53 protein-coding genes and 1 tRNA gene (2 of these 54 only partly in view) are annotated in these 55,318 nt (G+C 69.1%); 28 read left to right on the top strand and 26 right to left on the bottom strand.

Features of this window, described 5'->3' with window-relative positions:
• Window positions 1–553: the end of a DUF6538 domain-containing protein gene (locus tag HHL10_RS11520; protein WP_169160489.1), read on the top strand. Its footprint begins 851 nt before the window's first position; 553 of the gene's 1,404 nt are visible here — the last part of the coding sequence; its start codon lies off the left edge, out of view; its stop codon occupies window positions 551–553.
• A 313-nt stretch (window positions 554–866) separates the two neighbouring features.
• Here HHL10_RS11520 and HHL10_RS11515 read toward each other — a convergent pair whose 3' ends face one another.
• Window positions 867–1,577, bottom strand: a complete 711-nt coding sequence (locus HHL10_RS11515) for a hypothetical protein (RefSeq protein WP_169160488.1) — start codon at window positions 1,575–1,577, stop codon at window positions 867–869.
• A 307-nt stretch (window positions 1,578–1,884) separates the two neighbouring features.
• Here HHL10_RS11515 and HHL10_RS11510 point away from each other — a divergent pair, with 307 nt between their 5' ends.
• Both HHL10_RS11510 and HHL10_RS11505 read left to right on the top strand, forming a co-directional pair.
• Window positions 1,885–2,214, top strand: coding sequence for a hypothetical protein (locus HHL10_RS11510; protein ID WP_169160487.1), 330 nt, complete (start codon window positions 1,885–1,887; stop codon window positions 2,212–2,214).
• Window positions 2,211–2,903, top strand: a complete 693-nt coding sequence (locus HHL10_RS11505) for a hypothetical protein (RefSeq protein ID WP_169160486.1) — start codon at window positions 2,211–2,213, stop codon at window positions 2,901–2,903. Before HHL10_RS11510 ends, HHL10_RS11505 begins: the two co-directional genes overlap by 4 nt.
• A 78-nt stretch (window positions 2,904–2,981) precedes the next feature.
• Here HHL10_RS11505 and HHL10_RS11500 read toward each other — a convergent pair whose 3' ends face one another.
• The gene (locus HHL10_RS11500; protein ID WP_169160485.1) at window positions 2,982–3,605 is read right to left on the bottom strand and encodes a recombinase family protein; all 624 of its coding nucleotides are present in this window, start codon (window positions 3,603–3,605) and stop codon (window positions 2,982–2,984) included.
• Between the two features lie 659 nt (window positions 3,606–4,264).
• Between HHL10_RS11500 and HHL10_RS11495 the strand changes: the two genes are divergently transcribed.
• The 3 genes from HHL10_RS11495 to HHL10_RS11485 all read left to right on the top strand — a co-directional run bounded on the left by HHL10_RS11495 (window position 4,265) and on the right by HHL10_RS11485 (window position 9,414).
• Complete coding sequence (locus tag HHL10_RS11495; RefSeq protein WP_169160484.1) at window positions 4,265–4,459, top strand: hypothetical protein; 195 nt, start codon at window positions 4,265–4,267, stop codon at window positions 4,457–4,459.
• Window positions 4,440–5,036, top strand: a complete 597-nt coding sequence (locus HHL10_RS11490; RefSeq protein WP_169160483.1) for a hypothetical protein — start codon at window positions 4,440–4,442, stop codon at window positions 5,034–5,036. The genes HHL10_RS11495 and HHL10_RS11490 overlap by 20 nt, the downstream gene beginning before the upstream one ends.
• Before the next feature lie 283 nt (window positions 5,037–5,319).
• Window positions 5,320–9,414 carry a hypothetical protein gene (locus HHL10_RS11485; RefSeq protein WP_169160482.1) on the top strand — a complete coding sequence of 1,365 codons (4,095 nt, stop codon included), beginning with the start codon at window positions 5,320–5,322 and terminating at the stop codon, window positions 9,412–9,414.
• A gap of 99 nt (window positions 9,415–9,513) precedes the next feature.
• Here the strand turns inward: HHL10_RS11485 and HHL10_RS11480 are convergent, their stop codons facing one another.
• The 3 genes from HHL10_RS11480 to HHL10_RS11470 form a co-directional block, all read right to left on the bottom strand.
• The gene (locus HHL10_RS11480; protein ID WP_169160481.1) at window positions 9,514–10,338 is read right to left on the bottom strand and encodes a hypothetical protein; all 825 of its coding nucleotides are present in this window, start codon (window positions 10,336–10,338) and stop codon (window positions 9,514–9,516) included.
• A 390-nt stretch (window positions 10,339–10,728) separates the two neighbouring features.
• A complete protein-coding gene (locus tag HHL10_RS11475; RefSeq protein ID WP_169160480.1) occupies window positions 10,729–11,394 on the bottom strand; it encodes a hypothetical protein in 666 nt (221 codons plus the stop codon).
• Window positions 11,395–11,540: 146 nt separating this feature from the next.
• Window positions 11,541–11,616, bottom strand: a tRNA-Ala gene (locus tag HHL10_RS11470).
• Window positions 11,617–11,771: 155 nt separating this feature from the next.
• Here HHL10_RS11470 and HHL10_RS11465 point away from each other — a divergent pair.
• Window positions 11,772–12,158 (top strand): VOC family protein, encoded by a 387-nt coding sequence (locus tag HHL10_RS11465; protein ID WP_169160479.1) that lies wholly within the window; start codon window positions 11,772–11,774, stop codon window positions 12,156–12,158.
• Window positions 12,159–12,173: 15 nt separating this feature from the next.
• On the opposite strand, the gene HHL10_RS11460 is transcribed toward HHL10_RS11465, so the two are convergent.
• The 4 genes from HHL10_RS11460 to HHL10_RS11445 all read right to left on the bottom strand — a co-directional run bounded on the left by HHL10_RS11460 (window position 12,174) and on the right by HHL10_RS11445 (window position 15,605).
• Window positions 12,174–12,947 (bottom strand): pseudouridine synthase, encoded by a 774-nt coding sequence (locus tag HHL10_RS11460; RefSeq protein ID WP_169160478.1) that lies wholly within the window; start codon window positions 12,945–12,947, stop codon window positions 12,174–12,176.
• Entirely contained in the window at window positions 12,944–13,339 is a 396-nt protein-coding gene (locus HHL10_RS11455; RefSeq protein ID WP_169160477.1) for a YchJ family protein, read from the bottom strand. Before HHL10_RS11455 ends, HHL10_RS11460 begins: the two co-directional genes overlap by 4 nt.
• A gap of 64 nt (window positions 13,340–13,403) precedes the next feature.
• Window positions 13,404–13,652 (bottom strand): hypothetical protein, encoded by a 249-nt coding sequence (locus tag HHL10_RS11450; RefSeq protein ID WP_169160269.1) that lies wholly within the window; start codon window positions 13,650–13,652, stop codon window positions 13,404–13,406.
• A 147-nt stretch (window positions 13,653–13,799) separates the two neighbouring features.
• Window positions 13,800–15,605 carry a glutamine--tRNA ligase/YqeY domain fusion protein gene (locus tag HHL10_RS11445; protein ID WP_169160476.1) on the bottom strand — a complete coding sequence of 602 codons (1,806 nt, stop codon included), beginning with the start codon at window positions 15,603–15,605 and terminating at the stop codon, window positions 13,800–13,802.
• Window positions 15,606–15,768: 163 nt separating this feature from the next.
• Between HHL10_RS11445 and HHL10_RS11440 the strand changes: the two genes are divergently transcribed.
• Complete coding sequence (locus HHL10_RS11440; protein WP_169160475.1) at window positions 15,769–16,206, top strand: hypothetical protein; 438 nt, start codon at window positions 15,769–15,771, stop codon at window positions 16,204–16,206.
• Window positions 16,207–16,257: 51 nt separating this feature from the next.
• Here HHL10_RS11440 and HHL10_RS11435 read toward each other — a convergent pair whose 3' ends face one another.
• Entirely contained in the window at window positions 16,258–17,763 is a 1,506-nt protein-coding gene (locus HHL10_RS11435) for a helicase HerA-like domain-containing protein (protein WP_169160474.1), read from the bottom strand.
• 112 nt (window positions 17,764–17,875) lie between these two features.
• Here HHL10_RS11435 and HHL10_RS11430 point away from each other — a divergent pair, with 112 nt between their 5' ends.
• The 8 genes from HHL10_RS11430 (at window position 17,876) to rng (ending at window position 24,973) form a co-directional block, all read left to right on the top strand.
• A complete protein-coding gene (locus HHL10_RS11430; protein WP_169160473.1) occupies window positions 17,876–18,607 on the top strand; it encodes a YebC/PmpR family DNA-binding transcriptional regulator in 732 nt (243 codons plus the stop codon).
• Window positions 18,604–19,887, top strand: a complete 1,284-nt coding sequence (gene purD / locus HHL10_RS11425) for a phosphoribosylamine--glycine ligase (RefSeq protein ID WP_169160472.1) — start codon at window positions 18,604–18,606, stop codon at window positions 19,885–19,887. Before HHL10_RS11430 ends, purD begins: the two co-directional genes overlap by 4 nt.
• A gap of 4 nt (window positions 19,888–19,891) precedes the next feature.
• Window positions 19,892–20,836, top strand: coding sequence for an oxygen-dependent coproporphyrinogen oxidase (gene hemF / locus HHL10_RS11420; protein WP_169160471.1), 945 nt, complete (start codon window positions 19,892–19,894; stop codon window positions 20,834–20,836).
• Window positions 20,833–21,441 carry a nicotinate-nucleotide adenylyltransferase gene (gene nadD, locus HHL10_RS11415; protein WP_310734575.1) on the top strand — a complete coding sequence of 203 codons (609 nt, stop codon included), beginning with the start codon at window positions 20,833–20,835 and terminating at the stop codon, window positions 21,439–21,441. The genes hemF and nadD overlap by 4 nt, the downstream gene beginning before the upstream one ends.
• Window positions 21,442–22,263, top strand: coding sequence for a ribosome silencing factor (gene rsfS, locus HHL10_RS11410; RefSeq protein WP_169160470.1), 822 nt, complete (start codon window positions 21,442–21,444; stop codon window positions 22,261–22,263).
• Between the two features lie 10 nt (window positions 22,264–22,273).
• Window positions 22,274–22,744: a 23S rRNA (pseudouridine(1915)-N(3))-methyltransferase RlmH gene (rlmH, locus tag HHL10_RS11405; RefSeq protein WP_169160469.1), complete on the top strand. Its 471-nt coding sequence runs from the start codon at window positions 22,274–22,276 to the stop codon at window positions 22,742–22,744.
• 117 nt (window positions 22,745–22,861) lie between these two features.
• The gene (locus HHL10_RS11400) at window positions 22,862–23,470 is read left to right on the top strand and encodes a Maf family protein (protein WP_169160468.1); all 609 of its coding nucleotides are present in this window, start codon (window positions 22,862–22,864) and stop codon (window positions 23,468–23,470) included.
• A 30-nt stretch (window positions 23,471–23,500) separates the two neighbouring features.
• On the top strand, window positions 23,501–24,973 hold the full coding sequence (rng, locus tag HHL10_RS11395) for a ribonuclease G (RefSeq protein WP_169160467.1): 1,473 nt from the start codon (window positions 23,501–23,503) through the stop codon (window positions 24,971–24,973).
• Window positions 24,974–25,031: 58 nt separating this feature from the next.
• Here rng and HHL10_RS11390 read toward each other — a convergent pair whose 3' ends face one another.
• On the bottom strand, window positions 25,032–26,129 hold the full coding sequence (locus tag HHL10_RS11390) for a hypothetical protein (RefSeq protein ID WP_169160466.1): 1,098 nt from the start codon (window positions 26,127–26,129) through the stop codon (window positions 25,032–25,034).
• 212 nt (window positions 26,130–26,341) lie between these two features.
• Here HHL10_RS11390 and HHL10_RS11385 point away from each other — a divergent pair, with 212 nt between their 5' ends.
• The gene (locus HHL10_RS11385; RefSeq protein WP_169160465.1) at window positions 26,342–26,698 is read left to right on the top strand and encodes a putative quinol monooxygenase; all 357 of its coding nucleotides are present in this window, start codon (window positions 26,342–26,344) and stop codon (window positions 26,696–26,698) included.
• A gap of 51 nt (window positions 26,699–26,749) precedes the next feature.
• Here the strand turns inward: HHL10_RS11385 and xth are convergent, their stop codons facing one another.
• From xth to HHL10_RS11370, 3 genes are read right to left on the bottom strand one after another with little or no spacing between them, the layout of a single operon-like run.
• Window positions 26,750–27,532, bottom strand: a complete 783-nt coding sequence (xth, locus tag HHL10_RS11380) for an exodeoxyribonuclease III (protein WP_169160464.1) — start codon at window positions 27,530–27,532, stop codon at window positions 26,750–26,752.
• Window positions 27,529–27,987, bottom strand: a complete 459-nt coding sequence (locus tag HHL10_RS11375) for a hypothetical protein (RefSeq protein WP_169160463.1) — start codon at window positions 27,985–27,987, stop codon at window positions 27,529–27,531. Before HHL10_RS11375 ends, xth begins: the two co-directional genes overlap by 4 nt.
• Entirely contained in the window at window positions 27,987–28,793 is an 807-nt protein-coding gene (locus HHL10_RS11370) for a hypothetical protein (RefSeq protein ID WP_235971337.1), read from the bottom strand. The genes HHL10_RS11375 and HHL10_RS11370 overlap by 1 nt, the downstream gene beginning before the upstream one ends.
• A 202-nt stretch (window positions 28,794–28,995) precedes the next feature.
• On the opposite strand from HHL10_RS11370, the gene HHL10_RS11365 reads away from it, so the two are divergent.
• Together HHL10_RS11365 and HHL10_RS11360 are read left to right on the top strand one after the other, a co-directional pair.
• On the top strand, window positions 28,996–30,165 hold the full coding sequence (locus HHL10_RS11365) for a zinc-dependent alcohol dehydrogenase (RefSeq protein WP_169160462.1): 1,170 nt from the start codon (window positions 28,996–28,998) through the stop codon (window positions 30,163–30,165).
• Window positions 30,166–30,203: 38 nt separating this feature from the next.
• On the top strand, window positions 30,204–30,824 hold the full coding sequence (locus HHL10_RS11360; protein ID WP_235971336.1) for a hypothetical protein: 621 nt from the start codon (window positions 30,204–30,206) through the stop codon (window positions 30,822–30,824).
• A 64-nt stretch (window positions 30,825–30,888) separates the two neighbouring features.
• Here HHL10_RS11360 and HHL10_RS11355 read toward each other — a convergent pair whose 3' ends face one another.
• The 5 genes from HHL10_RS11355 to HHL10_RS11335 form a co-directional block, all read right to left on the bottom strand.
• Window positions 30,889–31,467, bottom strand: a complete 579-nt coding sequence (locus HHL10_RS11355) for a DUF4337 domain-containing protein (RefSeq protein ID WP_169160461.1) — start codon at window positions 31,465–31,467, stop codon at window positions 30,889–30,891.
• A 26-nt stretch (window positions 31,468–31,493) separates the two neighbouring features.
• The gene (locus HHL10_RS11350) at window positions 31,494–31,991 is read right to left on the bottom strand and encodes a dihydrofolate reductase (protein WP_169160460.1); all 498 of its coding nucleotides are present in this window, start codon (window positions 31,989–31,991) and stop codon (window positions 31,494–31,496) included.
• A 287-nt stretch (window positions 31,992–32,278) separates the two neighbouring features.
• Window positions 32,279–33,256, bottom strand: coding sequence for a thymidylate synthase (locus HHL10_RS11345; protein WP_169160459.1), 978 nt, complete (start codon window positions 33,254–33,256; stop codon window positions 32,279–32,281).
• A 100-nt stretch (window positions 33,257–33,356) separates the two neighbouring features.
• Window positions 33,357–34,019 carry a YiaD family glycine zipper/OmpA-like lipoprotein gene (locus HHL10_RS11340; protein ID WP_169160458.1) on the bottom strand — a complete coding sequence of 221 codons (663 nt, stop codon included), beginning with the start codon at window positions 34,017–34,019 and terminating at the stop codon, window positions 33,357–33,359.
• Window positions 34,020–34,136: 117 nt separating this feature from the next.
• Window positions 34,137–35,948 carry an ABC transporter transmembrane domain-containing protein gene (locus HHL10_RS11335; RefSeq protein WP_169160457.1) on the bottom strand — a complete coding sequence of 604 codons (1,812 nt, stop codon included), beginning with the start codon at window positions 35,946–35,948 and terminating at the stop codon, window positions 34,137–34,139.
• 92 nt (window positions 35,949–36,040) lie between these two features.
• Here HHL10_RS11335 and HHL10_RS11330 point away from each other — a divergent pair, with 92 nt between their 5' ends.
• From HHL10_RS11330 to HHL10_RS11310, 5 genes are all read left to right on the top strand, one after another.
• Window positions 36,041–36,565, top strand: coding sequence for a MarR family winged helix-turn-helix transcriptional regulator (locus tag HHL10_RS11330; protein WP_169160456.1), 525 nt, complete (start codon window positions 36,041–36,043; stop codon window positions 36,563–36,565).
• On the top strand, window positions 36,562–37,995 hold the full coding sequence (locus HHL10_RS11325; protein ID WP_169160455.1) for an efflux transporter outer membrane subunit: 1,434 nt from the start codon (window positions 36,562–36,564) through the stop codon (window positions 37,993–37,995). The genes HHL10_RS11330 and HHL10_RS11325 overlap by 4 nt, the downstream gene beginning before the upstream one ends.
• A gap of 38 nt (window positions 37,996–38,033) precedes the next feature.
• Window positions 38,034–39,359, top strand: a complete 1,326-nt coding sequence (locus HHL10_RS11320; RefSeq protein ID WP_169160454.1) for an HlyD family secretion protein — start codon at window positions 38,034–38,036, stop codon at window positions 39,357–39,359.
• Window positions 39,360–39,955: 596 nt separating this feature from the next.
• The gene (locus HHL10_RS11315) at window positions 39,956–41,425 is read left to right on the top strand and encodes a DHA2 family efflux MFS transporter permease subunit (protein ID WP_235971364.1); all 1,470 of its coding nucleotides are present in this window, start codon (window positions 39,956–39,958) and stop codon (window positions 41,423–41,425) included.
• Between the two features lie 316 nt (window positions 41,426–41,741).
• Window positions 41,742–42,473, top strand: coding sequence for a GGDEF domain-containing protein (locus tag HHL10_RS11310; RefSeq protein ID WP_169160453.1), 732 nt, complete (start codon window positions 41,742–41,744; stop codon window positions 42,471–42,473).
• Here the strand turns inward: HHL10_RS11310 and HHL10_RS11305 are convergent.
• The 4 genes from HHL10_RS11305 to HHL10_RS11290 form a co-directional block, all read right to left on the bottom strand.
• Complete coding sequence (locus HHL10_RS11305; protein WP_169160452.1) at window positions 42,428–43,600, bottom strand: lipocalin-like domain-containing protein; 1,173 nt, start codon at window positions 43,598–43,600, stop codon at window positions 42,428–42,430. The genes HHL10_RS11310 and HHL10_RS11305 overlap by 46 nt on opposite strands.
• 321 nt (window positions 43,601–43,921) lie before the next feature.
• Window positions 43,922–45,475 carry a sulfatase family protein gene (locus HHL10_RS11300; protein WP_169160451.1) on the bottom strand — a complete coding sequence of 518 codons (1,554 nt, stop codon included), beginning with the start codon at window positions 45,473–45,475 and terminating at the stop codon, window positions 43,922–43,924.
• 308 nt (window positions 45,476–45,783) lie between these two features.
• Window positions 45,784–48,282 (bottom strand): FtsX-like permease family protein, encoded by a 2,499-nt coding sequence (locus HHL10_RS11295; RefSeq protein ID WP_205833004.1) that lies wholly within the window; start codon window positions 48,280–48,282, stop codon window positions 45,784–45,786.
• Between the two features lie 5 nt (window positions 48,283–48,287).
• A complete protein-coding gene (locus HHL10_RS11290) occupies window positions 48,288–48,950 on the bottom strand; it encodes an ABC transporter ATP-binding protein (RefSeq protein WP_169160449.1) in 663 nt (220 codons plus the stop codon).
• A gap of 219 nt (window positions 48,951–49,169) precedes the next feature.
• On the opposite strand from HHL10_RS11290, the gene HHL10_RS11285 reads away from it, so the two are divergent.
• Window positions 49,170–49,850: a hypothetical protein gene (locus HHL10_RS11285; RefSeq protein ID WP_169160448.1), complete on the top strand. Its 681-nt coding sequence runs from the start codon at window positions 49,170–49,172 to the stop codon at window positions 49,848–49,850.
• Between the two features lie 61 nt (window positions 49,851–49,911).
• Window positions 49,912–50,742, top strand: coding sequence for an esterase/lipase family protein (locus tag HHL10_RS11280; protein ID WP_169160447.1), 831 nt, complete (start codon window positions 49,912–49,914; stop codon window positions 50,740–50,742).
• A 19-nt stretch (window positions 50,743–50,761) separates the two neighbouring features.
• Here the strand turns inward: HHL10_RS11280 and HHL10_RS11275 are convergent, their stop codons facing one another.
• Entirely contained in the window at window positions 50,762–51,235 is a 474-nt protein-coding gene (locus tag HHL10_RS11275; protein ID WP_169160446.1) for a GNAT family N-acetyltransferase, read from the bottom strand.
• 120 nt (window positions 51,236–51,355) lie between these two features.
• On the opposite strand from HHL10_RS11275, the gene HHL10_RS11270 reads away from it, so the two are divergent.
• On the top strand, window positions 51,356–52,096 hold the full coding sequence (locus HHL10_RS11270; RefSeq protein WP_169160445.1) for a lysozyme inhibitor LprI family protein: 741 nt from the start codon (window positions 51,356–51,358) through the stop codon (window positions 52,094–52,096).
• Between the two features lie 40 nt (window positions 52,097–52,136).
• Here the strand turns inward: HHL10_RS11270 and miaA are convergent, their stop codons facing one another.
• Both miaA and HHL10_RS11260 read right to left on the bottom strand, forming a co-directional pair.
• Window positions 52,137–53,099: a tRNA (adenosine(37)-N6)-dimethylallyltransferase MiaA gene (gene miaA / locus HHL10_RS11265; RefSeq protein WP_235971334.1), complete on the bottom strand. Its 963-nt coding sequence runs from the start codon at window positions 53,097–53,099 to the stop codon at window positions 52,137–52,139.
• An 11-nt stretch (window positions 53,100–53,110) separates the two neighbouring features.
• Entirely contained in the window at window positions 53,111–54,364 is a 1,254-nt protein-coding gene (locus HHL10_RS11260) for a multidrug effflux MFS transporter (protein WP_169160443.1), read from the bottom strand.
• A gap of 263 nt (window positions 54,365–54,627) precedes the next feature.
• On the opposite strand from HHL10_RS11260, the gene HHL10_RS11255 reads away from it, so the two are divergent.
• Window positions 54,628–55,318 carry the 5' end (the start) of a PAS domain-containing sensor histidine kinase gene (locus HHL10_RS11255; protein WP_169160442.1) on the top strand. 1,427 nt of this gene lie beyond the right edge of the window, so the window shows 691 of its 2,118 coding nt (coding positions 1–691); it begins with the start codon at window positions 54,628–54,630; its stop codon lies beyond the right edge, outside the window.

Genomic DNA, 55,318 nt, shown 5'->3' with positions numbered 1-55,318 from the left:
GTACGTGCTGGGCTTCTGCACCGGGATGCGCCTGGATGAAATCGTGTCGTTGCGACCCCTTGCCATGGACGCCATCCCCGGCGGCTATCTCCTCAAGGTGGAAGCGTCCAAGACTGAAGCAGGCCTGCGGTCCCTGCCGGTGCTCCATCCGGCCGCCGTGGAGGTACTGCGCCGGCGCCTGGAGGCGCAGCCGGACCCCAGCGCCAGCCTGTTCCCCGAGTGCCGCCCAGGTGGCCCGGACAACAAGCTTTCATGGCACGTACAGAAAGCCATGGGCCGGGACCGAGACCGCCTGGGCTTCGGGTCCGAGGTGGATTTCCACAGCACCCGGCGGACCTTTATGACCCTGATGGAGAACGCGCCGGTTAACCCGGTTCACGTTCAGCGTTACGTGGGGCATCGGGTGCCGACCCTCATGTTTTCCGTCTACTCGGACGGGGCCAGCTTGGAGAGCCTGCGCAAGGTGGCCGAGCTGGTGCACTACGGGAATGAGGTGGAAGCCGAGTTCCGCAAGGCTGCAGGGCTGGAAGTGGAGGCCGCGCCGGCTGCCTGAAGGGGAGACCGGACAAGCGGCCCGGCGGACAATGAGTGATGACCGCATACCTCCAGCTTGCAGCGCATCTGCTGCCTCTTACCTCTTTCGCTGTGGTGGCCCTTGCCCTGTGGAATGAGGGGGCGCTTCTGAGTATCGCCGGGGCATTCGGCGCTGCGCTTCTCGCGGCTGTTGGCGGGGGTCTTTTCTCTGGCTGGCTCAGACGGCCCCGGTAGACGCCAGAAGGCCCCATGTGTGGCGCAATGGGCGCCAGCAGGCCCACCCTACACGGGCCGCGCTGCGAACCCGCTGGCTGCCTTGGCAAGTTGGCAAGCTAGGTGCGAACTGAGGGCCAGGCCGGGACACGGATAGTGCGGGCTTCGTCCTTTTGAACTGGCGCTGCCTCCTGGGGGATGCAGTCCAACACCATGCACAGCTCTGGCGTGCCGGTGGTCATGACCATCCCGACGAACAGCCACAGCAGGCCGAACAAGGTGAGGTCAATGCCGCCGACCTCTAGACCCTTGATGGCGTCCCTGATCTGGTCATCGGCTTGCGCCCGTGCGGCTGCCTCTGTCTTGTCCGCGCTTGCCCGGGTGCGCTCTTCAACCCCAATGCGGTCATCCAGGCAATCCACCGAGGCTTGAACACCCTTGAGTTTGTTTTCGAGTGCGGCCACTCGTTCCTCCAGCGTGCCGCCTGAGGCATGAATTACCCCCGCCCGGCCATGGACCTCAATGCCTTCCAGCACTACATGCCCCGACAGGCCAGCAGGAGCCGGGGGCCTTAGGGGGATGTCACGCCAATACCGAGCCAGCCGGCGCCACGGCGGCTGAAGCCCGTGCTTCTTAGTTGCCGCCGCGACTTCCCACAACACCAACAGCATGCCGAGGGTCTCATAGCACATCCCGACCCGGCGGACGTTGTCATCCGTGGTGGGCAAGTAGTGCAGCGCCAGCCAACCAGCCAGAAGAAGGCCGACCGACCACCACCAGGCCCACCCACGGCTAAACCAGGCGCCCCACCGGGCAAGCGCCATCTGCATCTTTGAAGCTCCCTCTATGCCCTCTGGAGGTCACCAGCAGGGGACCCCGGATGTTTTTGGCGCGCACCTGAACGGGCATTTGATGATCGAAACGGGCCGGTTTCCCCCCGTGCCCCCTCTCATTCCAGCAGCGCCAGAGCGGTAGTTTAGTCCCGGTTTCGCAATCGTCCCGAAGGCGGGAATTATCAAGCCGCATTGAAGGTTCAAATAATACCAAAGGTGCCGACCATAGGATTATTTTTCCATGGGCAAACATAATCATTGCCGAAACACTGCGGCCCTTTCTCGCAACCTGAGGTCCGCAATCATGTCCCATATCGGAAATGGTCTTGCTACTCCCCGCATCGTCTGTTCATTGGCTGATTCCATCGTCTACCGCGTCACCACGGCTGCAGCCTGGACGCTAAGCCATTTCCGTGACTTGGCGCACCACGAGTTGACTGCTTGGGAGTGCGAGAAGCAGGGACTGCCCGAAGGCTCCAAGGTCCCCCACATCTACATCAACCGGATGCCTAACGCCCCGTGGTGGCGCTTCGATGCCTGGAGCGACGGGGATTGCTTCCATATTCGTGCGCTGGGCCGCTGGTCTGAGATTCATTACATCCCCAAGGGCCACCAGGAGGCCACCACGGTATGACGACAGGCACCACCGCCCAGCGAGTCCGTCACGACATCCGGCATGACTTCCGCATGGCATTCCGTGCCTTCGTCATGGAAGGCAAGCACCGAGTAAATGGCCGCTTCATCGGTTATGAGGAGTTAGGCAATGCCATAGGAGTCGGGCACTCCACGGTATGGCGCTGGATGGCGCAGGACTTCCCTGAAATCTCTTGTGAAATTAGCTGGGGGAAGCGCAAGGACGACATCATCCGCCGCGCCACCTATGACGAAGATGGAGCGACGGCTGCTGGCGTTGCGCCGCAGGGACCCGCATCGCAGCGCATAGGGACGCGCCTTTCGTTCTGGGGGCTTGTCAAAGCTGGCAAGCACCTCAAACCGGATGGCAAGTTCATGGGCTACAGGGAACTTGGTGAGGCACTGGGGGTAAGTTCATCCACGGTGCACCGTTGGATGGCTGCAGACTTCCCGGAAATTGCAGCGAACCTTGAAGCAGACCCCGGGGCGCCTGCTGGAGTTCTGGAAGACGGCAGGCACGTTGACCCCGCAGCGGTGGCGGCATGGCGCAATGCACGGACTCCCCGCCCAACTTACGTTGAGGTGGCGGCACACTTCGGCCTGAACTACCACACGGCCCGAAAGTATTGCGTTGCTGCTGAAGCAGCCGGCCACGACAAGGCCCCTGTAAGCCCCCAGGCGGGCCGCTGAGACCCTCAAAGGCAAACGCCCCAACGAGGCAGCCGGGGCGCTTGTAGAGGCCGGCAAGGGCCTGAGGAGGGCACTGGATCAGACCGTAGCAGCGCCACAGTACCGCTTCACCGTGGCCGTGCTAAGGCCGAAGTGCTCCGAGGTCTTGGCGATGCTCGCGCCGGTCTCCTTGCGCCACTGCACCACCGATGCCGGGTCCACCTGCCGGCCACCGGCCACGGTCCCCACAGGGCGTCCCATGCTGGCCTTTCCTTTATGGGTCTTGCCGGTCTCCTCCAGCGAGGCCCGCGCCTTGTCCCTGCCTGCTGCCGTGCGCTCCACGATGCGTTGCCGTTCCATGTCGGCTACCTGCGCCAGTACGGCCAGGATCAGCTCGCCCACGCCCTGCGCGATGCGCCCCAATCCGTGAACCTCTACAGCCACGCCCCGGCGCAGCAGCTCGCGCACCGTGGATTGCACGTCCAGCGCATCCCGGCCAAGACGGTCAACGGCATAGACGTGGAGCGTGTCGCCCTTGCGAACGTGCTTCAGCAGGGCAGCGAAGCCGGGACGCTGGGCAGCGGGGACGGTGCCACTGATCCCCTCATCCTTGAACTCCTCGTCAAAGGCATCACCACCGGCCGCCTGCAGCAAGGCATGCCGCTGGGCTTCGATGGACTGATCCGAGGTGCTGACACGGTAGTAGGCGACACGGTGGCTCATTTGGCTCGCATGGTGCAGAAGGTACGTGCTTATTATGAGCCAGGCTCACAAGCCATTGCAAGTACCTTGTGAGCCATATCTGAGCCAGCTTTTTGGGGTGGCGCACAAGGTACAAGTTCTGAGCCATGGGCTAGACCCCGGCCCTCGCTAGAGCATCCCCTTCAGGAGCCCCTTCACGTCCTCCGGGATGTGGGGGTTCTGCATCACCTTCAGGTACGCCTCTGAGCGTGCCCGCTGCTTCCCGAATAGGTAGCCCACCAGCAGGGCGCCGCCGATGAGGACCACAAACCCAAACTCCATCGGTTGCCTCTGTAACGAAGTAGGGCATCGTACAGGCTGGTCCGAAGCTGCTGGACTTGGTGCCACATCAAGGCGAAATCGCTGGTTAAGTCTTTGTCACGTAAGGAACTGCGGACGGATACAGGCTGATTTTTGCGTCTAAACCCCGGCCTTCGCAGAAGCCCCAGGGGGGCCCTCCCTGCCTTCCTCCTTCTTTACCTCCTAGTGTTCCTTGTAGTTCCCCCTTCAGGTTGCCCCTGTAGTTCACCGTGAGGTGACCTGAAGGGCTGGCACTGGGACAGGACCACCGAGGGAGACCACCAAGCCAAGGACCCCATGCCGTGGGTCCTGCATCAATGCCCGCACTGGAGAAGTGATCCATGTCCCATCCCGCCGTGTATCGGCAACTCGCCATCCCCGTCCCTGTCTTCGACCGCATCAAGGACGTGCAGCGCCGCCATGAGGCCCAGCATGGGCAGCGGCTGACTCTCGCCGCCGTGGTCTCCCGCATCGTGCTGGAGCACCAGCGCCACGAGGAGCAGGAACTGCAGCGCCGTGCCGACCGCAGCCGCTGAGACCGGCCACGAGGGTCTGACCACCGAAGGGCTGCCGCTGCCGCCCCTGCCGATGACCAGCAGGGAGGCCAGAGCCCGGGGTCTGAAGACCTTCCCGAGCTTGGCGCTGTGCCGCCTGGATGGCACCCGGGAGCGCACTACCGCCCGGGGTCTATGCGTTGCCTGCCTGGTACGCGAAAAGGCCGCCCGTGAAGCGCGAGACCTCGCCATGCTCGCCAAGGGCCGCCAGGAAGGCAAAGCCCTCGCACTGCGCGAGCTGGAGGCCGAGCAGCGGCGCCAGCAGCAGGAAGCCGAGAGGGCGCAGCAGGCCGCCGAAAAGGCAGCAGCGCGTGAGGCTGCCATGGCCGAAACCGAAGCCGGCCGCAAGGCACAGGAGAAGCAGCGCCAGCAGCAGCGCGAAGATGCCGAAGCCGCCGCCATCCGGGGCCGCCGAGAGGCGGCAGCAGAGCGCTTCCATGAGCGCCAGAGGCGCCAGCGGGAGGCACAGGCAGCAGCGCCAGCCGGGGAAGCCCTGCCACCCTGGCCCGAGATGGCCGACTCCGCGGACACCGACCACGAGGCGGCGCCGTGGGACTGAAGTGACGGCGGGTGAGCTGTAGGGGTTCCAGCAGCGCCCCGCCGGCTCCCGGTGCTGGGGGTCTATGCGCTGGCGTGCCTGTTCGTGCCCGCGCCTTTCCGCACCTGTTTCTTTGACCACCACAAGGGCCACCACCCGGCCCCTACAGCGCCCCTACAGGCGCTCCACACGCCCGCCGCAGGGCTACCCCCTCACCAAGCCACAGCGCCCCGCCTGGAGCCCACCAGGGGCTTTGCCGTGCCCGCGCTGCTGGCCGCCATCAACCAACCGGAAACCGTAGAACGTGAAGAACGCAACCATTACCACCGACCTGACACCGGCCCTCCAGCAGGACCCAACCCAGTCCGGCGCCCCGCTGGGATTTGGCAACATCAACCCCGCCGCTAACGCTCCCGTCACCCCCAGCGGCTGGGATCAATCCGAAGCCCGCAGGAAGCGCGAGGAAGCTGCCACTGCCGGGAACTACCTGGGCTCCATGTGGCGCCAGGACAGTGCCGTCCCGGGCCTCATTGAGAGCTATGCGGGGTCAACCTTCGTACCCCAGCCCGATTACTTCGCCGGCACCGCGCCGGACTTCAAGGAGCTGTCTCACGGTCTGTGGGATGAGCATGTGAAGGAGCTGTACCAAGCCACGTCCCCGGCTCATGCGCTGTTCCTGAAGGACCGCCTGATGCAGAAGCAGGAAGACCTCTTGCGCCTGGATGACATGGGTTGGAAGGGCAATGCTGCCCGGCTGGCACTGGGGCTGTTCTCGCCGGATCAGCTCCTGATGAGCATGGCCGGGGGGTGGGTCACCAAAGCCGCCGTGGCCCAGAAGGCCGCCCAGGGCACCAAGCTGGCCCAGGCTGCCGCCACTGCCGAGCGAGTGCAGCAGGCCGGCAAGCTCCCCGCCGTGGCCGCTGGTCTAGGCACCGCCGCTGCCGAGAACGCCGCTTACGAGTCCCTGCGTCAGTCCGTGAGCTTCGAGGACGACCGGGCCGCCGTGCTGGAAAGTGGCCTCATGGGGGCGCTGTTCGCTTCCCCCTTCATCGCAGCCGGTGCCCGTGCTGATGGCCGAGTGGCGAAAGCTGCCGGGAAGGAACACGAGGTGTTGCAGTCGCTCAAGGCCGTGGAGGACGGCGCCGACCTGACACCGGCCCAGGTGCAGACCCTGCGTGAGGTCCATCAAGTCCATGGCGCCATCCGAGACCTGGAGGCCGGGCGCATTGACGAAGACCAATTCCATGCCCGCCTGGACGAGTTCCACGGTCCTGTGGAGCCGCACGGGGTCTGGATGGAGCGGTGGGGGCAGAAGCTACGGGATGACACCCGGTCCCTCATAGACGAGCTGTTCCCGCTGCAGGCTGACCCCATCAAGCCTCCCAAGGTGTCCCCCGAGATGCGCGCCCAGATGGACGCCAGGGTGGCCCGCGAGGACGCCACCTTCCAGCCCAAGGAGGACCTCCAGGCTGCCGGCCCGGTGCCCGCCGCTGCCGAGGTCAACGCCGGCAATCCCCACCTGCAAGGAGCCCTTCAGTCCGCCTTCAAGCGGGCCCTGATGGAGCGCGAGGCGTCCCGCAAGGCTATCGACCTGGAGGACGCCTACGCCGCTGCCGGGGATGTCCAGGTGCAGGGCCTCAAGGCGGAACGGGAGGCCGCCTTCCAGAGGGCCGAGGAGGAGCGCGCTGCTGGCATCAAGGCTGACCAGGAACGCATGATCCGCGCCCGTGAGGAGGCCCGCATGCTGCTGGAGGAGGACCCCCTTGATGCCGCCGTGAGGCGCCAGCAGGAGCCGCAGCAGCCGGCCCATGAGGCCGCGAGCAAGCCCCACCCGGCCGCCGCCTGGGAAGGACAGCGGGTCTCCTGGGCTGGCACGGAAGGCCACACCCTGGAAGGCACCGTCCGCAGCTTCGATGCCGAGCGGGGCCGCCTGCTGGTGGAAACCGATGAGGGGCTGATGGCGGTCCCGCCTTCGCGCCTGGACCAAGCCACCGACCCGGCCCCTGAAGGGTTCCTGCCGGGCTCCATCGGGGCCGCTCAGGTGGCGAAGATTGCCGCCATTGCTGACCAGCGCACGGCCATGAGTGCGGCCCGGATGGATTACTTCGCCATCCTGAACCGCTCCGAGCATGAGGGTGTCCGCTCCCTGGCCTTCGACCTCATCAAGGACGCCATCCAGGTGGACAACAAACAGGCCCAGGGCTGGACGGCTAGCGAGCACAAGAAACAGCTCCAGCGGGTGGTGGGCGGCATCTTCCACAAGGAGCTGAACGACGCCTTCCGGGATGCCGTGGAAGTGGCGCAGGTGCCCTTCCTGCAGCGGGGCCGCTTCCGTACCTCCTTCATGGAGCTGGTGACGCGGGAGACCCGGGGAGACCTGACCGTGAAGGCGGACCACCCGGACCTCCACCCGGCTATCCAAAAGGCAGCCAAGGCCATGCGGGACACATACGCCAGGATGCTGGAGGAGGCCCAGCGGGCAGGCGTAAAGGGGGCGGATCAGGTCCCCGTCAATGACCTGTACGTGAACCGGGTGTGGGACCACAAGGGCATCACAGACGCCATCGCTGCCCATGGGGAGGATGCTGTGGTTTCCCTGCTAGCTCACGCCATCAAGGTGCCCGGCTACACCGGGGACAAGGTGAAGGCCAAGCGGTTCCTGGACACCGTGCGGCGCCTGGAGTTCTCCGGGGCGCTGGAGTCGGTCCACCTCCAAAGCCGCGACATGGGCACCTTGAGGACCGAGCTGGCGGCCCATGGCATGGACTCGGACGACATCGACACCATCATTGACGTGATGTTTGATGCCCGGGCCGCTTCCGGCGGAGATGCGGGGCAGGCCGGCAACCTGCGCTTTCGCTTCGACCTGGACGAGACCGCCACCGCCCGGCTGCCTACCGGGACGCTGCGCCTGTCGGACCTCCTGGAGAACGATGCCCGGGTCTTAATGGACACCTACATCAACTCCATGGGTGGACACATCGGCCTTGCCCGTGTCGGCATCAACTCACAGGCGGCATGGGTGGCGCGGCTGAAGGAGGTGGAGGACGAGGCGCTGGCCCAAGGGGTCTATGACGGGGCCCGGCTCGCCAAGGAGCTGGGCTACCTGAAGGACATCCACAGCCACATCACGGGGCGCCCGCTGGGTCCATCGGAGTTCAACTACACGGCCCGCACCCTGGCCGCGCTGCGGGGCTACACCCGCGCCGTGATGCTGGGGCAGTTGGGCCTTACCGCTGCCTTTGAGATGTCCCGGGCCGTGTCCCTGATGGGGTTCCGTGCGGTGTGGCAGAGCCTGCCGACCTTCCGGGGCTTCATCACGGCGCTGCGCCAGGGGCACCTCCCGGAGGCCGGGCTGGCGGAGGACATCCTCCACATGACCGGATTCGGCACTGAGATGGCGAGCAGCTACGCCAGGGCCCACGAGCTGGAGAGCGGGTTTGCCGGCGGGGCCCTCACACGCTTCGAGAAGGGGGCCAACACGGTGGCGCACGTCAGCGACGTGGTGAGCGGGAACGCCTCGTTCACGTCCATCACACGCCAGCTCACGGCCATGGCTGTTACCCGGCAAGCCTTTGGCTTCGCTGCCGGCAAGCGGACCCTCACGCCCGAGCTGCGCCGCCGTTGGGTGGCCCAGGGCGTGGACGACATGGACATTGATTCCATGCTGTACGACCTGGAGCGGTTCGCAGTGGCGTGGGATGGGGTCTTGCAGGGCATCCGGTACGAGGACTGGGCGCGGGAGGCGCTGGGGTCCTACCAGCGGTTCCAGTTGTTCCTGTCGCGGCAGGTCCGGGACGCCATCCAGGACCAGGACTTTGGGGAGACCATGCCCTTCATGCACACCACGGCGGGCAAGGTGCTGGCCGAACTGCGGACCTTCATGCTGGTTGGGCATGCCAAGAACATGCTCAAGAACCTGCACTTTAGGGACAGCACGGCGGCCCAGCTCTGGATGGTGTCCTTCGTATCGGAGTGCCTTGCGTACTCCACCCAGACGGCCATCAACTACCCGACCGAGCTAGACGAGCGGCTGACCCCTGACCGCATTGCCTCCTCTGCGCTGTCGCGCATGTCCATCAACGGACTCGCGCCCCTGCTGGCCGAGACTGCCTACAACATCGGCAGCGGCGGGGACTCGCTGTTCCAGCCCGGGGCCACGGCCAACACCGACAACCGGGTCTTGTGGCGGACCCCCAGCATGGTGACCGCCTCGCGTCTCTGGAATGCGCCCATGGTGCTGTCCGGGATGCTGGGGACGGACGAAACCACCGCCAAGGAGGTCCGCGAGCTGGCTGACGCGCTGCCCTTCAAGCGGCTGTATGGGCTCCCGGCCTTCGCCAACTGGCTGGCCGAGACCTACCCGAAGACCGACCCCGAGAAGGCTTACGGCTACTGATGAGGCAACTTGCAGGCTCCCGAAAGGGGGCCTGTTTTTTTGACCCAGGACTCGGACCAAGTTCTTCATTACTGTTTTGCTCGGAAAGCAAAATAATCCCTATGTTTTCCGGTTCCAGCGTTCTCTTTGTAAGCGTTCTTTTGTCAGGAGACGGGCTGGCACTCGGCCGCCGAAAATGTCGCCCATCGTGTCGATAAAAAGGAAGCCAAGAAATAGCGAAAGCGATATAACCGCGAGGTACCACTTAGCTATAAAGCCGCTGAATGCGTTGGGAGCCTCAATGGGAGGAGTTGACTCCCACCACTGATAAAATGCGGCAATAGAGAGTGCAAATAAAATGTACCCTCCGGCTGTATAGGGGAGGCGTCGCTTGATCCGTTCTAACAATCCGCCGCGTTGGTCAGCATCAATTATTGGAGCGCCTTTCAGGACGCCGCGTAATATGGCTTCCCCCGCGTTGCCTGTGTGCAGTATGCGAAATGAAAATCCGTCGGCAGGGTCGAGATAATCAAAAGTTACAAGCGCTCGCTTCCCATTTTCGTCCAAAGAAACTTCACACCCGCATGCCGGTTTGGGATTTGCCTCTATTGAACATTCTAATATCTGGCTTTGCTCGCTTTTGAGAACGACACGAAGAAGATCACGGCCGACTAGTGAGGTTCCTTCAAGAGTTGCTCGCCCAGCATTCCACAAAGTTACTGTGGCAACCGACAACTGCGAGACAGACTCGCCCCGGTAGGTCACAGCAATGTTCTCTTGGATGCCGGTGTGTGCCACTACTTTTAAAACTGGAGACGAAGTTACTTCGTAGGCTAGAGTTGGCGTCTTGCGAGCCAAAAAATGGAAGATAACGCTGATAAGCAAGCCGGCCACGATGCCGACCCAGCCCTGATTCAGGAATTCCAGTAAAGCGCTTTCTTCCATTCCCATCCCGCCACAAGCAAAAAGATCCCTATAGGCGAATATAATTGCAACAACAAGGCTTGAATTCTTTGTTGTTACTTAGGAAGGTAGATTGGTTCTGCAGGCGGGCTATTGCACACTAAACATTGAGCCATTGGGCGCCCATTAGGAAGGGGCTGAGGATCAAGCCATGAATGAAATTTCGCATATCGGCCGTTATCACCAAGAGCTTCGCTATTGCCGCACTCGCAGCGATACCCAGGCTTGTCATTTAGCAAGTAAATCTTGTTCATATGTAGTTCTAGTGTCCTAGAAAAGACATCAGGTCTGCACCTAGCCAATTGAATAGTGACTGCCTATCCGGTGTGCCGGCTGATGGCAGTAGGGAAAGGAAACCGTATCGGTCTAGCCTCAGCTTTCCAGCAGCTCCACAAGCTCTGTCGTGACGCGGATGGTCTCGTCCACGTCGCTAAGCGCGAACTCCTCCCACTGCGCATGTGTGGCCTTCGTGCGAACGTGGGCTGCGGTGCGGGCACGCTTGGCCTTGGTGGAGGTCAGAAGACCCTTGCCGGTCAGCTCAGAGATGAGCCGATCCAACGGCACCCCTTTCTGCGTTATGCCTTGCTTGTCACAGAGACGCCTGATGGTGTCTTCAAACACAACTCCTGCAATGGTGCCGGCTTCGTTCTTCCGGTCCCTGCGGTGGTATTCCTTGGCATGGTCGAGAAACTCGTCGAACACCTCCGCCCGCGCTGCATTCGCAACGGTTGCAAGAAGCCCGGCTCTGGCATCTTCCAGGAGGCGAATCACAGTCTGTTGAGCGACTCCAACGGTGCGATTCAGTCCAGCGGTGAGAGGGCCTGCCGCTGAAACCGCAAGCATGTCTATCGCATTGCGGTACGGGTGGCCCACAGGGCACACAAGATGCACCATGCTCTGAGCTGCGATGAGCCAGCCTGCGCACTCATGTGCTTGTTGAGCACTGGTCGCGTTTCCAGCGTTATTGCCGGCCGTAAGCGGGCCTGCCTGTCTAACCAGTTCCTCTAGGCGAGCCGTTACCCGTTGTTCGATAGTCATCACTCTCCAGACCCAGAAAAGCAAAAGGCCCCGGGGAGCGAACTACCCGAGGCCCTTGAGACTGTACCCACGTCCTGTACCCATGAGGATCTGAGCGTGTGCGCTAAGTGCTTGATTTACAAAGACTTTAGCGTGTCCTGAATAAGTGGTGGAGACGAGGAGGATCGAACTCCCGACCTTCGCATTGCGAACGCGACGCTCTCCCAGCTGAGCTACGTCCCCACAGAAGCCATGAGTATATCAGTGTCAAAACGCGTCTTGCAAGAACTTATCGATTTTTTTAGCAGTTCGCCGCCAGCAGACCGATTGGCGCCCCGTGGGCGCTGCGCCTATACCTGTTGACGGCGGTCCTTGAGCGGCCGCATCGAGGGATTGCGATGACGGCACTGACGCACAGCGAAGTGACCTGCATGCTGCCGGTGAAGGACCTGCAGCGGGCACGCCGCTTCTACGAGGAGCAGCTGGGCCTGAGGCCCGAAGGACTCAGGCCCGATGGCAAGTTCGTCTATCGCTGCGGCGGTACGGCATTGGCGCTGTTTCCGAAGCCCGAAGGCACCAAGGCGGAGCACACCGCGCTGAGCTTTCGCGTCCAGGACATCGCGCAGGCCGTGGCCGAGTTGCAGGACCGCGGCGTGCGCTTTGCCGACTACGACCTGCCCGGGCTCAAGACCGTGAATCACGTCTGCGTGCTGGGCTCCGAGAAGGCCGCGTGGTTCGAGGACCCGGAAGGCAACATCCTGTGCCTGCACCAGGACTTGGAGTGACGGGACGCGCCGCCGTCAGTCCAGCGCCCACGCCGGCCGCGGCTTGTCCCATTCCCAGGCCCCTTGCGCCAGCAGCGCGCGCCACGAGGCATCGGGCAAGGCCTGCAGCCAAAACGGCCGGCCGGTGGCGGGATGCGTCAGCTCCAGCGCCAGCGCATGCAGCCACAGCCGCTGCAGGCCCAGCCACGACGCCACGGCACGGTTGTGCGCGCCCTTGCCGTGGGTCGCGTCGCCGATGAGGGGGTGGGCGATGTGCTTCAAATGGCGGCGGATCTGGTGGCGCCGCCCGCTCTCGGGAAAGACCTGCAGCAGCGCGTAGCGGCTGGTCGAATGGCGCGCATCGGTGGCGAAGGGCCATTCCACGCGGGCCAGGCGCTCGTAGCGCGTGCGCGCGGCCAGCAGCGGCTGGCCGGCCGAAGGGCGCTCGGGATCGCGCGCCAGCGGGTGGTCGATCTCGCCCGCCGCTGGTGGCCAGCCTCGCACCAGCGCGAGATAGGTCTTGCGCGGTACGCCGGCTTCGAACTGCGCGCCCAGCCGGCGCGCCGTGTCCACATCCAGGGCGAAGGCCAGCACGCCCGAGGTGCCCTTGTCGAGGCGGTGCACCGGCCAGACCGGGGCACCGATCTGGTCGCGCACCAGTTGCAGCGCGGCGCGCTGCTCATGCGCGTCCAGCGCGGTGCGGTGCACCAGCAGCCCGGCGGGCTTGTCCACGATGACCAGGTACCCGTCGTGGTACAGCAGCGGCAGCGGAGCGGGCGTATCGGCGTCGGACGGCGGCGCGTGGCTCAAAGCAGGTCGCCGTCCACGTAGAGCCAGCGGCCGTCCTCGCGCACGAAGCGGCTGAGCTCATGCAGCCGGTGCGCGCGGCCGCCGAGCTTGCTGCGCGCCACGAACTCGACGCGGGCATGGTCCGGGTCCAGCACCTCGTGGCGCTTCACCTGCAGGCCCAGCCAGCGCAGGCCGGGCTCGTTGGGCTCCAGCGTGGCCGGGCGGGTGCCGGGGTGCCAGGTGTCGAGCAGGTACTCGCGCAGGCCCAGCACGAAGGCGCTGTAGCGCGAGCGCATGAGCACCTGGGCGTCGGGCGCCTGCAGCCGCTGCGGGCCGTCGTGCCAGCGCGCGCAGCAGCCACCGTAGGCGGTGCCGCTGCCGCAGGGGCAGGGCGCGGAAGGGGGCATCGTCATCGGGGAGAAAACGCGCCGACACCGGTGTCCGCCGCAGGCGGCGCCCGGCGCGGCGCGGGACCGTTCAGCGTGCGGCGTCGGCGGCCGGGGCGCCGTTGCCGGTGGGGTCGTCGCGCTGGATCTCGGAGACGCCGGCGCTGCCGTCGCCGGGGTCGGTCACGTCGCCTTCAGGCGCGACCGCGGCGCCCTCGCCGCCTTCAGTCAGGCCGCCGGCGGCCTTGCGCGCCTTGCGCTCCTCCATCTTTTCTTCCTTCTTTTTCTTCTTGGCGAGATCGCGCTGACGTTTTTCGAAGGCGTAGTTGGGTTTGGCCATGCGGCGGTCTCCTGCAAGTAATGGGCGGCGGACCCGGGCCCGCCAGAGCACCGATTGTCGCCGCTGTGCAGCGGCCCCTGCGGCATCACACCGGCGGGCAGGGAAGGGGACGTGCAATTCAGCCGCCATCCCGGCCCGGGTGGCGCCTCAACGGCCGCGGCTGTCCTTGAGCCCGGTGATGCGGTTGAACACCGGCCGGCCGGCGGCATGGTCCACGCGGTCGGTGACGAAGTAGCCGTGGCGTTCAAACTGGAAGCGCTGGTCCGGCGCGGCCGTGGCCAGCGAGGGCTCCACCATGGCCTGCACCACGCGCAGGCTGTCGGGATTGAGGCTGGCCTTGAAGTCGCGCCCGCCGGCGTCGGGCTGGGCTTCGGTGAACAGCCGGTCGTACAGCCGCACCTCGGCCGCCACGCCACCGCCTTGCTCCACCGGCTGCGCGCCGACCCAGCCGATCACGCCCTTGACCTTGACGCTGTCGGCACCCGGCGTACCGCTCTTGGTGTCGGGCAGCAGCCGCGCGCGCACCTGCGTGACGCGGCCCTCGGCGTCCTGTTCGTAGCCCGTGCACTCGATGACGTAGCCGTATTTCAAACGCACCCGGCCGCCGGCGGCGTCGGCCTTGGGCGGGTACAGGCGGTGGTAGCCCTTGGGCGGATCGATGGCGAAGTCTTCGCGCTCGATCCAGGCCTCGCGCGCCAGCGCGAACTCGCGCCGCCCGCGCTCGGGCTGCGACGGGTGCACCGGCGCGCTGCAGGGCTCGATGTGGCCGGCGCCCAGCGCCTCGTCCCAGTTCTCCAGCACGAGCTTCAACGGGTCCAGCACCGCCAGGCCGCGCGGCGCCTTGGGGTCGAGGTCGTCGCGCAGCGACTGCTCCAGCGTGGCGTAGTCGATCCAGCTGTAGTCCTTGGCCACGCCGATGCGCTCGGCAAACAGCTGCAGCGACTCCGGCGTGTAGCCGCGGCGGCGCAGGCCGACGATGGTCGGCATGCGCGGGTCGTCCCAGCCGTTGACGACCTGCTCGTCCACCAGCGCCTTGAGCTTGCGCTTGCTGGTGATCACGTAGGTGAGATTGAGCCGCCCGAATTCGTACTGCTTGGGCAGCGGGCGCGCCAGCAGGCCCAGGTCGGCCAGGCGCTCCAGCACCCAGTCGTAGAACGGGCGCTGGTCCTCGAACTCCAGCGTGCACAGGCTGTGGGTGATGTTCTCCAGCGCGTCCTCAATGGGGTGCGCGTAGGTGTACATCGGGTAGATGCACCAGCGGTCGCCGGTGTTGTGGTGCGTGGCGTGCTTGATGCGGTAGATGGCCGGGTCGCGCAGGTTGATGTTGGGCGAGGCCATGTCGATCCTGGCGCGCAGCACCATGGCGCCGTCGGCATGCTGGCCGTCGCGCATCTCGCGGAAGCGCCGCAGGTTCTCTTCGACGCTGCGGTTGCGGTACGGGCTGTCGGTGCCGGGAGTGCCGAAGTCGCCGCGGTTGGCGCGCATTTCCTCGGGCGTCTGCTCGTCCACGTAGGCATGGCCGGCCTCGATCAGCGCCTCGGCCGCGCGGTACATGAAGTCGAAGTAGTTGCTGGCGTAGTAGAGGTGGCTGGTGCCGTTGGCCTCCCAGCCGAAGCCCAGCCACTGCACGGCGTCGAGGATGGAGTCGACGTACTCCTGCTCTTCCTTCTCCGGGTTGGTGTCGTCGAAGCGCATGTGGCAGACGCCGCCGTAATCGCGCGCCAGGCCGAAGTTCAGGCAGATGCTCTTGGCATGGCCGACATGCAGGTAGCCGTTGGGCTCGGGCGGGAAGCGGGTGCGGATGCGCGCCGGGTCCAGCGCGCCGCTGCCCTGGTGCGCGGCGTCGCCGGGGCTGCCGGCCCAGTGACGCTGGGCGTAAGTGCCGGCCGCCAGGTCGCGTTCGATGATGGCGCGCAGGAAATTGCTCGGCTTGGGTGCTTCGGGTGCGGACATGGGGAGGTGAGGAAGTGGGCCGGCCGCGGGCCGGCGCAATGCACGGTCTGCGGGATTCTATAGAGGGGGTATCGGGGGGTGTGCTTGCAGCCCGACACAACTGGGCCGTCCACCGGGGCGCCGCGCCGTGCGTTGAGAAAGAACCTCTTCGAAGGACGCCACCATGAAGCGCTCCCACCTTCTACTTTCCTCCGCCGTGCTTTCCCTGGCGGGCCTGCTGGCGATGCCGGCCCGTGCGGGCGATGTGCAGTGGTCGGTGGGCATCAACGCCCCGGTTCAGCCGGGCGTGTCGGTCGGCACTGTGATCTCCAGCTCGCCGTTGCGCCCGGCGCCGGTCTACGTTTCACCGCCCGGCGTGGTCTACGTGCCGCCGCCGCCGGTCTATGTCTCGCCGCCGCCGCTGTACGTGCCGCGTCCGCCGGCCTACGTGGCGCCGCCGCCCATTTACTATGCGCCGCCGCCCGTGTACGCACCGCCTCCGCCGGTGTATGTGCCCGCGGCACCGCGCTACCTGACGGCGCCTCCGGTGGTCTACGTGCCGACGCCGGTGTACCGGCAGCCGCACGGCTGGCGTGGCCATCACGGTCACTGGCAACGCTGAACCCCGAAGCTCGGCCCGCTGGCCGCGCCGTCGCCGCTCATGACGTGACGCTCAGCGCCGCCGGCGCGTGCCCCCCAGCAGCGAGCCCAGCACGCCGCGCACGATCTCGCGGCCCACGGCCGAGCCCACGCTGCGCATGGCGCTGCGCGCGGCGGCCTCGGCCAGTCCTTCGCGCCGCCCGCCACGCGGGCCGGTGCTGCCGAAGAGCATGTCCTTCAGGCCGTCCAGCAGTCCGCCTTCACCGGCCGGGGCGGACGCCGGCGACGACCCGGCTGCGGCACCCGGCACGCGGGCACGCAACTGCTCGTAGGCCGACTCGCGGTCCACCGCCTTTTCATACACGCCGGCCACCAGCGAGCCTTCCAGCAGCGCGCGCCGCTGTTCGGGCGTGACCGGCCCGAGGCGGCTGCCCGGCGGCTGCACGAACACGCGCTGCGTGATGCCGGGGCGGCCATGCTCGTCGAGCAGGCTCACCAGGGCCTCGCCCACGGCCAGCTCGGTGATGGCGGCCTCCAGGTCCAGCGCCGGATTCGGCCGCATGGTCTGCGCCGCCGCGCGCACGGCCTTCTGGTCGCGCGGCGTGAAGGTGCGCAGCGCGTGCTGCACGCGGTTGCCCAGTTGCGCCAGCACACTGTCGGGCAGGTCGGCCGGGTTTTGCGTGACGAAATACACGCCAACGCCCTTGCTGCGCACCAGCCGCACCACCAGCTCGATGCGCTCGACCAGCACCGCCGGCGCGTCCTTGAACAGCAGGTGCGCCTCGTCGAAGAAGAAGACCAGCTTGGGCTTGTCCAGGTCGCCCACCTCGGGCAGCGTCTCGAACAGCTCGGACAGCATCCACAGCAGGAAGGTGGCGTACAGGCGCGGCGCCTGCAGCAGCTTGTCGGCGGCCAGGATGTTGACCACGCCGCGGCCGTCGACCGTCTGCATGAGGTCGGCGATGTCGAGCATGGGCTCGCCGAAGAACTTGTCGCCGCCTTGCTGCTCGATCTGCAGCAGCGAGCGCTGGATGGCGCCGATGCTGGCGGCGCTCATGGTGCCGTGGCTGGTGGTGTACTCCCGCGCGTTCTCGCCCACGTGCTGCAGCATGGCGCGCAGGTCCTTGAGGTCGAGCAGCAGCAGCCCGGCGTCGTCGGCGATGCGGAACACGAGGTTGAGCACGCCGGTCTGGGTCTCGTTGAGGTCGAGCATGCGCGCCAGCAGCAGCGGGCCCATGTCGCTCACGGTGGCGCGCACCGGATGGCCCTGGTTGCCGAACACGTCCCACAGCGTCACCGGGCAGGCCACGGGTTGCAGCGGCTCCATGCCGCGGTCCGCCAACGTGGCGGCCAGCTTGGGCGGGAGCTGCCCGGGCTGGCTGATGCCGGTGAGATCGCCCTTCACATCCGCCATGAACACCGGCACGCCGATGCCGCTGAAGCCCTCGGCCAGGCGCTGCAGCGTGACGGTCTTGCCGGTACCGGTGGCCCCGGTGACCAGGCCGTGGCGGTTGGCCAGCGCGGGCAGCAGGCAGGCTTCCTGTTTGCCGTGACGGGCGATCAATATCGGATCAGCCATGGCGTGCGGGCTCCTTCAAAAAGGGCGTGGCGGGGGCGACCGGTAAAATCGAGGCCAGTCTAACCAAGCACAAGAGCCGAACGCCCCATGGGCCGGCGAGGAGCAGCCAAAGATGGCCGGACATTCCAAATGGGCCAACATCCAGCACCGCAAGGGCCGCCAGGACGAGAAGCGCGGCAAGGTCTGGACCCGCGTGATCCGCGAGATCATGGTCGCGGCACGCCAGGGCGGGGGTGACATCTCCGCCAACCCTCGGCTGCGGCTGGCCATCGACAAGGCCAAGGCCGCCAACATGCCGGCCGACACCATCAAGCGCAACGTCGACAAGGCCACCGGCAACCTCGAAGGCGTGAGCTACGAGGAGATCCGGTACGAGGGCTACGGCATCGGCGGCGCCGCGATCATCGTGGACTGCATGACCGACAACCGCGTGCGCACCGTGGCCGAGGTGCGCCACGCCTTCAGCAAGTACGGCGGCAACCTGGGCACCGAGGGCTCGGTGGCCTTCCAGTTCAAGCACTGCGGCCAGCTGCTGTTCGCGCCCGGCACCGACGAGGACAAGCTGATGGAGGCGGCGCTCGAAGCCGGCGCCGAGGATGTGATCACCGGTGACGACGGCTCCATCGAGGTGCTGACCGCCCCGGGCGAGTTCGAGACCGTCAAGGAGGCGCTGGCCGGCGCCGGCTTCCAGCCCGAGGTCGCGGAAGTGACCATGCGCGCGGAGAACACCATCGAGCTCGCCGGCGAGGACGCGCAGCGCATGCAGAAGCTGCTGGACGTGCTCGAAGACCTCGACGACACCCAGGCCGTCTATCACAACGCCGAGATCGAGGAACAGGCATGAAGGTTTTGGTCATCGGCAGCGGCGGGCGCGAGCACGCGCTGGCCTGGAAGCTGGCGCAGTCGCCGCGCGTCAACCAGGTGTTCGTCGCGCCGGGCAACGGCGGCACGGCCACCGACCCGCGCCTGCGCAACGTGCCGCTTACCGACGTCAACGAGCTGGCTGACTTCGCCCAGGCCGAGAAGGTTGCGCTGACCGTGGTCGGCCCCGAGGCGCCGCTGGCCGCCGGCGTGGTGGACGTGTTCCGCCAGCGCCAATTGCGCATCTTCGGCCCCACCCGGGCCGCCGCGCAGCTGGAGAGCTCCAAGGCCTTCGCCAAGGACTTCATGAAGCGCCACGGCATCCCGACCGCGGCGTATGAGAGCTTCACCGACGCCGCGGCGGCCCATGCCTACGTGGACCGCATGGGCGCGCCGATCGTGGTCAAGGCCGACGGCCTGGCCGCAGGCAAGGGCGTGGTGGTGGCCATGACGCTGGAGGAGGCGCACCAGGCCATCGACTTCATGCTCGAAGGCAACGAGCTGGGCGTGCAGCACAACGCCGGCGGCGCGCGCGTGGTGATCGAGGAGTTCCTGCAGGGCGAGGAAGCCAGCTTCATCGTGCTGTGCGACGGCCACCATGTGCTGCCCCTGGCCACCAGCCAGGACCACAAGCGGCTGCTCGATGCCGACGAGGGCCCCAACACCGGCGGCATGGGCGCGTACTCGCCCGCGCCGGTGGTCACGCCCAACGTGCATGCGCGGGCGATGCACGAAATCATCCTGCCCACCATCGCCGGCATGGCGCGCGACGGCAAGCCCTTCACGGGCTTCCTGTACGCCGGGCTGATGATCAGCCCCGAAGGCCACGTCAAGACGCTGGAGTTCAACACGCGCATGGGCGACCCCGAGACGCAGCCGATCCTGATGCGTCTCAAGAGCGACCTGCTGGAGGTGCTGCTGCACGCCACCGACGGCACGCTCAACAAGGTCGAGCTGCAATGGGACCGCCGCTTTGCGCTGGGCGTGGTGATGGCCGCCGCCGGCTACCCGATGAACCCGCGCAAGGGCGACGCCATCCACGGTTTGCCTGCGCCGGCCGAGGACGCGATGGTCTTCCACGCCGGCACCACGCTGGGCGAACAGGGCGTGGTCACCAGCGGCGGCCGCGTGCTGTGCGTGACGGCGCTGGGCGAGTCGGCCAAGCAGGCGCAGCAGCGCGCCTACGACGTGCTCGCGAGCGTGCAGTTCGACGGCGCGCAGTTTCGCAAGGACATCGGCCACCGTGCCATCAAGCCGCGCTGACGCCATGGCCGCCATCAGCATCGCCGACGGGCTGGACACCAGCGTCGTGCGCGCCTGGCTGCTCGACCTGCAGCAGCGCATCGTCTCGGCGCTGGAAGCCGCCGACGGCGTGCCCTTCCGCAGCGACGGCTGGACGCGCGAGCCCGGTGGCCGCCTCGAAGGCGACGGCCTGTCGCGGCTGGTGGAGGAGGGCAACCTGCTGGAGCGCGGCGGCTGCAACTTCTCGCACGTGAAGGGCCGCACGCTGCCGCCCTCGGCCACGCAGCACCGGCCCGAGCTGACCGGCGCGGCCTTCGAGGCCATGGGCGTGTCGCTGGTGCTGCATCCGCGCAACCCGCTGGTGCCCACGGTGCACATGAACGTGCGCATGTTCGCCGCGCAACCGCAGGACGGCGGTGCGCCGGTGCTGTGGTTCGGCGGTGGCATGGACCTCACGCCCTACTACGGCTTTGAAGAAGACGCGCGCCACTTCCACCGCAGCTGCCACGACGCGCTGGCGCCTTTCGGCGACACGCTGCATCCGCGCTTCAAGGCCTGGTGCGACGAGTACTTCTTTTTGAAGCACCGCAACGAGCCGCGCGGCGTGGGCGGCATCTTCTTCGACGACTTCTGCGAGCTGGGGCCGCAAGGCAGCTTCGAGATGGTGAAGTCGGCGGGCGAGGCCTTCCTGCCCGCGTACCTGCCCATCGTCGAGCGCCGCCGCGATCTGCCCTATGGCGAGCGCGAGCGCGACTTCCAAGCCTACCGCCGCGGGCGCTACGTCGAGTTCAACCTCGTGTTCGACCGTGGCACGCTCTTCGGGCTGCAATCGGGCGGACGCACCGAGAGCATCCTGATGTCGATGCCGCCGCTGGTGAAGTGGCGCTACGACTGGCATCCGCAACCCGGCAGCGCGGAGGCGCGGCTCTACAGCGACTTCCTGCGCCCGCGCGACTGGCTCAGCGAGTGAGACGCATCGGCCTGCTGGGCGGGACCTTCGACCCGCCACACCTGGCGCACCTGGCGCTGGCCCGCCAGGCACGCGAGGAGCTGCGGCTGGACGAGCTGCGCTGGCTGCCCGCCGGGCAGCCCTGGCAAAAGCTGGCGCAGGGCCGGGCGCCCAGTGCCGCGGCGCACCGCGTGGCCATGCTCAAGCTGCTGCTGCAGGGCGAGCCCGGTTTCGTCATCGACGAGCGCGAGCTGCACCGCAGCGGGCCCAGCTACAGCATCGACACCCTGCGTGAGCTGGCCTCGGAATTGCCCGGGGCCCAACTGTTTTTCGTGGTCGGGCAGGACCAGTACGCGCGGCTGCACACCTGGCGGGACTGGCGGGACATGCTGAAGCTGGTGACGCTGGCCGTGGCCGGCCGCGCCGGCGACGCCCCGCGGGCCCCGCCCGAAGTGGCCGCCGTGCCGCATCGCATCGAAACGCTGGCGCTGCCGCCCATGGCGGTGGCGTCAACCGACATCCGCGCCCGCGCGGCCCGCGGCGAGGACCTTTCCTCGCTGGTGGGCCCCGCGGTCGCGGCCTATATTGACCTGAACGCCCTGTACCGGGTGGACACCGGGAGCTGAATGGACATCCGCAAGCTGCAACGCGCCATCGTCGATGGCCTCGAAGACGTGAAGGCCGTGAACATCGTGGTCTTCAACACCGAGCACCTCTCACCGCTCTTCGAGCGCGTGATCATCGCCTCGGGCACCAGCAACCGTCAGACCAAGGCGCTGGCTTCCAGCGTGCGTGACACCGTCAAGGCGCGCGGCCTGCAGGTGATGCGCACCGAGGGCGAGGACAACGGCGAATGGATCATCGTGGACTGCGGCGCCGCCGTGGCCCACATCATGCAGCCCGCCATCCGCGACTACTACCACCTCGAGGAGATCTGGGGCGAGAAGCCCGTGAAGCTCAAGCTCGGCGGTGCGGCCAAGTCGCTGCCCAAGGCCTCGGCCTCGGACGACGATGTCGAGGATGTGGAGGAAACCGCCCACGCCTCGCGCACCGCGCGCACCCCCGCCGGCAAGGCGGCGCTGGGCGCGGTGAAGAAGACCGTGGGCACCAAGGCGCCGGCCAAGAAGGCTGCCGCCAAGAAGACCACCGCCGCCGCGAAGAAGGCCCCGGCCGCCAAGAGGGCCGCGCCCGCCACCCAGGCGGCCGCGCCGGCCAAGAAGGCGGCAGCGAAGAAGGCCGTCACGCGCACCGTGGGCACCAAGACCGCGGCACGCAAGACGCCTGTCGCCAAGGCCGTGCCCGACCAGCGCGTGGTGGTGAACGCCCCGGCCAAGAAGGCGGCGGCGAAGAAGGCGCCCGCCAAGAAGGCCGGGGCCAAGACGGCGGTGGCTGCCAAGAAGGCGCCTGCTGCCAAGAGGGCGCCGGCCCGCAAGGCCGCCCGCGCCTGAACCGTAGCCCGTGCGCTTGTTGATCGCCGCCATCGGCCAGCGCCAGCCGGCCTGGGCCGAGGCGGCCTACGAGGACTTCGCCAAGCGCTTCCCGCCCGAACTGCGGCTGGAGCTCAAGGCGCTCAAGGCCGAGCCGCGCACCACGGGCAAGCCGCCCGCGGCGCTGATGGCGGCCGAGGCGCAGCGCATCGAGGCCGCCATTCCCAAGGGCGCGCGGCGCGTGGTGCTGGACGAGCGCGGCACGCGGCTCACCACCGTGGCGCTGGCCGAGCGGCTGCGCTTCTGGATGGGCGACGGCCGCGACGTGGCCTTCCTCATCGGCGGCCCGGACGGGCTCGATCCCGGGCTCAAGGCCACTGCCGACGAGACCATGCGCCTGTCCGAGCTGACGCTGCCGCACGCCTTCGTGCGCATCCTGCTTGCCGAGGGGCTGTACCGCGCCTGGTCGCTGACGGTGAACCATCCGTATCACCGGGAGTGAGCCGGGCGCTCCCTTTCCAAACCGAAGATTCCCGTTCGGTCCGAGCCTGTCGGAGCCCTGCCGTATTGCAAGCCTGCGGGCCCTTCGACAAGCCCAGGGCGAACGGGCGCGAATGACATGACCGGTCACGACCACATCCTCCTCGCCTCCCAGAGCCCGCGCCGGCGCCAGTTGCTGCAGCAGATCGGCGTGGCGCACGACCTGCTGCTGCCCGAGGCGCATGAGGATGCCGAGGCGCTGGAGGCGGTGCTGCCGCAGGAGTCGCCCGACGCCTACGTGCAGCGCGTCACCCGCGCCAAGCTCGATGCCGCCTGCGCGCGCCGCCGGCGCCTGAACCTGCCCGACGTGCCCGTGCTGGCCGCCGACACCACCGTGGCGCTGGGCCGGCGCATCCTGGGCAAGCCCGCGGACGCCGACGAGGCGCGCGCCATGCTGCGCGCGCTCTCCGGCCACACCCACCGCGTGCTCACCGCCATCGCCCTGGCCGCCGGCGGGGAGGTGCTGCAGGCGCTGAGCGTCTCGCATGTGCGCTTCGCGCCGCTGGAGGAGGCCGACATCGAGGCCTACATCGCCAGCGGCGAGCCCTTCGGCAAGGCCGGCGCCTATGCCATCCAGGGCCGCATCGCGGCCTTCGTGGCCCATGTCGAGGGGAGCTACTCCGGTATCATGGGTTTGCCCCTCCACGAGACGGCCAGGCTGCTGCGGCAAGCGCGAGTGCGTTTCTGAGAATCCGCCCTGCGGCAGCGGCTGCAGCGCATGCAAGACATCCTCATCAACTGGGCCCCGCAGGAGACGCGCGTGGCCATCGTCGAAAACGGCGCCGTCCAGGAGCTGCACATCGAGCGCGCGCTGGAGCGCGGGCTGGTGGGCAACATCTACCTCGGCAAGGTCGCGCGCGTGCTGCCCGGCATGCAAAGCGCCTTCATCGACATCGGGCTGGAGCGCGCGGCCTTCCTGCACGTGGCCGACCTCGTCGGCCACAGCCGCTTCGAGCCCGGCAACGGCCACGCGCCCGTGCCCATCGAGCGCCAGGTGTTCGAGGGCCAGAGCCTGATGGTGCAGGTCATCAAGGACCCCATCGGCACCAAGGGCGCGCGGCTGTCCACGCAGATCAGCATCGCCGGACGGTTGCTCGTGCACCTTCCGCAGGATGACCACATCGGCATCTCGCAGAAGATCGGCTCGCACGAGCTGCGCGAGCAGCTGCGCCAGCGCATGCAGGCGCTGGTGGGCACGCGCGAGAGCGGCGGTGGCGGTGGCTTCATCCTGCGCACCAACGCCGAGGACGCGACGGATGCCGAGCTGGCCGACGACATCGCGTATGGCCGCAAGACCTGGGCCGCGATCCGCGAGCGCGCCTTCAGCGTGCCGCCGGGCACGCTGCTGCACCAGGACCTCAACCTCGCCGAGCGCGTGCTGCGCGACCTGAGCAACGAGCAGACCGCCGCCATCCGCATCGACTCGCGGCTGCAGTTCGATCACCTGCAAGCCTTCGGCGAGCAGTTCACGCCCGGCTCGGTGCAAAAGCTCGAGCTCTACAAGGGCGAGCGCCCGATCTTCGACCTCTACAACATCGACGCCGAGGTCGAGCGCGCGCTGGCGCGGCGCGTCGATCTCAAGAGTGGTGGTTACCTGATCATCGACCAGACCGAGGCGCTGACGACCATCGACGTCAACACCGGCGGCTTCGTGGGCGCGCGCAACTTCGACGACACGATCTTCAAGACCAACCTGGAGGCCGCGGGCGCCATCGCGCGGCAGCTGCGGCTGCGCAACCTGGGCGGCATCATCATCGTGGACTTCATCGACATGGCGCGCGACGAGCACCAAGGCGCCGTGCTGGCCGAGTTCCGCAAGCAGCTCAGCCGCGACCGCACCAAGACCACGGTGAGCGGCTTCACGCAGCTGGGGCTGGTGGAGATGACGCGCAAGCGCACGCGCGAGTCGCTGGCGCACATGCTGTGCGAGCCGTGCCCCACCTGCGGCGGCCGCGGCCAGGTCAAGACCGCGCGCAGCGTGTGCTACGACGTGCTGCGCGAGATCCTGCGCGAGGCGCGGCAGTTCAATCCCAAGGAGTTCCGCGTCGTGGCCAGCGCCGCGGTGGTGGAGATGCTGCTGGACGAGGAAAGCCCGCACCTGGCGGGCCTGTCGGAGTTCATCGGCAAGCCCATCTCGCTGTCGGCCGAGCCGACCATGAACCCGGAGCAGTACGACATCGTGCTGCTGTAGTCCTTTTCCGTTCGTCCTGGGCCTTTCGGCAGGCTCAGGACAGGCCTTGTCGAAGGGCTCAGCCCGAACGGAATGCCTGGGCGCCGCCGTCCCCCAGCCGCACGCCTTCCACCGTCAGCCGCTCCGCCGCCAGCCGCAGCGCCGGGCCGTTGCCCGGTGAGCTGGCCGTGATGCTGACCACGCCGCTGATGGGCCCGCTGCCGCCATCGAGCCCCAGCAGCGAGAACAGCGCGCGCGCCGCGTACAGGCTCGGCAGCCGCATCACGACCTGCCGGCCCATCACCGCCGCCGACAGGCCCACGTGGTTGCGTCCCTGGGCCTGGCCGGCCAGCTCGATGTGCTGGCGCCGCGTGCCCAGCACGCCGTCGCCCAGGCGCAGCTCGCCGCTCATGCGGGTGCGCTGCAGGGCCGGCGCGGCGTCGCTGCCCGGACGGCCCAGCGGCGTGCCGCAGCCGGCGTTGTGCAGCAGGCTCTGCACGAAGGGCTCCAGGTCCAGCGTGCCGCGGTCGGTGATGCGCGCCCCGAACAGCGCCCCACGCTGCTCGAAGCGCGCTCCGGGCACATGGGGCATTGCGAACTGGAACAGGTAGTCGCGCCCCTTGGGGCTGTCGGCGTAGATGCCCATGTGGCTGATGCCCATGGGCGAGTCCGGCCCCACATGCTCGACCGAGAGCCGGTTGAAGTCGATGCGCCCGTCCTGGATGACGATGCCCACGTCGGCGTCCATCACCCAGGCCGCGTCGTCGATGTGCATCTGCACGCGGCCATCGAGCCCGGCCAGCGCGCTCAGCTGCCACTGCGCCTGGGCGCCGGCGCTGGCGGGCGAGGGTACCCGGGCCAGCTCCACCACCGCGTCCTGCACCTCCAGCGCCTCCAGGCCCAGGGCCTGCAGCGGGACGGGTGCGGCCCGGGCCGGGCCGCTGGGCAGGGGCCCTGACGCCGCCGCGAGCCGCACGCTGAGCCCGCGCAGCAACACCTGGCCGGCGCGCAGCGCCAGCAGCGGCGTGCGCAACTCCACGCCGCGCAACTGCAGCCGGCCGATGCGCCAGAGGCCGTCGCGCAGCGCCAGGCCCGAGACCTCGACCACCTCGGCCTGCACCGCCTGGATGGGTCCGAAGCCGGGCAGGTCGATGCCCTGGAGCTGCTGTGGGTTCATCGGTCTCCTCCTTGTCGGAACGGGTGTGCCGGACACGGCCCGGGGCCGGGCGTCGTGCAACCGGCGTGCCGCGCTGCTCACGGAGGCGGCTTGGCCCCCGATGGCGCGTGGCCGCAACGCCGGGGAAGCTGCCGAATCCCAGGGTGACGGGATGCGCCCACAATGCCCCGGCGGCGCCGTGCCGCGCAAACGATTTCGGGAGACTTTTCAACATGGCCGACACCTGCTGCACCCTGGTGCCGTACTTCAAGGTCCACGAGGGCCGCCTGGACGATTTCAAACGGCTGTGCGCCGAGTTCGAGGAGCGCACGCGCAACGAGCCCGGCTGCCTGCACTACGCCTTCAGCTTCGATGGCAACACCGTGCACTGCCGCGAGGGCTACGTGGATGCCCAGGCGCTGCTGGCGCACCTGGACAACGTGGGCCCGGTGCTGCAGAAGGCGCTGAAGATCTCGGACGTCACGCGGGTGGAAGTGCACGCGCCAGCGGCGGAGCTGGAGAAGCTGCGCGAGCCGCTGGCCAAGCTCAACCCGCAGTTCTTCACGGTGGAGGGCGGCTTCCGGCGCTGAGGCCGTGGCGCGGCCCGCGGGCCACGCGCCGGGGTGGGACAGCGGACTCGTTCAGCAGTCCAGTTCCACCACCACCGGCGCGTGGTCGCTGGGCCGCTCGTTCTTGCGCGGCGCCTTGTCGATGAGGCAGCCGCGCACCAGGGGGCGCAGCGCCTCGCTGACCAGGATGTGGTCGATGCGCAGTCCCTGGTTCTTGCGGAAGGCGAGGTTGCGGTAGTCCCACCAGCTCCACAGCCGCGGCGGCTGGTCGAAAAGCCGGAACGCATCCGCCAGCCCCAGCCCGGCCAGCGCCTGGAAATGCGCGCGCTCCTCGGGCGTGCAATGGATCTGACCGGCCCAGGCCACGGGGTCGTGCACGTCGCGGTCCTCGGGCGCGATGTTGAAATCCCCGCCCAATACCAGGCGCGGATATTCAACCAGTTGCGCCTTGAGCCATTCGCGCAGCGCCTCCAGCCACGCCATCTTGTAGGCGAATTTCTCCGAGCCCGGCGCCTGGCCGTTGGGAAAATAGCCGCCGATGAAGCGCAGCGGCTGCCCGTCGGCGCAGGGCAATGAGCCGGCAATCACGCGCGCCTGCGGGTCTTCGAAACCCGGGATATTGCGCTGCACGTCGGCCACGGGCTGGCGCGACAGCAGCGCCACGCCGTTGTAGGTGCGCTGCCCGAACCATTGCGCGTGATAGCCGGCTGCAGACAGCGCCTCGTGCGGGAATTTGTCGTCGGTGAGTTTCGTCTCCTGCAGCACGATGGCATCCACCGGATGGGCCTGCAGCCACTCCAGCAACTGCGGCAGGCGCACGGAAAGGGAATTGACGTTCCAGGTGGCGAGTTTCATGAAGCAGTTGGAATAGGGTCGCGGTGTATTTCGAAGTGGCGCTGCAGCCGGGGCCCGCGCCAGACGCCCGGCATGTCGGGCAGCCAGGGCAGCGCAGGGCGGGGCTGCTGCAGCAGGCGCACGCTCCAGCGGGCATTGTCGATGAAGTCGAAATGCACCGTCCCGGGCGGCTCCAGGCGCAGGTTGGCAAAGGAGCCGGTGGTGTAGGGGCCGCCGATGCGGGCCGAATCCAGCAGGCGGCCTTCCCGGTTCAGCAGGTGGACCGACAGCATGTCCTCGAAGGGAACGCCGTCCGTCACGAACAGCAGCCAGCCACCGGGGCAGCGGACGGCGGCTTCCAGCACCTGGCCCGAGACGACGGTGCCGCAGGGATGGCCGGCGAGCAGTACCTCGCTGCAGAGCTCGTCCTGGCCGGTGCTCCGGGGACGCAGCGTGAGGTCGCCGGACAGGTCCATCAATCGCTCCAGAAGAAATCCACGCCCAGCGCAGCCGTGGCGCCCCCGATGAAGGCCCCCACGGTCACGCACACCGGCGCACCCGGGCCGCAAGCCAGTCCGGCCAGCGCGCCGCCTGCCAGGCCGCCGGCAATGCCGGCGCCCGTGATGGCGCCCTCGTGCACAACTGCCGCGGCCTTGTCCTCGGCGGTCGCCACCGTGTAGACCGACAGCGCCAGCGACAGCACCAGCAGCCCACGCCCGGCCCGGGACACCGTGCGCATCCGGGCCGTGATGCGCGGGTTGGATTTGCCCGCGGACTCGACGATGGCGGCATAGACCTGGTGGCGCTGCGCCAGGCTCAGCCGGGTGAAATCCGCCTCCCGGCCGAACAACTCGACTGTTTTCCGGGCTATCAGGGCATTCAAGGTGGGGCTTTGCGGCTTCAGTGCTTCCGCCAACGCACGGCCCACGGGTGTGCTGCGCTGACGCAGTACCTGCATGACGTCGTCGCGCATATGGCGTGCCTGTTGCGCCGCCTCACGCCATGTGATTTGGCCTTTGTTGACCCGGTCGAGCAGATCATTCCTGAATTCACGCAGCAGTCGGTCATATTGAGCGCGTGCCGCGCCATCCATGGCGGCGATGGCGCCCGCATTGGATATTTCGGCCTGCAGAAAATCAAAGGCAGTCTCGAAATCCTGGCGGGCATCGCTGGTGCCTATCGGTCCGGGCGGCGGCGAGGCCATGCGCGCCGCCGTACCGCCATCGACGGCCGGTTGATTGGTGAATGTACCCAGGGGGCCCATGTATTGAAAGAAGGCCATGGCGGTCGCGCTCCGCAAGCTGGATTACAAAACCACTGATAAATTTTCAATACCACCAGCGGACATGAATATCGTAAAGCCGTCAATATGACTTTGGTCGGATTTTCCGAGCAAGGCTCCACCAAGCCGGTGATGCTGGAAAGCTCAGGAACGCCCCTTGCCGCCCAAGCCGCACCCGACATCAACCCAGGAAAGGATGGCGATGCGCGCACTCTGCTACCACGGCAAGAAGGACATTCGTTGCGACACGGTGCCCGATCCCAAGATCGAGGACGGCCGCGACGCCATCATCAAGGTCACTTCCTGCGCCATCTGCGGCTCGGACCTGCACCTCTTCGACGGCTTCATGCCCGGCATGAAGGAGGGCGACATCGTCGGCCACGAGTTCATGGGCGAGGTGGTCGAGGTCGGCGCCGACAACAAGAAGCTCAAGGTCGGCGACCGCGTGGTGGTGCCCTTCACCATCTGCTGCGGCGAGTGCGACCAGTGCCGGCGCGGCAACTTCAGCGTCTGCGAGCGCAGCAACCGCAACAAGGACGTGGCCGACAAGGTCTTCGGCCACACCACCGCCGGCCTGTTCGGCTACACCCACCTCACCGGCGGCTATCCCGGCGGCCAGGCCGAGTACGTGCGCGTGCCCTTCGCCGACGTCACGCCGGTGAAGGTCCCTGACGGGCTGACCGACGAGCAGGTGCTCTTCCTGGGCGACATCTTCCCCACCGGCTGGCAGGCCGTGGTGCAGTGCGACATCCAGCCCACCGATACCGTGGCGATCTGGGGCGCCGGGCCGGTCGGGCAGTTCGCGGTGCGCAGCGCCTTGCTGCTGGGCGCCCAGCAGGTGATCTGCATTGACCACGTGCCCGAGCGCCTGGCCATGGCGCGCGCCGGCGGCGCCATCACCATCGACTTCGACAACGAGAGCGTGCTGGAGCGCCTGGCCGAGCTCACCCAGGGCAAGGGCCCGGAGAAGTGCATCGACGCCGTCGGCATGGAGGCCCATGCCACGCGCACGATCGACTCGGTCTACGACCGCGCCAAGCAGGCGCTGATGCTGGAGTCGGACCGCGCCCATGTGCTGCGCGAGATGATCTACGTCTGCCGCCCGGCCGGCACGCTGTCCATTCCCGGCGTCTACGGCGGGCTCATCGACAAGGTGCCCTTCGGCGCGCTCATGAACAAGGGCCTGACGCTGCGCACCGGCCAGACCCACGTCAACCGCTGGACCGACGACCTGCTGCGCCGCATCCAGGAAGGGCAGATCGACCCCTCCTTCGTCATTACCCACACCGTCGGGTTGGAGCAAGGGCCGCAGATGTACACCACCTTCCGCGACAAGCAGGATGGCTGCATCAAGGTCGTGCTCAAGCCCTGAAAACGGCCTTTCGGACCACAGCAGCAAGGAGCCTTGTGATGGATGAGCAGCAGCGTTTTCCGAGCGAAAGCGGCGTCCCCAGCGGCGTGTACAGCCCGCACGCGCCGGCGCAGCAGCGCCACGACGCGAGGGTGGACGACGGCCACATGCTGCCCTCGCGCCGCCTGGCGCGCGGGCTGGGCTGGTTCAGCATCGGGCTGGGCCTGGCCGAGGTGCTGATGCCGCGGCTGATGGGGCGCGCCACCGGCCTGCACGGGCACGACGCGCTGGTGAAGGCCTATGGCTGGCGCGAGGTGGCGGTGGGGGTGGGGCTGCTGCTCTCGAAGAACCCCACGCCCTGGCTGTGGGCGCGCGTCGCGGGCGACGCGCTGGACCTCGCCACCCTGGGCACCCGCGCCGCCTCGGGCGACGATGTGCAGCGCACGCGCGCGGTGTCGGCCATGGTGGCAGTGGCCGGCGTCACGGCGCTGGACGTGGCCTGCGCCACCGCCGTGCCCCGGGCCCAGGCCGAGCGCCAGGCCCAGTCCACCCACGACTACAGCGACCGCAGCGGGTTGCCGCAGGAGCCCGAATGCATGCGCGGCGCGGCATTGGGCAGCTTCGAGATGCCCGCCGACATGCGCACGCCGGAGGCGATGCGGCCGTATACGCTGCATTGACCACCGCGCCGCGCGCGGTGCCGGAAGAGAAGGGCGACTGCTTGTCAGTCGCCCGCTTTCCTTCTTACAGATGCAGCGCCGCCGCCACTCCCAGCAGCCCGCCGACGCCGGCAACGCCGTACATGCCGATCTCCAGCCACTTGCGCCGCGTCAGCAGCGTGATGGCCGCCAGCGCGATGGACACCTGCAGCGCGGTGGTGGCCTGCGCCCAGCGGTGGTGCAGGTGCATCTGCTCGTCGGACTGCCGGTCCCAGTCGCGCGACTCCAACTCCAGCTTCTCGGCGCCTTCCCTGATCTCGGCCTTCTCCGACTTGTAGCGGTCGATCTCCTTCTGCACCTCGGGCTTCTTCTCCTCGGGCACCAGCACCAGCGCCAGCTCCGAGAGGTTCTGCTTGCTGCTCTTGGCCTGGAAGTAGTTCCACTGGTTCGACGCCTCGGTCTTCTTGATCGCGGCGTTGTTCTTGTAGAGCGTGGCGTTGGCCTGCGTGGCGCCGCCCATGTAGCCGAAGAGCGCGCCCACCGTGGCCAGCACCGCCGTGGTCACGGCAATGCGGCCCTGGAACGGGTCCTTCTGCCCATGGTGGGCGGCATGTTCGAGCTCGTGGTCGTGCGGACCGTGGACGTGGAAACCGTGGCCGGACATGTTCTTGTTGCTCCCTCTGGGTTCAGTCAGCGTTGGCGTCGGTAGGTGACGAAAGCGAAGTCGAAGTCGTTGGGCGGCGCGGCGCGGTGCGTCTCGCGCGCCACCTCGGTGAAGCGGCCGCGGTCGAAGTCGGGAAAGCGGGTGTCGCCCTCGAAGTCGCGGTCGATCTCGGTCAGCACCAGCTCGTCGGCCCGCTCCAGCGCCTGCGCATAGAGCTGCGCCCCGCCCACCACGTACACCGCCGCCGCGTCGGCCAGGCGCTGCAGCGCCGCCTCCAGCGAGGGCGCGGCCTCGGCGCCCTCGACATGCCAGTCCGGGTTGCGGGTGATGACGACATTGCGCCGCCCGGGCAGCGGCTTGAAGGCTGCGGGCAGCGAGTCCCAGGTGCGCCGGCCCATGAGCACGGGCGCGCCCAGCGTCACGCGCCGGAAATGCTTCAGGTCTTCGGGCAGGCGCCAGGGCATGTCGTTGTCGCGTCCGATCACGCCGTTGCGGGCCACGGCGGCCACCAGGGTCAGTTTCATGCGGTCAGAACGGCGCGCCGGCGGCGGCCGTATACGAAAAGAGATGGGGCTGTCCGAACCCAACAGATCCGTTCGCCCTGACCCTTCGATACCTCAGGGCAGGGTGCGCCCTGCGGGCGCATCGAAGGGCGAATCCGGGAGGCTGCAGTCGCGGCCTCACAGCCGGGGCCGTTCATCCTTCGATACCTCAGGACGAACGGAATACCTCAATGGCCAACGACAGACGGACTGAGAAACTACGGCTCGAAAGGCGCGGAATTGTAGGGGCCGCCCTGCTGGCGCCCGCCTTACACCGCCATCGGCGCGGTCAGCGGCGGGTGGTGCCGGTAGCCTTCGAGCTGGAAGTCGCCGGGCTCGACCCGCTCCAGCCACTCCGGCTCGTAGCGGCCGGTGGCGGCGAAGTCGGGGATGCGCTCCGACAGCAACAGGCGCGGCGCCGGCAGCGGCTCGCGCTGCAGCTGCTCGCGCAGCATGTCCAGGTGGTTCTCGTAGATGTGGGCGTCGCCCACGAAGTAGCTGAACCAGCGCGGCGTGTAGCCCGTGAGCCGCCCCACCAGGTGCAGCAGCGCCGCGCCCTCGGCCAGGTTGAAGGGCGTGCCCAGGCCGAGGTCGTTGCTGCGCACGTACAGGCACAGCGAGATCTCGCGCTTGGCAGCGTTGGGCAGGAACTGGTAGAGCAGGTGGCAGGGCGGCAGCGCCATCTCCTCGATCTGCGCCCAGTTCCAGCCGTGGAACAGGATGCGGCGATCCGCGGGGTTGTGGACGATGGTGTCCAGGCACTGGCGCAGTTGATCGATGGCCTTGTAGAGCAGCACGCCGGGCGTGCTGCCGGCCTCGTCCTGCACCAGGCCGACACGGCGGTAGCCGCGCTTGAGCGCGTCCTCGATCTGCGCCGTGGCCTGCGCGTCGAGCAGCTTGTAGGCGGGCCACTGGCGCCACTGCACGCCGTAGACGGGACCGAGGTCATCCTCGCCCAGGCGGTACGGGTTGGCCAGCCAAGCCTGGTTCTCGTTGGCGTTCTGGTCCCAGACCTTGCAGCCCAGGGCGCGGAACTCGGCGGCGTTGCGGCTGGCGCGCAGGAAGCCGACGAGCTCGCCGATGGCGGTCTTGAAGGCCAGCTTCTTGGTGGTGACGGCGGGGAAGCCCTGCTGCAGGTCGAAGCGCAGCATGGCGCCGGGCAGGCTCAGGGTGCGGATGCCGGTGCGGTTGTCCTGCCAGCTGCCCTGGTCGAGGACGGTCTGGACGAGTTCGAGGTAGCTCTTCATGGGGCGGGCGGCTTGCGAAGGCGCGCAGTGTAGGGGGCTTGCCGCCGCCCGCCGGATTCACCGGGCCACGGCCGGGGCCGACCGTGGCGCCTGACACACCTCAACCGGCCGGCTGCGTATCCCGCAGGAACAGCTCCACGCGGCGGTTGCGGGCGCGGCCGGCCTCGCTGGAGTTGTCGGCCACGGGCTCGTAGCTGCCGCGGCCCTCGGTGGTGATGCGCGCCGCGGGCACGCCGCGCATCACCAGGTAGTCGCGCACGGCGTTGGCGCGGTTCACCGACAGCGGGTTGTTGACGGCGTCGCTGCCGGTGTTGTCGGTGTGGCCGACCACGCGCACCACCTGGTTGGCGTCCAGGCCACGGGCAAACTGGTCCAGCACCGGGCGCATCTGCGGCTGGATGTCGGCGCGGCCCACGGCGAAGCTGAAGTCGGCCGGCACGTTGACCTTCAGTTCCTCGTTGGGCGTGCGGCTGACCTCGATGCCCGTGCCCTGCGTGGCCTGCTGCATCGCCACGCGCTTTTCCTCCATGCGGCGCGACCAGACGTTGCCGGCGATGGCCCCCAGCGCGCCGCCGATCACCGCGCCGCGCGCGGTGTTGTTGTGGCCGGTGGCGCGGCCGATGACGGCACCGGTGACCGCGCCCGCGCCCGCGCCGATGGCGGTGCCGCGCTGGGTTTCGCTCATGCCGGTGTTGGCGCAACCGGTGACCAGGGCCGCGGCGGCCAACAGCCCGGCGACGGGCATGAGAGTGCGTTTCTTCATCAGGCTCTCCTGAAAGCTTGTGGATGTCAGCGGGCCTGCGCCCGCCCTTCACGCGTCAGCAGCGCGCATGCCCACAACGCTGCGGCAGGGGAACCGGACGACCGCGCTTTCCCCCGGCTACGCCGCCGGGCGCAGGTCGAACTGCATCGCCGCCAGCCGCGCGTACAGCCCGCCGCGCGCCACCAGCTCGGCATGGGTGCCGCTGTCCACGATGCAGCCGCCGTCCAGCACCACGATGCGGTCGGCGCGCTGCACGGTCGCCAGCCGGTGCGCGATCACGAGCGTGGTGCGCCCGCGCATGGCGCTGTCCAGCGCCGCCTGCACCATGCGCTCGCTCTCGGCATCGAGGGCGCTGGTGGCCTCGTCCAGCAACAGCAGCGGCGGGTTCTTGAGCAGGGCGCGCGCGATGCTGATGCGCTGGCGCTGCCCGCCCGACAGCCGCACGCCGCGCTCGCCCAGGTGCGTGTGATAGCCCTCGGGCAGGGCGCCGATGAACTCGTGCGCATGCGCCAGCTTCGCCGCGGCGATCACGTCCTCCTCGCTGGCCTCGGGGCGGCCGTAGCGGATGTTCTCCAACGCGCTGGCGGCGAAGACCACGCTGTCCTGCGGCACCAGCGCGATGCGCGCGCGCAAGTCATCGAGCGCCGCCTCGCGCAGCTCCACGCCGTCAAGCGTGATGCGGCCCTGCTGCGGGTCATAGAAGCGCAGCAGCAGCTGCAGCAGCGTGCTCTTGCCCGCGCCGCTGGGGCCCACGAGCGCCACCGTCTCGCCGGGGCGAATGTCCAGCGACAGCCCGTCGAGGGCCGGCTGGTTCGGCCGCGAGGGATAGCTGAAGCGCACATGCTGAAAACGCACTGCGGAGCCGCCCCGGGCCGGCGGCAGCGCGCGCGGGTTGGCCGCTTGCTCGATGGCGGCATCCGCGTGCAGCAGCTCCATCAGCCGTTCGGTGGCGCCGGCCGCGCGCAGCAGGTCGCCATGCACTTCCGACAGCACCGCCACGCTGCCCACCAGGATGATCACGTAGACCACCGTCTGCCCGAGGTGGCCGGCGCTGATGCGCCCGGCCACCACGGCCTGCGTGCCCTGGTACAGCCCCCACAGCAGCGCGCCGAAGGTGGTGGCAATGATGAAGGCCACCAGGAAGGCGCGCACCCGGGTGCGGTTGCGCGCGGTGTCGAAGGCGCGCTCGGTGGCGTCGGCGAAGCGCCCCGCCTCGCGCCCCTCCTGCCCGTAGGCCTGCACCACCGGCATGGCATTGAGCACCTCGGCGGCGATGGCACTGCTGTCGGCCACGCGGTCCTGGCTGGCCCGGCTCAGGCGCCGCACGCGGCGCCCGAAGTAGATCGACGGCAGCACGATCAGCACCAGCACGCCCAGCACCTGCGTCATCACGCGCGGATTCGTCACCACCAGCATGCCCAGCGCGCCCAGCCCCATCACGCTGTTGCGCAGCCCCAGCGACAGGCTCGACCCCACCACCGTCTGCACCAGCGTGGTGTCGGTGGTCAGGCGGCTCAGCACCTCGCCGGTGGCGGTGCGCTCGAAGAAGGCCGGCGCCTGGCGCAGCACGCGCGCGTACACGGCGCTGCGCAGGTCCGCCGTCACGCGCTCGCCCAGCCAGCTCACCATGTAGAAGCGCCCGGCCGAGAACAGCGCCAGCGCCACGCCCACGCCGAACAGCGCCAGGAAGTTCCCGCGCAGCTGCATCACGCGCGCGCCGGGCTCGGTCGGCATCAGCCCCTGGTCGATGAGCCCGCGCAAGGCCAGCGGGAACACCAGCGTCGTCGCCGCGGCACACACCAGCAGCAGCACCGCCAGCGCGATGCGGCCGCGGTAGGGCTTCAGGAAGGGTTTCAACGCCGCCAGCGCGCCCACGCGCTGCGCGCGCGGACGGCCGTCGTCCGGGGTCTTGCTTCTGTTTCGGGCCATCCCGCCAGTGTAGGAGGGGGCCTCCTGACCCCGTCCGGCGTCGGGTTCTTGCATTGACAAACATTGCCTAGGCAATTATTGTCGCGTCCATCATGTCCGACACCCCCGGCACCCCGACTCCCGTCAGCTTCTACAGCGGCACCTACAGCGCGCAGGACAGCGTGGGCTACCTGATGCGCCGCGTGCTGCAGTCCATCGCCCAGCAGGCGGACGCACGGCTGGCGCCGCACGAGCTCACGCACGGGCAGTGGATGCCGCTGTTCGTGCTGCTCAAGGCCGGCGGCTGCGCCACCGTGGCGACGGTGGCGCGCGACATCAACGTCGATCCCGGCGCGGCCACGCGCATGCTGGACCGGCTGGAGCGCAAGGGCTTCGTGGGCCGCTGCCGCAGCACCGAGGACCGGCGCGTGGTCAACGTCACGCTCACCGACGCCGGGCGCCGCGTGGCGGACGACGTGCCCAAGGTGCTGTCGGCGGTGCTCAACGAGCACCTGGCCGGCTTCAGCCATGACGAGTGGCAGACGCTGCTGGCGCTGCTGCGCCGCATGCTGGCCAACGCCGAGGCCGTGCAGTCGGCCGCGCCGGCGGCCCCGATCCAGGAAGAAGAATCCGAATGAACGCCTTCGCCCTCCGGGCCGCCGCGCTGGCGGCCGTGCTCTTCGTCGCCGCCTGCGCCAGCCCGGGGCCGTCCCGCCCGCAGGCGCCGCTGCTGGACGCGCCCGCCGTCGGGCTGCAGCCCGATGCCGCCACGGCGCTGAGCGTCGATCCGGCGTGGTGGCGGGGCTTCAACGACGCACAGCTCGACACGCTGGTCGATCGCGCCGTGGCCGAACAGCCCAACCTGCAGGCGGCGCAGGCGCGCATCGCCCGTGCCGTGGCGGCGGCCGAGGCCGCGGGTGCGCGCGCGCAGCCCAGCGTCAGCGGCAGCTTCGACGCCACGCGCCAGCGCTTCAGCGCCAACGGCATCTACCCGCCGCCGCTGGGCGGCGGCACCTTCACCGTGGGCACGCTGCAGGCCGGGCTGCAGTGGGAGCTGGATTTCTTTGGCCGCCACCGTGCCGAGCTGGCCGCGGCGCTGGGCAGCGAGCGCGCCGCGCGCGCCGATGCCGACGCCGCGCGCGTGCTGCTGGCCGCGCAGGTGACGCGCGCCTACGTCGGGCTGGCCCGGCTTCAGGCGCAGCGCGAGGTGGCGCGCCAGACGCTGGCGCAGCGCGAATCGCTGCTGGGCCTGGTGCGCCAGCGCGTCCAGAACGGCTTGGACACCACCGTGGAGCTGCGCCAGAGCGAGGGCGGATTGCCCGAGGCCCGGCTGCAGATCGAGCAGCTTGATGAGCAGATCGCGCTGGCGCGCCATCAGCTTGCCGCGCTGACCGCGCAGCCGCCCCAGGCCTTGCAGTCGCTCGATGCCCGTCTGGGCGAATTGAAACCGCTGGCGCTGCCGGGCGTGCTGGGTGCCGACCTGCTGGGCCGGCGCGCCGACATCGCGGCCGCGCGCGAGCGCGTGGAAGCCGCGGTGCAGGACGTGAAGGCGGCGCGCGCGCAGTTCTATCCGGACGTCAATTTGACCGCCTTCATCGGCTTCAACGCCATCGGGCTGGACCGGCTCATCGAGGCCGGCAGCCGCCAGTACGGCGTGGGCCCGGCGATCCGGCTGCCGCTGTTCGATGCCGGGCGCCTGCGCGCGCAGCTGCACGGCCGCCAGGCCGAGCTTGACGCCGCGGTGCTGGCCTACAACAACGCGCTGCTGGAGGCGGTGCGCGAGGCCGCCGACGCGCTGGCGACGCTGCAGTCGCTGCAGGCGCAGCGCCGCGAGCAGGCCGCCGCGCAGGACAGCGCCGAAGCCGCCTACCGGCTGGCGGTGCAGCGCTACGGCGCGGGGCTGTCCAGCCAGCTGACCGTGCTCAGCGCCGAAGGGCCGCTGCTGGCGCAGCGCCGCCTGGCCGCCGAGCTGCAGGCGCGCAGCCTGGAGGCGCAGGTCGCGCTGCTGCGCGCGCTGGGCGGCGGCTGGCAGCCCCAGCCTGTTTCGCAATCCGTGGCGGCGCGCTGAAGCGGCGGCGCCTCAATCCCACTTTCAGAGATCCCGTCATGAGCGACTCCAAGGAACAACGGCTGCGCAAGCGCAAGAAGGGCCTGACCATCATTGGCGCCGTGGTGCTGGTGGGCGGCCTGGCCTGGGGCGGCTGGCACCTGGCGGTGGCCAGCCGTTACGAGACCACGGACAACGCCTATGTGCAGGCCGACGTGGTGCAGGTCACGCCGCAGCTCGCCGGCACCGTGCAGCAGGTGCTGGCGCAGGACACCGACTTCGTGCGCGCCGGCCAGCCGCTGGTGCGGCTGGACGCCGCCGACGCCCGCGTGGCGCTGGAGCAGGCCCAGGCCGCGCTGGCGCAGACCGTGCGCGAGGTGCGCACCCTCTACGCCAACAGTGCCGCGCAACAGGCGCAGGTGGCGCTGCGCCAGGCCGACGCCGAGCGCGCCCGCGCCGAGCTGGCGCGCACGCAGGACGACGTGCGCCGCCGCGAGCCGCTGCTGGCCAGCGGTGCCGTCGGCCGCGAGGAGTTCAACCATGTGCTGGCGCAGCGCGCGGCGGCGCAGGCCGCGCTGGCCGCGGCCGAGTCCGCCGTGCGGGCCGCGCGCGAGCAGCTCGCCTCCAGCCAGGCGCTGACCGACAACACCCCGGTGGCCGAGCACCCCAACGTGCTGCGCGCCGCCGCCCGCGTGCGCGAGGCGCACTTGGCGCTGCAGCGCACCGAGCTCGCCGCCCCGGTGGACGGCTACGTGGCTCGCCGCAGCGTGCAGGTCGGCCAGCGCGTGCAGGCCGGCGCGCCGCTGATGTCGGTGGTGACGCTGGGGCAGAGCTGGGTCGATGCCAACTTCAAGGAGGTGCAGCTGCGCAAGCTGCGCATCGGCCAGCCCGTGACGCTGGAAGCCGACGTCTACGGCGGCAAGGTCGAGTACCACGGCCGCGTGGTCGGCCTGGGCGCGGGCACGGGCGCGGCCTTCGCGCTGCTGCCGGCGCAGAACGCCACCGGCAACTGGATCAAGGTGGTGCAGCGCGTGCCGGTGCGCATCGAGCTCAATGCCGAGGAGCTGAAGGCCCATCCGCTGCGCGTGGGCCTGTCGATGGAAGCCACGGTGGACGTGCGCGACCAGAGCGGCAAGGTGCTGGCCGACGCGCCGCGCCCGGCGCCGGCCGCGGCTTCGGCGCCTGAAGGCGCCGGTGGTGCCGCGGAGATGACGCCGCAGGAGCGCGAGGCCCAGGCCGACGTGCAGCGCATCATCGCCGCCAACCTGGGCGCGGCGGTGCGCGGCGCGGTCCCTGCCGCCGCCACCGTGCCCAGCGCCGCGTCGCGGGCCGACACCACGGCCCGCGTGGCCTCGGCGCCGGCGCGCGCGGCGGTGGCGCAGTGAGGGTGGATGGCTGGAGAACGCCGTTCAACGCCAGCCGTGCCAACGTCGGTCGTGAGCTGATGTGTCTCGCCTGCCACTCCGTTATCTCCGCGCGGACGTACTGCTGTCCGGGAGAACTTGTCAGTCGTTAGCCGTGAGCTGATGCGGTTCGCTTATTACTTCGTCATCCCCGCGCAGGCGGGGACCCAGGCGGTCCCACGTCAGCCTCTGGGAGCCCATGCAGGAATTGCGAGGCTGAATAAACCTTGGCATGCCGTTCAAGCAATTGGTGGCCGGCTTGGGGACCGCCTGGGTTCCCGCCTTCGCGGGAATGACGAAGTGGAGGGCGCCTCGCCACAGCCTCCGGACTGCCGCCAGAGCCCCATTTCTCCCGCACCGCCGCACGCTCTTATCAACTCCAACCCATCAAGGCTGACCCCGTGAGCGCAGCTCCTCCCGCCGGGGCTTCCGGCACCCCTTCCAGCGCCGTGCCCGCCGCTGCGCCCCCGCCCGGCCCCGGCACCGCCCCGGCCGCTGCCCCCCGCCACGTCCCGCCCCCGCCGCTGCACGGCACGGCGCTGGTGCTGGGCACCTTGTCGCTGTCGCTGGCCACGTTCATGAACGTGCTCGACAGCTCCATCGCCAACGTCTCGCTGCCGGCCATCGCCGGCGACCTGGGCGTGAGCCCGACGCAGGGCACCTGGGTCATCACCAGCTTCGGCGTGGCCAACGCCATCTCGGTGCCGCTCACCGGCTGGCTCACGCAGCGCTTCGGCGCGGTGCGGCTCTTCACGGCCAGCGTGCTGCTGTTCGTGCTGGCCTCGTGGCTGTGCGGCTTCGCGCCCTCGCTGGAGCTGCTGATCGCCTTCCGTGTGCTGCAGGGCGCGGTGGCCGGGCCGATGATTCCGCTGTCGCAGACGCTGCTGCTGGCGAGCTACCCGCGCGAGAAGGCCGGCACCGCGCTGGCGTTGTGGGGCGTGACCACGCTGGTGGCGCCGGTGGCCGGGCCGCTGCTGGGCGGCTGGATCACCGACCACATCGCCTGGCCCTGGATCTTCTACATCAACATCCCCGTGGGCCTGGCCGCCGCGGCCGTGACCTGGGGCATCTACAAGGAGCGCGAGACGCCCACGCACAAGCTGCCCATCGACAAGACCGGGCTGGCGCTGCTGGTGCTGTGGGTGGGCTCGCTGCAGCTCATGCTCGACAAGGGGCACGAGGAGGACTGGTTCCACTCCGAGCTGATCGTGGTGCTGGCGCTGCTGGCCGTGGTGGGCTTCGCGGTGTTCATCGTGTGGGAGCTCACGGCCGAGCACCCGGTGGTGGACCTGCGCCTGTTCGCCGGGCGCAACTTCGCCTTCGGCGCGCTGGCGCTGTCGGTGGCCTACGGCCTGTTTTTCGGCAACGTGGTGCTGATGCCGCTGTGGCTGCAGCAGTGGATGGGCTACACCGCCACGGCCGCGGGCTGGGCGCTGGCGCCGGTGGGCTTCCTGGCGATCCTGCTCACGCCGCTGGTGGGCAAGAAGGTGAGCCAGTGGGACCCGCGCCGCATGGCCACCGGCGCCTTCATCGGCTTCGCCTTCGTGCTGTGGCTGCGCTCGCAGTTCACGACGCAGACCGACTTCACGCACATCCTGTTCCCCACGCTGCTGCAGGGCGCGGCGATGGCCTTCTTCTTCATCCCGCTGACCACGCTCACGCTCAGCGGCCTGGCGCCCGAGCGCATCCCGGCCGCGGCGGGATTGAGCAACTTCGTGCGCATCACGGCCGGCGCCATGGGCACCTCCATCGCCACCACGGTCTGGAACGACCGCGCCACGCTGCACCACACGCACCTGGCCGAGACGCTGGGGCAGGGCAACGCGGTGGCGGCGGAGGCCGTGGCCGGGCTGCAGGCGCAGGGCTTCAGCGCCGAGCAGGCCTGGGCGCAGATCAACCGCCTGGTGGACCAGCAGGCCTTCACGCGCGCCGCGGACGACGTGTTCCTGGGCTCGGCCTTCCTGTTCCTGCTGCTCATCGGGCTGATCTGGTTCACCAAGCGCCCGGCGCGCGGCGCGGCGGGGGCGGACGCGGGCGGGGCGCATTGAGCTGGCGCCCGGAAGCTGAATTCCGGACTGCAAAGTCCGGAAGTCACTGGACGCGCGCCTCGCGCCGTGTTTGCATAAGGCCGGAAACAACCTCCGGGTCCGCGCGGGCTAAAGGGTGCTTGGGCACCCTGTAAATTGAGGGCTGGTTGGCGCGCCGTTTGCCGCTGCCGAATGCCGTCCTGCTGCACGCAGGCCTTGGGATTTGCGCTTTCTTGGCCCGATGGACACTTTTCCCTTGCACGCTCGCTCCCCTGAACGTTCCCGGCGGCAACGTTGGAGCCGTCAGGTATTGAACCTGGGGCCCTGGCGAGCCTCGTTGCTGCTGCTGCTGCCCAGCGTCGCCGCCTGCGAGGGCCTGGCGCTGGCCCTGCAGGCGCTGCTGGGTGGGGGCGACACCTCCTTGCTGCTGATGACCGCCGCCGCCTGCGGCCTGGTGCCGCCGCTGCTGTGCTGGCCGCTGCTGCAGCATCTGCAGCGCCTGGAAAGGCAGTGCCTGGCGCTGGAGGTGCGCGCCTCGCGCGACGAGCTCACCGGCGCGCTCAACCGCGAGAGCTTCCTGCAGCTGGCCGAGCGCGAGTTCGCGCGCTCGCGCCGCTACGACGCCGACTGCGCGCTGCTGCTGGTGGACGCCGACCGCTTCCGCAACATCAACGACCGCTTCGGCCGCCACTGCGGCGACGCGCTGCTGCGCGAGATCGTGCAGGCCAGCGCCAAGCAGCTGCGCGGCCCCGACGTGCTGGCGCGCTTCAGCGGCGAGGCGCTGTCGGTGCTGCTGCCGCAGACCGACCCGCTGGGCGCGCTGGACGTGGCCGAGCGCATCCGCGAGACGGTGGCCGAGCTGCAGCTGACCTGGAAGGGCGCCGCGGTGGGCACCACGGTCAGCGTGGGCGTGGCCTCGCTGGGCGTGGGCCATGCCGCCCTGGACGCGCTGCTGGGTGATGCCGACGGCGCGCTGCACGCCGCCAAGGAGGCGGGCCGCAACTGCGTGCGCGCCGCGCCGATTCAGCCCAGGCGCAGCGGCGAGGCGTACCCCGTCATCTCCAAGTAGCCCTGGCCGATGCGCCGCCCGTCGGCGGCGTCGCGCAGCTCGGACAGGCCCTCCCAGTAGATCGCGGCCGTGGAGCTGCGTGCGTCCAGCTCCTGCGCATCCATCAGCGCGCGCACGCCGAAGCGGCCCACCGGCGTTTCGATCGTCCACTCCACCGGGTAGCGCGCCTGCGAGCCCGGGCTCTGCCAAGTGCGGCCGGGCGTGAATGTCAGCTCCTTGGCCTCGAACTTCCGGCGCGTGCCGTCCGCGTCGCGGTAGGTGCCACCGGCCCACAGCGCCGAGCCGTCGCGGCGGCGGATCTGGAAGGCCATGAGCGCGCCGCCGTCGTCCAGGTTCATGCCGATCCAGTCCCAGCCCGCCGCGCCCGGCGCCAGGATGGCCTCGCTCCACTCGTGGTCCAGCCAGGCGCGGCCGGTGACGGCGTCGCGGCGCTGGCCGCGCCACAGCGTGCCGGTGACGGCCAGCTGCGGCTCGGAGTAGTAGTGGCTGGCCTGCTCGGCCTGCGGCCCCTTGCGGCTGAAGCCGGCCTCGCCCTGCAGCAGCAGCGGCTGCGTGGCGGCCAGCTCGATCTCGTAGGCGAAGCCGGCGTCGCGGTCGGCCAGCCGGGCGCGGTAGCGGCTCGCGCCGGCGTCGCCCGAGCGGCGGAAGAGCCAGTCGTTGACGAAGACGTCGGTGTCGCGCACCGAGGCCGCCGCCAGCGGCGCGTCGGGCGCCTCGTTCCAGCGCGCCAGGCGCTGCGCGTGGTGCAGTTTTCCGGCGCGGATCTCGCTCAGCGCCGCGTGGGCCGAGAGCAGCTGGCGCGGCGCGAAGCGGCCGCCATCCTCGCGGCCCAGGCCGGTACGGCTGCGGAAGAAGGTGAGCTGGAAGCCGAGCGTTTCGCCGGCCTCGGTGCGCAGCGCACCGGTGGCGTACCACCACTCGGTGCGCGTGCCCAGGTGGGCGCCGAAGTCGCGCGGGAATTTCAGCTCGCGCGGGGCGATGAGGGCGTCGAGGGTGCGGCTGGCGTCCGCGAGATCGGCGCCGCGCGGCGCGTCGGCGCGGGCCTCGGCGGCGAGGGCGGCCCGGGGCAGGGCGACGGGGCCGGCCAGGGCGGCCAGGGCGGCGAGGAGAGGGCGGCGGGAGAGCATCCGCCGATCGTACGGAGGGGGGAAGGTAGGGGCGGAGGTGGGGGCAGGGACGGAGTGCAGGCGCAGGCCCGTGCCCATGTTCCCGCGAACCACGGTGCCACTTTCCCATCGCCCGCGGCGCGGGAGAGGGGCAGGGTGAGGGCTGGTGGCGCCAAGGAAACGCTGCCTGCGGCAGCGCCCCCTCACCCCAGCCCCTCGCCCCCGCTGCGCGGTGGCGAGGGGAAGGCGACGGCCCGGCGTGCGGTAGCAGGAGCGCCGTGCGAGCGCGATGGCGAAGGAAAGCCACCCGGGGCGCTTCCCGGGCGGTATTTCAGCTGTGGCTCAGTTCTTCCCCGGCCTTTTCCCCGCCGGCACCTCCTCGGCGTCGCGCAGCGCCTGGCCGGACGCGTTGCGCATGGCGTTGAGCTGGGCGGTCAGGGCCGCCTTGAGCGTGGCGTTCATGGTCGTGTAGCGGTTCTGCATCTGGTACGGGTCGAGGTACATGTCGTAGTACTCGCCGTCGCCCACGTCGTAGAGCGCGAAGGTGGAGTGGAAGGCGGTGCGCAGGCCGCGGTAGACATGCGCCGGCGCGGGGGCCAGGGCCGCCGAGCCTTCGCGCATGTCGGCCGGCTCCAGCAGGCCCGGGTCGGTGCGCAGGCTGCCGCCGACCTGCGATTCCGCCGCCTCGCCGGCGAAGCCGGTGTGGCTCTCCAGCAGCAGCGACTGGCGCCAGCGCGCCGGCGGCGTGCCGCTGAACAGCGGCACCAGCGAGCGGCCGTCCACGAAGGCCGGCGCCGCGGCACCGCCGATCTGCGCGAAGGTGGGCGCCAGGTCCACGTTGGCGGTGAGCTTCTTGACCACGCGCCCGGCCGGGATGCCCGGGCCGCGCACGGCCAGCGGCACGCGGATGTCCTCCTCGTAGAGCCGCGACTTGCCCGCCGGCAGCCGGTGCTCGCCCTGGTGCCAGCCGTTGTCCGAGGAGAAGAAGACGTAGGTGTTGGCCAGCTGACCGGTGGCCTGCAGCGTGGCGAGCAGGCTCTCCACGGTGTCGTCCAGCGCCAGCATCGACTGGCGGCGCTTGCGGTAGAGCGTTTCCATGCGGCTGATCTCGTCGGCCGTCAGCAGCGGCACCTTCTGCAGCCAGCGCGGCTTGTCGCTGACGTCGGCCTCGTTGAACGAGGGCTTGCGGGGCATCTTCACGTCCAGCAGCTGGCTCATGTAGCGCTTGGGCGGCGTGGCCGGCGCGTGCGGCAGCGTGGGGTTGAAGAACAGGAAGAAGGGCTTCCTGGCCGGGTCGGCCGCCGACTCGCGCAGGAAGGTGTTGGCCTGCGCCGTCACCACGTCGTTGAAATGGTTCGGCTGCGTGTTGCCGTAGCTGACGGTGCGGCCGTTGAAGTTGATGCTGTAGTTGTATTGGGCGTAGGGCGTGCCGCCATTGGGCACGAACCAGTAACTCCAGCCCGGCGGAATGTAGAGCGGCCCGGTTTCGGAATTAGGGTAGCCGTTGAGGTATTTGCCGATCAGCCCGGTGCGGTAACCCGCGCCCTGCAGCCAGGTGGCGATGGTGGAGGATTCCAGCCCGTCGGTATGGAACTTGGCAAAGCCGCCGTTGGGCCAGGCGTTGGTGAATATGCCGGTGTTGTGCGAATACTGCCCGCGCAGCGTGGTGGTGCGCGACGGGCAGCACAGCGACAGGCTGGTGAAATTCTGGTCGAACAGCGCTCCCTGGTCCGTGATCAGCCGCTTGGTCTTGGGCATGTACTGGAACAGCTCGTGCTCCATGTCGTCCACGAGGATGTAGAGGATGTTGGGGCGCTGCGCGGCCGCGGGCGCCGCCAGGGCGCCCAGCACGGCCAGCGGCGCCAGCAGCCGCCAGGAACGGGAAAACCGCTTCATCGTGTCTTGCTCCATTTCAAGCCGGACGGGGCAATTCATTCCCGCGTCCAAACTCCACCCTAAGGGGTCGAAAATCGGCAGGCTAAAACCCACCGGGTTGGCGGAGCTTCTTTTACTTTTCCCGGTGCACCGTATTTCCAGACAAATCGTAAGCGTTGCTTCAGGGTCTCGAAGAGACAGCAGGGATGCAGGGTTGGCCGGCTTTTCTCACGCCCGCACATGGAGGCCTGCGGACGAAGGGAAAACCCCAGCCGGTGCGGCGGCAAAAGCCCCTGCCGCGAGCACGGACATGGCCCCGCATCTGCCGCTCACCAGTCCTCCTTGACCGCCAGCACCGCGTCGCGCCCGGCCGCGGCGCGGGCGCTGAAGGCGGCGGTGAGCGTGCCGGCGGCCAGCACCGCGGCGCACAGCGCGGCCAGGCGCGCCCAGGGCAGCAGCAGCTCCATGGTCCAGTGAAAGCTCTGCGGATTGACCACCTTCACCAGCACCAGGCTCACCAGCAGCCCCAGCCCCATCCCGACCAGCGCCCCGGCCGCCGTCCAGGCCGCGCCTTCGCCGGCCACCACGCCGATGACCTGCCGCCTTGTGAAACCCAGGTGCGCCAGCAGCCCGAACTCGCGCCGGCGCGCCATCACCTGCGCGGAAAAGCTGGCGGCGATGCCGAACAGGCCGATGGCGATGGCCACGGCCTGCAGGTAGTAGGTGACGGCGAAGCTGCGGTCGAAGATGCCCAGCGAGATGCGCCGGATCTCGCCCGGCAGCGCGAACTCCAGCAACTCCGGCTCGGCGGCCAGCGCGCGCACGCGCCGCTGCACCTCGTCGGCCGCCGCGTCCGGGGCGAACCACAGCGCCAGGTCGTTGATGCGCGGGTCGCCGGTGAGGCGCCGGTAGGTGGGCAGGTCGATGGCGACGGCGCCGAACTGCCGCGCGTAGTCGCGCCACACGCCCAGCACCCGCACCGGCACGGGATTGCCCACGCCCAGCGGCAGCTTCAGCTCGGTGCCGGGCCGGGTGTCGTAGAGCGCGACCATGGCCTCGCTGACGTAGACGCCGGGCAGCGGCCCCTGCGGCGGCAGCGGGCGGCCGAGCAGGGGCAGGTCGCGCGCGGGGTCGGCGATCGGGCGCGCCACCAGGGCGACGCTGGGGCGGGCCGGATCGAGCTGCAGCGGGCGCACGCGCAGGCCTTCCACGCGCGCCACGCCCTCGACACGCGCGGCGGCGGCCATGAACTCCGGCGGCAGGAAGGCGGTGTCGCCCTGGCCCGGGGTGCCGCTGCGCACGTACAGGTCGGCGGGCAGCACGGAATCCAGCCACTCGGCCACGCCGTTGCGGAAGCTGGCGACCATCACCGTCAGTGCCACGGCCAGGCTCAGGCTGGACACCACCCCGGCCATGGCGACGCTGGCGGCGTGCTGCTCATGCCGCGCGCGCTGCACCGCCAGCAGCCCCAGGGCCGAGCGCGGGTGCAGGAAGCGCAGCAGCAGCGCCACCGCGGCCGGCACGCAGGCGATGCCGCCCAGCAGCAGGCAGGCCACCGACACGTAGGCCGGCAGCGGCAGCCCGGCCACCGGCGGCAGCAGTGCCAGCAGGCCGCCCAGCGCCAGCAGCGCCGGCGCGCGCCAGGCCGGGGCCGGTGGCGTGGCGCCCCCCAAGCCCTTGAGCGCCTGGGCCGGCGCCATCTGCTGCGCCATGCGGGCCGGCCACCAGCCGCCGATCAGCGCCGCGGCCGCGCCCAGCGCGCCGAACACCAGCGCCGCCGGGACCGAGAACTGCAGCCGCGGCGCGATGTTCGTGAAATAGCCGCCGCCCAGGTCGCCGGCGAGCCAGCGCAGCGCCAGCGCCGCCAGGGCCGTGCCCAGCGCCAGGCCGATGAGGCTGCCCAGCAGTCCGATGGCGGCCGATTCGGCCAGGACCAGCCCGCGCCGCTGCCGCGCCGACAGCCCCAGCACGCCCAGCAGCGCCAGCTGCGGCGTGCGCTGCGCGACGGACAGCGCCAGCACCGAGAAGACCAGGAAGCCGCCCACGAACAGCGCCACCAGCGCCAGCACGGTCAGGTTGACGCGGTAGGCGCGCGACAGGTCCGACACCCGCTGCGCCGCCGCCTGCGGCTCGGCCAGGGTCACCCCGGGCGGCAGGTTCAGCGCCTCGCGCAGCGCGCGGGCGTCGGCGCCGGCCGCCAGCCGGATGTCGATGCGCGAGAGTTTCCCCACGCCGAAGCGCGCCTGCGCCGCGGCGATGTCCATGACCGCCAGCGGCGCCCCGCCGGCAGTGACGCTGCCCAGCACGCGCAGCGGCAGCCGCTGCAGCCCGTACTGCAGCGTCAGCGTGCCGCCGGGTTCGAGCCCCAGTTTCTGCAGCGCGGCGGGGTTGAGGAAGACGGCGTCGGGCTCCAGGAAGGCGGTGAGCGAGGCGCCCTTCATCGGCACCGGGAACAGCGCCGCCGCCAGCGGCGTGACGCGCAGCGCGTCCAGCCCCAGCAGCTTCAAGGAGACGCGCTGCCCGGCCGCGTCCAGCGCGGCGGCGTCTACCTCCAGCACCGGGCTGGCGGCCTGGACCAGGGGCGATTGGGCGACGCGCTCGAACCAGGCGTCGTCGAGCGCGCCCTGGGCCGGGCTGCGCAGGATGACATCGGGCTCGCCGGCGGCGGCGCGGGCGGCGCTGGAGAACTCGTCCAGCGCCGAGCGGTTGATCAACTGGACGGAGAAGGCCAGTGCCACGCCCAGCGCGACCGACAGCACCGCCACGGCGAGCCGCCACGGATGCTGGCGCCACTCGGGCAAAACGAGCTGGCGCAGCAGGGCGGGCAGGCCGCTCACGCCGTGAGCCTCGCCACGGGCTCGAAGCCCGTGGCGGTGAGGCGCAGGGCCCGGTCGGCGCGCGCGGCGGCGCTCTGCGAGTGCGTGACCAGCAGGCAGATCGCCCCTTCGGCGCGGGCCTGGTCCAGCAGCAGCGTCAGCACGCGCTCGGCCGTGCCCGGGTCCAGGTTGCCGGTGGGCTCGTCGGCCAGCAGCAGCGCCGGCTTGTGCACCAGCGCCCGGGCGATGGCCACGCGCTGCAGCTGCCCGCCGGAGAGCGTGCGCGGCAGGCGCTCATCGAAGCCCTGCAGACCCACGACGTCGAGCATGTGCTTCACCCGCGCCGGGTCCGGCCGCTGGAGCAGCAGCAGGGGCAGGGCGATGTTCTGGCTCACGCTCAGGTGCGGCAGCACGTGGAAGGCCTGGAACACGAAGCCGAGCTTTTCGCGGCGCCAGCGCGCGCGGGCCTCCTCGCCGAGCTGGAACACGTTCACGCCGTCCAGCTCGACGCTGCCGCCATTGGCCTCGTCCAGCCCGGCGATGCAGTTCAGCAGCGTGGATTTGCCCACCCCCGACTCGCCCAGGATGGCGATGAACTCGCCGGAGCGGGCTTCCAGGTCCACGTGGGAGAAGACGGGGGTTTCGGCGTAGTGCTTGGCCAGGGCGTGCAGGTGGAGCATGGGCTAGTAACAGAACTCACAGAAGGAATATATGGTGGAGTCAAAGCAAGGCTAGATTGTGCATGGGGGTATTTTGGGTGGCTCAGCTCTCCGGGTTTGAGCATCCGGCAGATGCTGCCTTGAAAAAATGCTCTCCGTCCGCTTGTGACGAGAGACGGAGCATGGGCTTGTGCTTGCCCTGGAGGCATTTATTGGGCCTGAAATTCTGCTTGAGGTTATATGAAGCGCAATAATAAAGTGACGCCACATCCGGACAGGAATGCTGCTCGCGTAAAGGCCTGGGGGTATTTGATTGGATCGGTCGCTGCCGTTGTTGCCGTGGTGCCGCCCGTCATATCAGCTCTGAAGCCTGCCCCCGCTGAGACCGGGCGTGGTGGCGGAATAAGCATGGGCAATGTGACGAGCTCGGGCAACACTACAATCAACAATATGGTTAACTACTATGTCGAGCACTGGGATCGCGGCTTCAGGATATTGAAGAATGACAAGGCAGCTATTGCATCCGAGCCGTCCGCTCCGGTGAGCAGCTGTTCTGGTGGGCCGGAGTCCAGGGCATTGGGGATATTGGCGAAAAATATTTCGCTATTGAATAATTCAAGCTGGAAACCGCCGCCTTCTTGTCTTGCTAGAGACTTGACTTTTCGCGTCAATCTGCAGGGCAAGCGGGGGGTTGATAAGCCTGGCATGGCGCGTGCGATTATCTATCGCAATGAAGAGCAACTTTGCTCGATTTCTTTGAGGTTGGGGGCAAATTCGGTGAAGGGCTCCGGACGTGAGAATGCCATTTGCAGTGATTTTCTGGCTCCGAATTCGACTTTCACGTACCGTGCCGAGGTGAGCGCCTCCGAGATGACGGTGCTTGCGCTTGGTTTTTCGGAAGTCAGGGCTGTGAAAAGGTAATTTGGCCGGGGCCCATGCGTGCAGGGTTCGAAGGTTTGATCTCGTCAAGAAGGGAGACAGGATGGCGCATATCGTGTTGGCCCATGGATTCTTGGGAGCTGGTGAAAATCCGTGGCTGATGGGGGTCGATTATTTCAACGGCGTCGCGGCAATGCTGCGCGGGCGCAAGCATGAGGTTCTGGAGACATCGGTCAGTCCTTTGGGCTCATTGGACGAGCGCAGTCAGCAGTTGGCCAGGGAGATCAACGAGCGATGGCCGGGTGACTTCGACCTGTACGTGATCGCCCACAGCATGGGTGGCCTGGACGCCCGCCGGGTCATCGCCAGGCATGAAGTGGGGCGCCGCATCAAGAAGCTCATCACCATTGCGACTCCTCATTTCGGAACGCCGGTGGCCAACGCAGTCTTGGACCGAGTGCCTGCCAAAATCTATGAATGTATTCCAGGGCCGCTCTTGGAATATTTCAACAAGGATGGTGGTGCTTTGAACGATTTGCGGGTCCGGCAAAGTTTGCATGATCCCAATTGCCCGTGGGTCGACTATATGGAAGTGGCCTGCGTGGCGCCCAGATCTCGCCTGGGTTCAGTGTTGGCCGATTTTCCAATTGGGTCATTGTTGCCAGAACATCTTGCGGGCTCGCTGTTGTTTGGATTGACGCGGGCTTTGGGGGATTTGTCAGAATCTTCAAAGTCCAATGACGGTCTGGTGACGCTGGAGTCGGCACGCTGCCCCCCGCGCGAACCCATAGAAGAATGGCTGGTCGACCATGGGGGCGCGATAGGCTGGCCGTCCAATCTGTTCGGGGTTTCTACGGTGAGGGCGGTGTTCTCGCCCTCAGCAGACCACCTTGCGCGATACAGGGCGCTCGCTGAGCGTCTTGAACAACCTTAGCGGCCGGCCGGAAAAATGCTCAATCCACCACCACCTTCATCTTCCTCCCGCCCGTAACCTCAAACCCGTTGCGGGCATAGAAATCCAGGCTCCTTTGGAATTCGGGCAGCGGCGGCGTGCAGACCTCGATGCGGCGCCAGCCGCGCTCGCGCGCATGGGTTTTCACGGCCTCGATCAGCGCGCGGCCGACGCCGGCGCTGCGGCATTCGGGGCTCACATAAAACTCCTGCATCGTGCCGACGGCGCCGCCGGCATACAGGGCGCGGCCTTCGGACATGCCGACGAAACCCACGGGCCGGCCGTCCATCCGTGCCAGCAGGGCCACGTATTCACCACGGGATATCCAGTCGGCGCACAGGGCAGCGGATTGGTCGCGGTCCAGGTCGAAATGCCGGACGCCCAGGCGGGCGCAAATCTCCTCGGTCAGCGCCAGCATGAGCGCCGCAACCGTGTCGGCTTCAGCGGCAGTGGCTGGGGTGATGGCAAGGTCCATGGGTGTTCTCCTGGCAGGGTTTGAAAGGGCCGGCGCGCGGCAGGCGGCATGGCAGCACGCCCGTCTTTCTCACGGATGACGCCACGCTACAGTGGCCCGCTCCTTGCCCTCGAGTTGCCCATGAAACGACTGTTCCTGATGCTCGTGTCCGTCCTGCTGGCGGGCTTGCCGCAGGCGCAGGCCGCCAGTTTCGATTGCGCCAAGGCGCGCACCCGCGTCGAAAAGCTCATTTGCGGCGATGGCACGGTGTCCGGCCTGGACGATCAGCTCGGCCGCGCCTTCAAGCAGCTCGCCGCCGAGGTGGACGCCGCTGCCTTGCGCCAGGACCAGCTCGCCTGGATGGCCGAGCGCAACCGCTGCGCGGACGCGTCCTGCCTGGCCCGGAGCTACCGGGCGCGGCTGCAGCGCCTGGCGTCCTGGCGGCAGGACGATCCGAATCCGGGCCAACTTTCCGGCCTGTACGGCACGCGCCGGCCCAATGGCGTGTTCAACCCGGATACCCAGCAATATGAGCCGCTGCAAACGGTCGATTGCCTGTCGCTGCGGCGCAAGAGCGATTCTGAAATCGAATTCCACCTCGCCCTGGTCGGCGGGAATATCCACACCTGCGAAATGAGCGGCGTGGCCCGGAAGGTCGATGCCTCAACCTACGAATACCGCGAAATGCTGGACGGCCCCGAGAAAAGGGAATGCCGGCTGTCCATCCATGTGCGGCAAGGTTTCATCGAGCTGAAGGACGCTGGGCTGGTGTGCCGGCAGGACTATTGCGGCGCCAGGGCAGGAATTGACGGAGTGGGGTTTGCGCGGGGAGATGCAAATGCCGGGGAGTGCCGGCGGCTGAATGAGGAAAAGCGCCGGTAACCGCGTGCGGGCGATTCACCGCCATGCGCTCCCATTTCTCTCAGCCCGCCGCCTGCAGCCCTTTCACCCGGCTCAGCACCGCCTCCAGCGGCTCCGCCGCGTCGCACGCCACGCTCACCCGCCACGGCATGCTCCGCAGCCAGGTGAGCTGCCGTTTCGCCAATTGCCGCGTCGCCGCGCTGCCGGTTTCCTTCACCCGCTCGCGCAGGGCCGGGCCTTGTAAACCCTCGTCCAGCGCCTCCCACACCTGCCGGTAGCCCACGCAGCGCATCGAAGGCATTTCAAGCTGCAGGTCGCCGCGCGCTCTCAAACGCTGCACTTCCTCGACCAGCCCGGCGTCCAGCATCTGCTCGAAGCGCAGGTTGATGCGCCCGTGCAGCCAGGCGCGCGCAACCGGCTCCAGCGCGAAGAAGGGGCCTGCCGGCGCCTTGGCCTCCTTCTCCTTGTGAAAGTCGGAGATCGGCCGACCGCTGCCGCGAAACACCTCCAGCGCGCGAGAGATGCGCTGCGCGTCGCCGGGCGCCAGGCGGCGCGCGGTCACCGGGTCCACATGGGCCAGTTCGGCGTGCAGTGCCGGCCAGCCCTCGGCGGCGGCCTGCGCCTCGATGGCGGCGCGGATCGCCGGCACCGAGGGCGGCATCTCGTCCAGGCCGTCGATCAGCGCCTTGAAATACAGCATGGTCCCGCCCACCAGCAGCGGCAGCGCGCCGCGGGCACGGATCTGCGCCATCGCCGCTTCGGCATCGGCCACGAACTGCGCGGCGGAGTAGGCCTGCGTCGGCTCGATCAGGTCGATGAGGTGGTGCGGCACGCGCGCGCGCTCCTCGGCCGTGGGCTTGGCCGTGCCGATGTCCATGCCGCGGTACACCAGCGCCGAGTCCACGCTGACGATCTCCACCGGCTGCCCCTGGCGTGCCAGGCGCTCGGCCAGCGCCAGCGCCAGCGCGGTCTTGCCGCTGGCCGTGGGACCGGCCAGGGCGATCCAGGGGACGTCTTTCGCCATGCCTGCCCCGCTCATGCCGTGCGCACCCGCGCCGGCACGCCGTGGCGCTGCACCAGCGTCCAGCCCACCGTGGCGGTGGCGATGCCGAACACGCCCACCACCAGGCCCATCGGACGCGTGCTGCCGTCCATGGCCTGGCCCACCCACAGCCCGACCAGGAAGGCGGTGGCGGCCAGCATGAAGCCGTTGAGGGCCGCGGCCACGCCGGCGTTGCGCGGGAAGGGACCCACCGCGCCGGCCTGGCCGCAGGGTTGATGGATGCCGTGGCCGAAGGCGTAGAGCCATTGCGGCAGCAGCACGGCCCAGACCTCCTGCACGCCGGCCAGCGCCAGCGCCGCCATGGACAGCCCGCCCGCCAGGCTGAAGGCCGCGCCGCGGCGCACCGCGCCGTCCAGCCCGTGGCGCAGCAGCCAGCGCCGGCACTGGAAGGTGCCCAGCAGGTAGGCCACCGAGGCCGACGCCAGCGCGATGCCGAACTGGCCCGGCGCCAGGCCCAGCACCTCGATGTAGACGAAGGAGGACAGCGCCAGGATCGCGAACAGGCCGCCGTAGGTGCAGGCCACCAGCGCCGACCAGGCGCGGAAGGTGCGGTGGCCCAGCACCTCGCGCACCGCCCCGGCCAGCGGGCCCAGCCGCAGTGCCTGGCGGTTGCGCGGCGCCAGCGACTCCGGCAGCCGCAGCGCCACGAAGGCCAGCGCCACCGCGCCGATGGCCGCCACCGCGCCCAGCGGCGCGCGCCAGCCCAGCGTCGCCGCCAGCGTGCCACCCAGCACCGGCGAGGCGATGGCGATCAGCCCCAGCCCCGACATGCCCTTGGACATCACGTGCGCGCCCTCGGTGGGCTCGTAGAAGTCGCGCACCATGGCGCGCGCGCACACCACCGCCGCCGCCAGCGCCGCGCCCTGCAGCGTGCGCCACAGCACCAGCCAGCCGATGGCCGGCGCCAGCGCCGAGGCGACGCTGGCCGCGGTGTAGAGCGCCAGGCTCAGCAGCAGCACCGGGCGGCGCCCGAAGCGGTCCGCCACCGGGCCCCAGAACAGCTGCCCGATGCCGAAAGCCAGGATCAGCGCCGACATCGTGAGCTGGCTCTGTGCCAGCGTGGCGCCGAAGTCGCGCGTCAGCCGCGGCAGCGCGGGCAGGTACAGGTCGGTGGTGACGGGCTGCAGGCCCAGCAGCAGCGCCAGGGCCAAGGCGACGACGGCGGGCGAGACGGCCGGCCGGGACGCGGCGGCAACCAGGGGTGAAGCAGGGGGTGAGGCGGGCATCCGGCGAGCGTAGCAGCCGCGCCCGATGTCCCCGGAACGGCATCCGGGTGATTCACGGTGTTAAGCAAAATGCCCTCCCGGGTGCGCGCCTAACCAGCCCAGGCATGCCAATTGCCCACCTGCGCCGACATTGTGTCTTTCTCTTTTCCCCTGACTTGCGGCGGCCGGCGTTCCGTGCGCCGCCGCGCGGCACGCCGTGCCTCTCATTCATGACGAACTTCGAAGGCGTGCCGGGCCCGTCTGGGCCGGGGCGCTGGCCCTGCATGGAAGGAACGGTCGCGGCGCTGATGCGCGAGCGGCCCTGGAGCGGCACGCCCCTGGGCGCGTCCACGCACTGGCCGCAGAGCCTGCGCACGGCCATCGACCTGTGCTTGGCCTCGCCGCTGCCGGGGCTGGTGTGGTGGGGCTCCGAACTGCTTCAGTTTCACAACGATGCGGCGCTGGGCCTGCTGGGCGCGCGGCATCCGCGAGCGCTGGGCACGCCGGCGCGCGAGTGCTGGGCGTCGGACTGGGCCCGGCTCGGCCTGGTGGCCGAGCGGGTGCTGTGCACCGGCCAGCCGGTGATGGGCCTGCCGCCCTCGGCCGAGGCGGCGTCCGCGCCGGGCGGCGCGCTGTGGTGCTGCAGCGCGCTGCGCGACGAGGCGGGCGCCGTGGCGGGGCTGTGCATCACCATCGTTCCCCAGGGTCCGGGCCGCATGCCGCTGCCGCCACCGGTGCCGGCCTCGGCGGACCAGGGCAGCGACGCGCTCCTGGCGGAGCGGCCGTTGCCGGTGGAGCGGCGCCGCGCCTCCACGCTGGACGTGGCGGCCGTGCGCGCCGCGCTGCGCGACAGCCAGGCGCGCTTCCAGACCATCGTGGAGCTGGTGCCCGACCTGCTGTGGCGCTGCAATTCCGAGGGCCGGGCCGACTGGTTCAACCGGCGCTGGAGCGAGTACACCGGCCAGGACGAGGCCC

The sequence above is a fragment of the Azohydromonas caseinilytica genome (assembly GCF_012927045.1).
Taxonomy (GTDB): Bacteria; Pseudomonadota; Gammaproteobacteria; order Burkholderiales; family Burkholderiaceae_C; genus Azohydromonas; species Azohydromonas caseinilytica.
Note: the sequence above shows the minus strand (reverse complement) of the source record. Positions and strands in the feature narration are given on the sequence as shown.

Coding starts and splice junctions, on each gene's coding strand:
- HHL10_RS11515 (WP_169160488.1), bottom strand. CDS start 1,577: ATGCAGATGGCGCTTGCCCGGTGGGGCGCCTGGTTTAGCCGTGGGTGG.
- HHL10_RS11510 (WP_169160487.1), top strand. CDS start 1,885: ATGTCCCATATCGGAAATGGTCTTGCTACTCCCCGCATCGTCTGTTCA.
- HHL10_RS11505 (WP_169160486.1), top strand. CDS start 2,211: ATGACGACAGGCACCACCGCCCAGCGAGTCCGTCACGACATCCGGCAT.
- HHL10_RS11500 (WP_169160485.1), bottom strand. CDS start 3,605: ATGAGCCACCGTGTCGCCTACTACCGTGTCAGCACCTCGGATCAGTCC.
- HHL10_RS11495 (WP_169160484.1), top strand. CDS start 4,265: ATGTCCCATCCCGCCGTGTATCGGCAACTCGCCATCCCCGTCCCTGTC.
- HHL10_RS11480 (WP_169160481.1), bottom strand. CDS start 10,338: ATGGAAGAAAGCGCTTTACTGGAATTCCTGAATCAGGGCTGGGTCGGC.
- HHL10_RS11475 (WP_169160480.1), bottom strand. CDS start 11,394: ATGACTATCGAACAACGGGTAACGGCTCGCCTAGAGGAACTGGTTAGA.
- HHL10_RS11465 (WP_169160479.1), top strand. CDS start 11,772: ATGACGGCACTGACGCACAGCGAAGTGACCTGCATGCTGCCGGTGAAG.
- HHL10_RS11455 (WP_169160477.1), bottom strand. CDS start 13,339: ATGACGATGCCCCCTTCCGCGCCCTGCCCCTGCGGCAGCGGCACCGCC.
- HHL10_RS11450 (WP_169160269.1), bottom strand. CDS start 13,652: ATGGCCAAACCCAACTACGCCTTCGAAAAACGTCAGCGCGATCTCGCC.
- HHL10_RS11445 (WP_169160476.1), bottom strand. CDS start 15,605: ATGTCCGCACCCGAAGCACCCAAGCCGAGCAATTTCCTGCGCGCCATC.
- HHL10_RS11440 (WP_169160475.1), top strand. CDS start 15,769: ATGAAGCGCTCCCACCTTCTACTTTCCTCCGCCGTGCTTTCCCTGGCG.
- HHL10_RS11435 (WP_169160474.1), bottom strand. CDS start 17,763: ATGGCTGATCCGATATTGATCGCCCGTCACGGCAAACAGGAAGCCTGC.
- HHL10_RS11430 (WP_169160473.1), top strand. CDS start 17,876: ATGGCCGGACATTCCAAATGGGCCAACATCCAGCACCGCAAGGGCCGC.
- purD (WP_169160472.1), top strand. CDS start 18,604: ATGAAGGTTTTGGTCATCGGCAGCGGCGGGCGCGAGCACGCGCTGGCC.
- hemF (WP_169160471.1), top strand. CDS start 19,892: ATGGCCGCCATCAGCATCGCCGACGGGCTGGACACCAGCGTCGTGCGC.
- rsfS (WP_169160470.1), top strand. CDS start 21,442: ATGGACATCCGCAAGCTGCAACGCGCCATCGTCGATGGCCTCGAAGAC.
- HHL10_RS11400 (WP_169160468.1), top strand. CDS start 22,862: ATGACCGGTCACGACCACATCCTCCTCGCCTCCCAGAGCCCGCGCCGG.
- rng (WP_169160467.1), top strand. CDS start 23,501: ATGCAAGACATCCTCATCAACTGGGCCCCGCAGGAGACGCGCGTGGCC.
- HHL10_RS11390 (WP_169160466.1), bottom strand. CDS start 26,129: ATGAACCCACAGCAGCTCCAGGGCATCGACCTGCCCGGCTTCGGACCC.
- HHL10_RS11385 (WP_169160465.1), top strand. CDS start 26,342: ATGGCCGACACCTGCTGCACCCTGGTGCCGTACTTCAAGGTCCACGAG.
- xth (WP_169160464.1), bottom strand. CDS start 27,532: ATGAAACTCGCCACCTGGAACGTCAATTCCCTTTCCGTGCGCCTGCCG.
- HHL10_RS11375 (WP_169160463.1), bottom strand. CDS start 27,987: ATGGACCTGTCCGGCGACCTCACGCTGCGTCCCCGGAGCACCGGCCAG.
- HHL10_RS11370 (WP_235971337.1), bottom strand. CDS start 28,793: ATGGCCTTCTTTCAATACATGGGCCCCCTGGGTACATTCACCAATCAA.
- HHL10_RS11365 (WP_169160462.1), top strand. CDS start 28,996: ATGCGCGCACTCTGCTACCACGGCAAGAAGGACATTCGTTGCGACACG.
- HHL10_RS11360 (WP_235971336.1), top strand. CDS start 30,204: ATGGATGAGCAGCAGCGTTTTCCGAGCGAAAGCGGCGTCCCCAGCGGC.
- HHL10_RS11355 (WP_169160461.1), bottom strand. CDS start 31,467: ATGTCCGGCCACGGTTTCCACGTCCACGGTCCGCACGACCACGAGCTC.
- HHL10_RS11350 (WP_169160460.1), bottom strand. CDS start 31,991: ATGAAACTGACCCTGGTGGCCGCCGTGGCCCGCAACGGCGTGATCGGA.
- HHL10_RS11345 (WP_169160459.1), bottom strand. CDS start 33,256: ATGAAGAGCTACCTCGAACTCGTCCAGACCGTCCTCGACCAGGGCAGC.
- HHL10_RS11340 (WP_169160458.1), bottom strand. CDS start 34,019: ATGAAGAAACGCACTCTCATGCCCGTCGCCGGGCTGTTGGCCGCCGCG.
- HHL10_RS11335 (WP_169160457.1), bottom strand. CDS start 35,948: ATGGCCCGAAACAGAAGCAAGACCCCGGACGACGGCCGTCCGCGCGCG.
- HHL10_RS11330 (WP_169160456.1), top strand. CDS start 36,041: ATGTCCGACACCCCCGGCACCCCGACTCCCGTCAGCTTCTACAGCGGC.
- HHL10_RS11325 (WP_169160455.1), top strand. CDS start 36,562: ATGAACGCCTTCGCCCTCCGGGCCGCCGCGCTGGCGGCCGTGCTCTTC.
- HHL10_RS11320 (WP_169160454.1), top strand. CDS start 38,034: ATGAGCGACTCCAAGGAACAACGGCTGCGCAAGCGCAAGAAGGGCCTG.
- HHL10_RS11315 (WP_235971364.1), top strand. CDS start 39,956: ATGAACGTGCTCGACAGCTCCATCGCCAACGTCTCGCTGCCGGCCATC.
- HHL10_RS11305 (WP_169160452.1), bottom strand. CDS start 43,600: ATGCTCTCCCGCCGCCCTCTCCTCGCCGCCCTGGCCGCCCTGGCCGGC.
- HHL10_RS11300 (WP_169160451.1), bottom strand. CDS start 45,475: ATGAAGCGGTTTTCCCGTTCCTGGCGGCTGCTGGCGCCGCTGGCCGTG.
- HHL10_RS11290 (WP_169160449.1), bottom strand. CDS start 48,950: ATGCTCCACCTGCACGCCCTGGCCAAGCACTACGCCGAAACCCCCGTC.
- HHL10_RS11285 (WP_169160448.1), top strand. CDS start 49,170: ATGAAGCGCAATAATAAAGTGACGCCACATCCGGACAGGAATGCTGCT.
- HHL10_RS11280 (WP_169160447.1), top strand. CDS start 49,912: ATGGCGCATATCGTGTTGGCCCATGGATTCTTGGGAGCTGGTGAAAAT.
- HHL10_RS11275 (WP_169160446.1), bottom strand. CDS start 51,235: ATGGACCTTGCCATCACCCCAGCCACTGCCGCTGAAGCCGACACGGTT.
- HHL10_RS11270 (WP_169160445.1), top strand. CDS start 51,356: ATGAAACGACTGTTCCTGATGCTCGTGTCCGTCCTGCTGGCGGGCTTG.
- miaA (WP_235971334.1), bottom strand. CDS start 53,099: ATGGCGAAAGACGTCCCCTGGATCGCCCTGGCCGGTCCCACGGCCAGC.
- HHL10_RS11260 (WP_169160443.1), bottom strand. CDS start 54,364: ATGCCCGCCTCACCCCCTGCTTCACCCCTGGTTGCCGCCGCGTCCCGG.